Here is a 55,483-nt window from a genome sequence, read left to right as displayed (position 1 = left end):
GCCAATCTGGTGACCTGGCGCGACACAAAAATTGCCATAAGGTGGATGGTCCGGGGCGGCTTCTATCTTGCGAAACCCGCGGCGACCCGGTGCATCCTCAACCGAATAGAAATGCAATTCGTTCAGGCGCTCACCAGTAAAGATCAGACCACCCTTGGAGCCATGGACCTCAAAGTAGTGTTGCATCTTTCGCCCGGTGGCGATCCAGTTACCTTCAATCGAACCCGAAGCACCGTTGGCAAAGCGCAGGAAGGCACGGCCAATGTCGTCCACTTCGATGGCCTTTTGTCCACCTTTGGCGTCTGGACGTTGGGAAATTGCGGTGACGCAATCCCCCATCACTTCGCAGATCGGACCCAGGAGATATTCTGCCGTGGCGAGTGTATGGCTGCCCAGATCCGCAAGCGCTCCACCACCCGCTGGATCATGGCGAAACGTGAAAGGGTCGTCGGCATTCGCCATGTAGTCTTCCGCGTGCAGGCCCCGGTAGGATCTGATTTCGCCCAGCTCGCCGGCTTCGATCATTTCTTTTGCAAGCCTCATCATCGGGTTGCAGATGTAGTTGAACCCAACTTGGGTTTTGACACCTGCCCGCTCGGCCGCCTCGGCCATTTCCTCCGCGTCCGAGGCGCGCGGTGCCAGAGGTTTTTCGCAATAGACATGCTTACCCGCTGCGATCGCCGCCATCGCCATTTCCTTGTGCAGCGCATTGGGAGCAGTGATATCGATCACGTCGATGTCGGGGTTCTCCAGCATCTCGCGCCAGTTCGAGGTTGCATGGGCAAAACCGAAGTCATGCGCGGCGCGTGCAGCGACCTCGTCCGAAATATCGGCGAGTGTGTGCAGCGTAATGTCCATGGGCAGGTCGAATACCTTCTGCGCGGTAGCGAACCCGAATACATGCGCCTTGCCCATAAAGCCTGATCCGATGAGACCAATAGAGAGTTTGGGTTTTTCTGTCATGTGAGTGCATTCCGATTTACAACCAGATCAGGGTCAATTGTCTGGTCCAGGTAGTTCAGGGCGTTTTCAATCGACGCCAGCGCCATGCGTTCGCTGGCCTCTTCCGTAAGGCCCGCGATATGTGGCGACAATAGCGCATTGTCACGGGTGGCCAGTGTCATCTCGGGCGATGGCGGTTCGATTTCAAAAACATCGAGGCCTGCGGCATGGACTTGGCCATTGTCAAGCGCCTTGCACAGCGCGCTTTCACAGACGACACCGCCGCGTGCCGTGTTGGCAATGATCATGCCGGGTTTCATCAGTTCAAACTCTTTTTCCGCGATCAACGGGGCGTCGCCGCGTGGCACGTGGAGAGACAAACAATCGGCCCAAGCCAACCCTTCCGGCAAATCGGACGCAGGTTGGACGTTGCCCTCGGGCCACCCTTTGTTTTGCAGATACGGATCATAGGCCCGAACTTTCATGTCAAAACCCGAAGCCATCTGAGCCAGTTTTTGGCCAGCGCGACCATAGCCAATGATTAGCAGGTTTCGCCCTGAGATCTCTCGTTGTTCCAGCCGGTTGCGCCAGCCCCAGAGCGCGGGGTCTCGAACAGCACGGTCGGCCCGGATGGCCTGTTTGGCGCAGGCCAGAAGCTGCATCATTGCATGTTCTGCCACCGAAGCCGAGTTGACGTCCCCGACAATGGTCAGAGCAATGCCACGCGCATTCAGCGCGCTGACATCGACTGCGTCATAGCCAACGCCGTGACGTGAGACGACTTTTAAGTGCTTTGCTTTTTCAATCGTTGCAGCGGACAGCGGTTGCGTTCGAACCACCAGCGCATCCGCCGTTTCGATATGCTTGCTGTACGAGTCCTCGGAGATCTCCTCGATATAGGTGACTTCAACCCCATCGCGCTGCAGGACGTCCAGTCGGGCAACACCTGCAGAGTGCAGCTTTCCGGCAACCAGAAGATGGGGCATCAGTACATCCCTCCTTGGTCTTCGGATGCGGCATCACGCCCGGTCAGGTTCTTCCAGGCAGTAACCGAAGCCGCTGCGGCACCGGCAAGCAACCGGGAATCTCCGCCAACCGTTGTCAAGTCATACCCCCAGCCAATGGCCTTGGCGGCATAGTCCGGAGTTCCGCAATGCAGGCAGGCTTTGATATCATTAGCCTTGCAGACATCCGCAATGCGCCGGATCAGTTCGATCATCTCTGGTTCCTGCCGGTCAAACCCGGGAGGGAGCCGCCCCTGTTGCGTACCAAGGGTTAAATCGGCTGGCCCGACATATATGCCATCGAGCCCCGGCGTTGCGGCAATTTCTTCTAAATTCACCACGCCATCAGCGGTTTCGATCATTGCCAGCGCTAAAACCTCGTCATTGGCAGCCACGCCGTAACCCGGCATGGCAATAGTGGCGCGGGTGGGGCCAAAGCTGCGCTGCCCATAGGGCGGGTAGCGCATGTACGAGACGAACTCCTCTGCTTCCGCGCTGGAGTTTACCATCGGGCAGATGATTCCCATCGCGCCTGCATCCAGCGCTTTCATGATATAGCCCGGATCGCGCCACGGCACCCGCGCCATGAGAGTCGCGCCCGAAGCACGCATAGCCTGGAACATTGGCAAGACGCTGGAATAATCAAGCGCCCCGTGCTGGATGTCGATTGTCACGCTGTCATATCCTTGTGCGGCCATGATTTCAGCGGTGAACGAATTGCCGATAGAGCACCATCCATTTAGGGCGGGCTTGCCATCTTCCCAGAGAGCTTTGAGTTTGTTCTTTTGCATCTTTTCCGCCATCAGAAGACGATTTGCGACAGTTTGGTGTCGAGGTAATCCTCAATCCCCTCAAGGCCGCCCTCGCGGCCAAGGCCGGAGTAATTGGTGCCGCCAAACGGTGCTTCGGAAGCTGCAAGCGCAAAGGAGTTGATCCCCACCATCCCGGATTTCAAGGCTGCCGCCGTACGCCGTGCACGGTCAGCGCTTTGTGTGAAAGCATATGCTGACAGGCCCATTTTGGATGCGTTGGCGCGGGCCAGCACTTCATCTTCGTCCTTGAAGCGGGTGATGGCGGCGATCGGTCCGAAATTCTCTTCGGCAAAAACGCGCATAGCGTCTGTGACGTTGCTGAGTACGGTGGGTTCATAGAAATGGCCGGTGTTGAATGCCGCAGAACGCTGCCCACCGGTCTCCAGTGTCGCCCCGGATTGCACGGCGTCCTGCACGATGGCGTCGATATTGCTTAGATGGTCGGCATTGATCAGAGGACCCATTTCGGTACTCTCGTACAGTCCGTCCCCCAGTTTGATTGCATTGGCCCGTTTCACGAATTCGGCAACGAATTCATCATGCAGGCTGTCATGAACAAAGAACCGATCCGGGGTGACGCAGACCTGCCCGGCATTTGCAAATTTTGTGGGGACGCAGACATCCAGCGCGCCGTTTAGATCGGCATCGTCAAAGATGATACAAGGCGCGTTTCCACCCAACTCCATTGAGACTTTCTTGACGGTATCCGCCGCGTCGCGGATCATCTGTTGTCCGACACGGGTTGATCCCGTCAGAGACACCTTGCGCACGCGTGCATCGGCCATCACCGGGGCATAGGTGTTGCCTGTCGAGCCAATCACAAGGTTCACCGCCCCGGCAGGCAGGTCGCCTGCTCGAATACAATCCACCAGGACCATGGAAACGCCAGGTGTTTGCGACGACGGGCGCAGCACAACAGGGCACCCGGCGGCCAGTGCGGGCGCAATCTTGCGCGCGGGCAAAGCGGCAGGGAAGTTCCAAGCTGTGAAGGCGCCAACCACGCCGACAGGTTCCCGGGTGATTTCAAACCGGCCTCCGGGGACACGGCTTTCAACTGTGCGGCCATAGATCCGCCTTGCCTCTTCGGCGTACCAGCGGAATTGATCACATGCGAGCCCCCATTCGCGCCCTGCTTGCACCAGCGGCTTTCCGGTTTCGGATGATATCATTCGCGCCGCTTCATCGGCGCGACGTAGCATCTCATCCGCCACTTTATGAAGAGCATCCGCGCGTGCGAACCCTCCCATTTCGCGCAGTGGTGCGAGGGCTGAAAATGCCGAATCGATTGCGGCCAAAGTGTCATCCCGAGATGCGGCCTTCGCCTGCCCCAGCGCTTTGCCCGTCACTGGAGAGAAAACTTCCAATTCTGAAGCAGCGCCCTGCCAGGCACCATCATAGTATAGCCCATAGCTTTCGTACATTGTCGGTTTTCCTCTCTGATATTGCTGGGCGCTCAGGCGCTTTCAGCAATGGTCTGCAACGGATAGTAAAGCGTTTGCAATAATCATTGCAATATGCACCATTTGTCAATAAACATTCCAATAGAGAATTTGAATGTCGTTTGGAGGAGGCGAGATGGCCGGGGAAACCGTAAAGCTGACAGTGGGGCAGGCGCTGGTACGCTATCTGATCAACCAGCGTGCTGAGATTGATGGTGATCGGGTCCAGCTTTTTGCAGGTGTGTTCGGGATCTTCGGTCATGGTAATGTGACCTGCCTGTCGGAAGCGCTGGAGCAGGTGCAAGACGTCTTGCCAACATGGCGCGGACAGAATGAACAATCCATGGCCCTGGCCGCAATCGGCTATGGAAAGGCGAAACTGCGTCGCCAGATCATGATCGCCACCACGTCAGTTGGACCAGGGGCCACCAATATGGTCACCGCGGCAGGGGTGGCCCATGCCAACCGTCTGCCGGTTCTGTTGATCTCGGGCGACACCTACAATAACCGACTGCCGGATCCCGTTTTGCAGCAGGTCGAGCACTACGGTGAGCCGTCCACCACGGTGAATGACAGTTTCCGCGCCGTATCGCGTTACTGGGACCGGATCACGCATCCGGCACAGATCCTGTCTTCGTTGCCTCAGGCTGTGGCCACCATGCTGGATCCGGCCGATTGCGGTCCTGCGTTCATTGGATTGCCACAGGACATTCAGGAAATCGCTTATGATTACCCGGTCGAGTTCTTCGAGCCGACGCTCTGGACCATTCCGCGCCCGCGCCCGGATCGTGATCAGGTTGCGGCGGCGGTCGAACTGCTGAAAACCGCCAAGAAGCCTCTGATCATCTCAGGCGGGGGTGTGCGGTATTCCGGTGCCGAAGAAGTGCTCGCCCGATTTGCCGAATCCCGGGGCATTCCCATGGCCGAAACCATTGCGGGGAAGGGCGCTGTTGTGCATGACCACCCTGCTTATGTCGGAGCACTTGGTATCGAGGGGACAGATGCCGCCAAGGAACTGGCCGAGGGGGCCGATGTGGTGATCGCCGTGGGTACACGCTTGCAGGATTTTACCACGGGATCCTGGACAACCTTTGCCTGCGACAGCCAGTTCATCAATATTAACGCGGCTCGATTTGACGCCCGCAAGCACAGGTCCCTGCCGGTAGTGGGTGATGCACTGGAATGCTTGAACGAGTTGGATGCAGCCCTTGGAGACTGGGTCTGTGACGCTGCCCGGATGGAAGAAGCGCGCGATCTGTACGCCAATTGGAACCAGATGCTGGACGAGGGGCAGGCCCCGACCAACGCCGCAGTCCCCAGCTACGCGCAGGTGATCGCCGTGGTGAACAAGGCCGCGCGTCCAGAGGACACCATGGTCACCGCCGCGGGTGGCCTGCCGGGCGAAACCGTCAAGAATTGGCGCGTCAAGGCGCCAAACAGCTTTGATTGCGAGTTCGGGTTCTCTTGCATGGGCTATGAAATCGCCGGGGCCTGGGGCCATGCGATTGCCAAGGAAGGTACCGGCGTGCCGATCGTCATGGTCGGCGACGGGTCTTACATGATGATGAACTCTGATATCTATTCCTCTGTTCTGTCCGGTCACAAGATGATCGTTGTCGTCTGCGACAATGGCGGATTTGGCGTAATCAACCGGCTTCAGACCGGTATGGGCGTGCCGGGCTTCAACAACTTGCTGAAGGATTCGCGGGTTTTGAACAAGGACAACCCGCGTCATGTGGATTTCGCCAAACATGCCGAAGCCATGGGCGCCTATGCGCGTCATTGTGACAGTTTGGCCGATCTGGAAGCCGCCATGGATTGGGCGCAGACCACTGATGCCACCACAGTGATCAGCATCAATTCAGACGCCTACACATGGACCCCCGGTGGGGCCGATTGGTATGTCGGTGTACCTGAGATCAATGACCGTGAAAGCATTCGCGAAGCACGCAAGGGTCAGGAAGCGTTCCGCGCCAAGCAGCGTCAAGGCGTCTGATCATGTTGCAAGCGAAACTGGGTATAGCTCCGATTGCGTGGTGGAATGACGATGATGCGTCTCTGTCGGACGATGTGAGCCTGGAAGAGGCGTTACGTCAGGCGTCAGTCGCCGGTTTCACCGGTATGGAAACCGGCCGCCGGTTTCCCATGAACATGGAGGAGTTGGGGCCGATCCTGGACCGCTACGGCATATCCGTGTGTGGAGGCTGGTTTTCTGGCTTGCTCCTGGACGGCGACATCGAGAAGGAAAAGGCGCGGATTGCCGACCAGCTTGCCTTTTTCAAGACCGCTGGAGCCCCTTGCATTGTCTACGGAGAAACTGCCCGGTCGGTGCAGGGCGAGCGAGATGTGCCGCTTGCGCAAAAACCCGTCCTGACCGAAACCGAGATGGCTGACTATGGGCGGCGCATTTCGGATTTCGCGGATTGGTGCGCGGCAGAAGGGATGCCCCTGTCCTACCACCACCATATGGGAGCGGTTGTTGAACGAGAGCATGAGCTGGATCTGTTCATGAAGCACAGCTCGGTTCCGCTGCTCTATGATGCAGGGCACATGGCCTTTGCTGGCGGGGATGTCATGCGTGTGATCGAAAATCACCATGCGCGGATCAGCCATGTGCACACCAAGGACGCGCGTTCAGAGGTTGCGAATTCGGTCGACAAGGGCGCAGAGAGTTTCCTTGATGCCGTGATCAAGGGCGTGTTCACCGTTCCCGGCGATGGCAGCCTCGATTTCGAAGCCATCGTCAAAGCATTGGCGGGCAAGGGCTATGAAGGCTGGTTCGTGGTCGAGGCGGAACAGGATCCCGTCGCAAACCCGCCGCTTGAGATGGCCAAGGTCGGTCATGCCGAGCTGATCCGCGTGATGAACGCCGCAGGGTACGAGGTCGTCTCATGAACCGGATCGACGGCAGGGTTGCGATCATAACGGGCGGCACCCAAGGGCTTGGCGCGGCCATCGCGCGGCGCTTTGCCCAAGCGGGTGCGGCGGGGCTTGCGATTGTCGGCCGTGATCAGGCCAAGGGTGAGGCAGCGGCGCAAGAGATCGAAGATGAAACCGGTGTTGCCACTCAGATGATTGCAGCTGATCTGGCTGATATCGAGGCGGTGCGTGGGATCGTTCCGGTCACGGATGCACGGTTCGGGCGGGTGGATATTCTGGTCAATGCCGCCGGGTTCACGGATCGTGGCAATCTGCTCAACACCACGCCCGATCTTTTTGATAAGATGATCGCAGTCAATGTACGTGCGCCGTTCTTTCTGATGCAGGATGCAATCGGCGTCATGGAGCGCGAAGGAATCGGGGGGCGGATCGTCAACATCGGCTCAACCTCGCAACGCGTGGGCCAACCATTTCTGGCGCCTTATAGCGTCTCGAAAGGGGCGCTCGGAACCCTGACACGCCACGCTGGTTTTGCGCTGATGCGAAACCGCATTCATGTCAATCAGCTTGATATCGGCTGGATGGCGTCAGACCACGAACGCAAGATCCAGCTCGCAGAGACAGGGGACCCGAACTGGGAGGAGAAGGCCCGCGCAAACTTGCCGTTTGGCCGACTTCTGGACCCGGACGAGGTCGCGCGCGCAGTGCTGTGGATGGCGTCCGACGATAGCGGAATGATGACCGGAGCAGTCGTGCATTACGATCAATCCGTCTGGGGAGGATATGACGGCCAGGCCCCGGCGCCAGCGGAACCGCTGATGCGATGAGTTGAGAGAGGTCCCAGTACAGGGAAACTGCCCTTAGCGGGCTTCCGGATTGAAGCAAAGGATGTGCCGGACATCCGATTAGGGAGGAATCTATGAAAAAGATCTTAATTGCAACTGCGTTGTCAACTTTGATGGGTACAACAGCGATGGCCGAAACCATCGGCGCGACGATAGCACGGTTCGATGACAACTTCCTGACCGTTATGCGTAACGGCATGGTCGAGCACGCGGAGTCGATCGACGGCGTCACGATCCAAGTTGAAGATGCGGCCGACGACGTGGCCAAGCAGCTTGATCAAATCAACAACTTCATCGCTTCGGGCGTGGATGCGATCATTGTGAACCCTGTTGACACGTCGGCTACCCAGGCCATGTCGGATGCCGCTGAAGCCGCCGGTGTGCCATTGGTCTATATCAACCGCCAGCCCGTCAATCTGGACTCGCTGCCGGACAACCAGGCGATGGTGGCATCGAACGAAGTTGAATCCGGCACCCTTTCGGCCTTTGAGGCTTGCAAGCTGTTGCGCGCCGCCGGGCTTGGCGGTGTTGGCGCCAAGGGCTACATCATTATGGGTCAGCTCTCCAATCAGGCAGCGATCCAGCGCACAAAGGATGTCGATGATGTGGTTGGCATGGACATGTGTAACTTCATCACCATCATCGACCGCCAGACTTCGGAATGGTCCCGCGACAAGGCACAAGACCTTATGACCAACTGGATCAGTTCGGGCGAAGACTTTGACGTTGTCTTCGCAAACAACGACGAAAGCGCAATCGGTGCCATCCAGGCCATGAAGGCGTCCGGCATTTCGATGGAAGACGTTGTTGTCGTCGGCGTTGACGCCACGCAGGACGCGTTGGTCGCCATGCAGGCTGGGGAACTGGACGCGACCGTCTTCCAGGATGCGTTTGGTCAGGGCTCCGGCTCGGTAGACGCGGCACTAGCCCTGTCCCGCGGCGAAGACGTACCGCGCAAGGTCTGGATTCCTTTCAAGCTGGTGACGCCGGCAAACATGAGCGATTTCCTGAGCAAGAACTGAGCTTCCGACGAAACCGAATTGCTGGCTGAAGCAATCGGGCGGAGCGGCAATCGCTGCTCCGCCGAATTCCCTCCCCACGCTTGAAAGCACCGGAGCATGATATGACCGACAACACCGAAGGCATCGGCGGCCTGAAGTACGACAAAACCAAGCGCGCTTGGCCAAACGAACTTAATATCTTTTTTGCGCTCATCGCGATCGTTTTAATCTTCGAAGCGTTGGGGCAGTTACTCCCCTATATGAACGGCCAGAGTATGCTGTTCGACTTTAACACCAAGCGTGACGGCACCATTCTCAACATCGCACGTCTGAAGATCATTATCCTTCAGGTCTCCATTATCGGCATTATCGCGCTCGGGGTGACACAGGTCATCATATCCGGGGGCATTGACCTGTCTTCGGGTCCGCTTGTCGGTGCAGCGGCGATGATTGTGATGTCCTTTGCCCAGACTGAACTGGTCAACGGAAACCCCAACCCGAAGGCTGTGTTTGGCGATTGGGCTTTCGATCTGCCGGTGATCGTACCTGTGATGGTGGGATTAATGTTTGGCGCCTTCATAGGTTCAATCAACGGTTCACTGATCGCCTATACGCGCATTCCTCCATTTATCGCGACACTTGGTATGTTCCTCATCTGTCGCGGCATCGCCCAATGGTGGACACGTGGCCAGCCCGTTTCCTTTCCTACGGAGGGGTATGCTTGGATCGGGTCCGGAATGATGCCCGTTGTCTGGTTTTTGATGCTGGCGGTATTGTTCCACTTTATTCTCAAGCACACAGTTTATGGCAAACACACTTATGCAATCGGCTCAAACGAAGACGCTGCGCGCATGTCAGGCATCAACGTCCAGCGACACAAAATCCTTGTCTATATGATTGCCAGTATGTTGGCAGCCTTCGCGGCGATCGTTCTGAGTTCCAAGAACCTAACCGCTCAGACCGGTATGGGACAGTTCTACGAATTGTTCGCGATCGCGATGGCCGTCATCGGTGGTGTGTCGCTGACCGGTGGCCGCGGATCTGTTGTTGGCACGGTTCTGGGGGCGATGGTGTTTGGTGTGATCCAGTCTGGCTTTACTTACATCAGGCTCGACGCTTTCTACCAGCTAATGGCGATGGGCACGATCATCATCAGCGCGGTTGTTCTGGACCAGTGGCGCCAGAAAAACGGCAAGTCCAGATCTTGACGGGAGGATGATACAATGAGCGAACTAAAGCTCCACGATATGGGCGACATAATCCTTGAAACACGAGGTCTGACAAAACACTACGGTGGTGTCCACGCACTTGAAGATGCCGACTTCATACTGCGCAAGGGCGAGCACGTGGCGATCATGGGGGATAACGGGGCGGGCAAATCTACCTTTGTTCGCCAGATCACCGGGGTAGAACAGAAGACCCGCGGCACCATTGTCTTTGACGGCAAGGAAGTAGAATTTGCAGGCCCGCTGGACGCGCGCGAGGCCGGGATCGAAACCGTGTTCCAGACGCTTGCCCTGGCGGATTCACTGGATGTGTCGGACAACCTGTTTCTGGGCCGGGAAAAGACCATGTGGAACTGGCTCGGGCCGTTCCGGCGGCTGGACTACAAGGCCATGCGCAAGGACACCCTTGCCGCGCTGGAAAAGACCGGCGTGAAGATTCCCAGTATCCGCAACACGATCCAGAATATGTCAGGCGGTCAGCGCCAGTGCGTGGCCATCGCCCGGACCGCCAGCTTTCATTCGAAACTGACGATCATGGACGAACCGACTGCTGCGTTGGGTGTTCAGGAAACGGCACAGGTAGAAAACATCATCCGTACGCTCAAGGAACAGGGTGAGCCACTGATCCTGGTGAGTCACAACATGCGGCAGGTGTTTGACCTTATGGACCGCATCATCGTGTTCCGCCGTGGCCGCATCTGCGCCAACCTTGACATCAAGAACGAAGATATCTCCGGCGAAGATGTCGTGTCCTATATCACTGGCGCCAAGACCGGCGAAGAATATATGGAAAGCGCAGTTTGATCTGCGTCGATGGATTAGAAACAAAGCTGGATGCCGAGGAGCTTTGCAGTCCCCGGCACCGGCCGGACCGGAAAGGTCCATGCCTCCGCAATGGCCCTCGCCAAGGCCGAAGGGCCGACGTCCGGATCGTTTTGCCGTGACATCCGGACCATTCAGGCAATCAAGGACGCTGACGATTTGGACTCAATCGTGATCTGCACGATGACGGACACCCATGCGGATTAAATCGAATGTTTTTAGCGAGCGGGCAAAACCGTGTCACTCGCATTGATACCGAAAGCTTCCTTTCGCCCTATTTGATGGAACTCAATGTCATGTTGGCGCGGACAGCGGCCGTTGGGAATTGGCGCAGCGAATTGGGGTTTTGTCCGCATTTCGCGAGTTCAGGCAGCCTTTGATTTTGCGCACGCCGCGAACGGCAGGTTCGACGGGCTGCGCCGCAGCATGGGGACTATGGGGTGAAGGTCTGCAATGGGCCGACGTAGCCCTCTAGCTGGCACCCGTTACCTTCAATGCCGACACCCGAAGTGCCGCCAAAAGCTCAAGCAAGTGCTTTCTGCTCTTGGCATTGTACTTTGCAGCAGTCGCTGACCGCTGAACGAAATCTGCATACTGGCTTACGATCAGACCGCACTTCTCAATACTACCCGAGTAGGGCACGAGGACCCTAGCAATGATCTCGGTGTTTCTCTGTGCACCTGCCTCAAGCTCTTCCTGACTGGAGGCCGTCACGCCCGCAATAATGTCTTCGGCATTGGGCGATGATTGCAAGAAGTCATAGTGCTCAATGACAGTGTGCTTGAAGATGACGTCCAGCTGCGCGCCAAGACCTTCGGCTTTGCCCAAACCGGCCTCGATATCCAGGACAACCTTGTCCGCCAGAGACCGTATGGTCGCCTGCAGCACCTCGTCCTTATTGGCAAATGCCTTGTAGAGCGTTTGCCGAGAAATGCTTGCTGCCTCAGCTATGTCGTTCATGCCGGTTCGCTTTACGCCGTAGCGGATAAACAGGCCCTTTGCGGCTTCGATGATGTATGCGTAGCGATCTTCCATGATTTACATATTGACAAATGAATACTGAGTGTCAATATAGTGACAATCATACACCAAATGTCAACTCGTCAGGAATTGATATGTCTGCACAAACTGGAAGAATCGCTATCGTCACCGGCGCAAACAATGGCATCGGGTTTGAGACAACTGTGGGAATGGCCGAAGCGGGTTTCCACGTTGTCATGGCCTGCCGCAGCCAAGCCAAGGCCGAAGCTGCCAAGACCGAGGTCCTCGCTCGGGTTCCTTCTGCATCGCTCGACATCATCTTGCTGGATCTGAGCGATCTCGCTTCGGTCCGTGCCTTTGCCGAGGCGTATCGCACCCGCTACACAACGCTCGATGTCTTGATCAACAACGCAGGCATTCTGCTCTACTCAGCACGTACCAACGCCCAAGGCGTCGATCTGCAATTTGCAACCAATCATCTAGGGCATTTCCTGCTCACCGCTCTTTTGATCGACCTGATCCCGGACAACCCCGCATCGCGGATCGTTTCGCTGTCGAGCATTGCGCACAAGGGCGCGAGCATTCACTTCGATGATCTGACCTGTGGCCAAGACCCTGGTTTGGCCTACGGACAGTCGAAGCTTGCCTGCCTCCTGTTTGGCGACGAGCTGGACCGCCGTCTTCGGGCGTCCGGCAAGGTTCTGAAGTCGCTGACGGTGCATCCCGGCGGTTCCGATTCCGGCCTGTTCCAGGACTTGGATGACGCCTCGCGTGAGGCAATGAAGGCGCAAGTCGAGCAACTGCTTCATTCCAACGAAGACGCTGCCAAGCCGTCACTGTTTGCCGCCCTGTCTGAGGAGGTCGAGGGTGGGGATTACTACGGCCCGACGGGACCAGAAGAGATGAGTGGGGAGACTGGCGACGCGATCCGTAATCCAATCTGCGACGATCATGATGTGGCCAAGCGTCTCTGGTTGCTCTCGGAAGAGATGACCGGTCAGACATTCTCTGTCTAAGGGCGAAGCCATGAACAACAATGGAAAGAGAGTTGCCCTTGTGACCGGCGCTTCCAGCGGCATAGGTAAGGCCACCGCAGAAGCGCTCGCGAAGGAAGGGTATATTGTCTACCCGGTGGCACGCCGAGTTGAGATCATGGACGATCTGAAGGCGCTTGGGGGCATCCCGATCAAGATGGACGTGACCAAGGAGGAGGACGTCGTTGCAGTGGTCGAACAGATCGAGCGCGATCATGGCGGCGTCGATATCCTGGTGAACAACGCCGGCCTGTCGGTCTATGGTTCGGTCGAAGAAACGGATATTGATAAGGCTCGCTATCAGTTCGACGTCAATTTCTTCGGGCTTGGCCGACTGACCCAACTGGTTTTGCCGCATATGCGCCAGCAGGGGTGGGGCAAGATCATCAACGTTTCGTCGGGCGAGGGGAAGGTGCATGCACCGCTGGCAGCCTGGTATGTCTCAAGCAAGTTTGCACTCGAAGGCTTCAGCGATTGCCTGCGTGCCGAGACAGAGCAGTTCGGGATTGACGTAGTGGTCGTTCGCCCCGGTGCGATCGATACCGAGATCACGAGCGGCTTTATCGATCCGTTGCTCGGGACCTCTGGAGGCGGTCCGTACAGCGCCATCGCGCGGAAAATGGCGGACTGGTTCCGCAACATGGGCGCGGAGAAAGGCACGGCCTCTCCACCCAGTGTGATTGCCGAAGTCATTGTCGCGGCGATCAAGGCGTCGAAGCCCAAGACACGCTACGCCGCCGGTGTCGGCGTCAGGCAGGCCATTTTCTTTCGCCGCATCCTGAGCGACCGCATGTTCGACCGGTTCATGATGCGGATGTTGGGGTGAGTCCGATGACGACACTAATGGACCGTATCTCGCAAGGCTTCGAGTTACTAATCGTGCTCGCATCGTTTATCATGCTCGGTTGGGGATTGCTCGGGTTTCTGGAGTACTTCACCGGACTGGCTCCGCTCATGCCGCTGCAAAACGCGACCTTTCCGGTCGGAATGCAGACCTTGAACTGGATCGTCATCACCGCGTCCGGGGTGACGTTTCTGGTCGGGTACTTCTTCCGCTGGAACTTCACGCCAATTGCCATGCTTGTCATGTTCACCGCGCTCGCCACGATGTGCGCAGTGCAGACATTCGATATGCTGGATAGCCCGGATCGCTACCGGAACTTTGTTCAGGAGTGCATCAATTACATCATCATCTCGATCTATCTCTTCCGATCCAAGCGCATGCGGGATCGGTTCGGGAGGATCACAGTTCAGGGCAGGGCTGGCCCGTCGCCAATCAGCGCCTGAGACCTAAGGAAGAAAGTCATGGAAAACGGATCATCGGAAAAAGTGAGCTTCTCACATCACAGGATTCATACCGACATCGTGATCGATGCGCCACCAGAAGTGGTATGGTCGGTCCTGACCGACACGGCCAACTACGGGAATTGGGCAGCGTTCCTCGTCGGCATCAAGGGAGAGATCAAGGATGGATCAAAGATCACTGTCGACTTTCTACTCGATCCCTCGAAAGATAAGCTGACCACTCTGGATCATACGATCACAGTCGTGGACGGAACGCAGTTCTATTGGGCTGAGAAGGGACCGGGCGGCATTCGCGACAACCATCATTTCCGCGTGGAGCCCTTGGACGGAGGAAAGACTCGTTTCGTGCAATCCGACGAGATCATAGGCGGCATCACCTTCCTGATGGGCGGTCGTTTGGCCAAGATGTACGTGGATGGTTACCAAGCCTTCAATCGCGGTCTGAAGGCCGAGGCAGAACGACGTGCCCAATCCGACTGATAAGACACCGCCACCACTTGGGCGGGTTTTGCTGACCGGCGTTCTCAAATGGCAGGTTCTGAATCCCTGGGCTTCCAGACAGCAGCAATTGCTGCCGCAGTCTGGCATCGTTTGTGAATTGCCTACTGCAATTGAAGGTTTTCGGCGGAGGTCTTGCCGCGCATCCGGTCTTCTTTGAGATCGAAGCCGACCTTTGCGCCTTCTTTCAGGCTGTCGAGGCCAGAACGCTGAACCGCACTGATGTGTACGAACGCGTCACCGCTGCCGTTATCCAGTTCGATGAAGCCGTAGCCTTTAGTTTCGTTGAACCATTTTACTGTTCCGGTCGTCATGAGATTATCCTTTCAATGACTTGTGCGCCCGCCGGGATTGGCGGGGCTGCTAGCTGCGCTCAGGCAGCAGGTTGGGTAAACTCACCAATGTTGGAGAGCATTCGCATAAGACCGTCCTGCGCTTGCGAGGGGTCGATCTGGTGTTGTTGGTGTCCGTTTCGCTGGCGCGTTGCGTGGCTAACCGTTCGCGGCTTTGGCGACGGTGTAACATTGGCAACGCTGGGCTTTTTCGGTTGTGCAACCCGACCGCGTTTCACAGGCACGGCTGGCGGTTTTAGGTCACTTGGCAACCGGTTGCCGATCAACTTTTCAATATCCCGCAGGAGGGGCATCTCTTCGCGATCACACAGTGAAATCGCGGTGCCGGTTCTGCCTGCACGCGCAGTCCGGCCGATGCGATGCACGTAGGATTCTGGCACGTTTGGAAGCTCGTAATTCACTACATGGGATACATCATCGATGTCGATCCCCCGTGCCGCGATATCGGTGGCCACAAGGACAGTGATTGCCCCTGACCGGAACCCCGCCATGGCGCGTTCGCGCTGAGGCTGGCTTTTGTTCCCGTGAATGGCTGCGGAGTTGATCCCGGCGGCAATCAGGTGCTTGCAGACGTTATCGGCACCGCGTTTGGTACGTGTGAACACGACCGCGCGATGCACGTCCTTGTCCGACAGGATATCTGCCAGAACACGGCGTTTGTCCTGTTTGGCCACATGTCGGACGCTCTGCGCGATCCGTTCAATCGGCTTTGAAACTGCCGCCACCTGAACCTCTGCCGGATCGTTCAGGAAGTCATCGGCAAGCTTTCTGATTTGCCCCGGCATTGTTGCCGAAAGCAGCGCTGTCAGTCGTTTTTTAGGCAGCTTGGCCATGATCTTGCGAATGCTGGGCAGAAAGCCCAGATCCAGCATCTGGTCTGCCTCATCCACCACAATGGCTTTGGTCGCGGACAGGTCGATGACACCTGTGCCGAGGTGGTCGAGCAAGCGTCCAGGTGTTGCCACCACGATGTCTATGCCCACACTGAGGGCCTTGATCTGCCCGGTGGGACGCACGCCTCCGACGACCAAGTTCGTGGAAATGCGGCTGAACTGGCTGTATGCACGGATGTTGTCTACGATCTGCGCCGCAAGCTCACGCGTGGGCGTCAGGATCAGGGCTGTGCAGTGTTTCGGTGCTGGTTTTGATTTCTCACGCTCAATCCGGTGCAACAGGGGCAATACGAATGAGGCGGTTTTTCCCGTGCCGGTCTGGGCAATGCCAATCACGTCGCGCTCAGATTGTAGCAGCGGAATGACCTTGGCCTGAATGGGCGTGGGGGTCGAATATCCTTGAGCCTTGATGGCCTTCAGGATGGGCTCGGCAAGGCCGAGGGTGTCAAATGTCGTCAAAAGCGTTTGGTCTCGTGCCGTGCGCGGTTCACCGCAGTCGGCACTTGGTCTCTCTAATCTATTTGGAAGCTCGTATGAAATAGCCGCCGTCATTTCGTTGCTCTCAAGGAGCTATTCAAGACAACGATCTGGGGATCACGGACGAGAATACTTTGCCGCTGATTTGGTCATCCACACGCGGCGTTGCGCGTTTCATACAGGGCAAAGATTAAGAAAGCAACAACTCGTTTCGGAGCAGACATTGGCCCAAAGTCGGGTTTGTCCCGAATGCTACAATTGTAAAGCCTGGTGATGAAGGCCCGGTTTGGGATGTCCTCGGTCCAGCTGGATCGACCGATCAACAGGATGCTGCACCTGCACCGGCGGCTACTGTTGCTGCATCCCAACGGCCTTATGAAATTGCAGGGGTATTGGGTCATCATACCCGTAAGCCCGAGGACGCTTTGTATGGCGTCAGGTTTGCGGGCTATCAATTCGCGCAGAAAGGCGCGCTCTGCGTAGGCTCGCGGATGTGTTCTTTTGCAGATGCTCGTGCGTTCGGCAAAGTAGTGGAACGGAGTCTTCTGACGCTTCTTGCGGCGTGCCCAGCGTAGTAGCGACTATGAGCAGAGAATTTGCGCTGAACTACCAAGCGAAGCTGTGGACGGTACGGCCCTGTTGAATTTACTGTCGTGGCAGTATCGATGAAGTGGGGGCGGGTTATGGCGACATTTGTGTTGGTTCATGGAGCGTGGCAAGGGGGATGGTGCTGGGCGCGCGTAGCCGCGCTTCTGCGCCGGGCAGGCCACGATGTTTTCACCCCGACATTGACAGGTTTGGGTGAACGTGCTCACCTCGTCAGTGACGAAACCGATCTGGCCATGCATATCGAGGATGTCCTGGCGGTAATCGCGTGCGAAGAACTCTCCGACATTGTTTTGTGCGGTCATAGCTATGGCGGCATGGTTGTCACTGGTGTCGCGGATAGGGCGCACACGCTCATTCGCTCACTGGTGTACCTCGATGCGCTCGTGCCGGGCGACGGACAGGCGGCCTTGGACGTTTTGCCTGCGGACATCGCGGCAGGGCTTCGTGCTAGTGCCGTCGATGGCAAAGTCGCGCCAGACCCGGCGGAGGCATTTTCGGTGAACGGATCAGATTGTGCGTGGGTGGACCGCCGAAATGTCGCGCAACCGCTGAAGACACTTGAGCAACCGATGCAACTGGTGAGCGGTGGGGCCAAAAAGTTAATGCGGACCTACATCTATGCTACTGGCTGGCGTCCAGGGCTGGGCCAACCATCTTTCGAGCGGTATCAGCATCAGTCGGGGTGGACGGCGATATCGATGCCATGCGGGCACTACGTGATGATTGATAGGCCTGAAGACTTGGTCCATATGTTAACGTCTGCAATTTGAACTTGCCGCCGTCTCCTGCGCGGCCGTGCAGGCCGCGAAATCGGCCGGATAGGAATAGTTATGGCTTCTAGCCTGATTGTCCTACTAAAACGAACGCTTCGGGAAAATGCTACGCAGCGCCGCAAGTAATTCCGCATTTCGACTGAACAGCTAACGTTGATCTTGCTGCAACAGTATCGGGAACCTTTGTCCGCCTAACTGTTCTTAGTGGTTGGACACTTTAGGTCACTTCAAAAGCCGCAGAACCTCCCTTAGTCCCACGATGTTGCCGCGAAGTTCTATTCTGGAAGTTATTCTCTGCTGCGGTGACCCTTCAAATTGCTAATTTTTCCGCGGAAAGACCAGCGTCGTCGCCAAAAACACTGCTGCTGAGACAATAAACGCAGTGGATGCCGAGCCAAGCGGTTGAAACGGACTGTTTCCAGTTACAAAAACATAGATCATAGCCGATAGGCCGCCGACTTGCGTGATGATAACCCCCATGGCACTCGCTTTCGGCCAAACTGTACCGAGCAAAGGCCACAACGCCAATGTCGCAACTGACGCGCTTAATGTGACCAATGGAACGATCGTTCGCGTACCGAACTCGGTCATGGCAATCGAAATTGCCAGGGCCATAACGAACAAAATCAGAATTCGCGAAATTGCGTTATTGCGAACGTCCTCGCCAGATTGCGTCGGTTGTGACAGAAAATCACGCGACAAGATTGATCCGGATGTCAAAACAATGCTGTCAATCGTACTCATAGCGAGGGCAAGAATAGCGACAATTAGAATAGTTCCGCCGACTGGCCATAGCGCACTCAACGCGGCAGGTACCAAGCGATCCGGATCGATTTGAACATCGCCAAAGTGCACCGTCGCAGCCATCGCGGTAGCCAGGATGCAAAGAACGACGACGGAATAGGACAGACAGCTAATGGCGGCGACGTGGCGGATTCGAGTTTCCTTTCTCGCCATCAACAGACGTTGGAACATGTGCGGCCAGAGAAAGAACGCAAATGACCAGGACAGGCAGTTATCTATAAAGGGTGGTAAATTGCCTGGGGAAAAAACGAGCTTGTCTGGCATTGACAGGCTAACTTGGGTGAGCACCTCAAACAGCCCCCCTTGCGCATTGATCAGAATTAGAGCGGCGGCAAGTAGGAATATGAGAATGATGACGCCCTGCAGAACATCACTCGCGACAACGGCTCTTGCACCACCAAAGAAAACGTAGATCGCGATGGCGAACGCACAACTCATCACTCCAACTTCAAACGGGATCTGACCGCCGGAAACTCCGGCGAGAATCTTACCGACACCGACAATCTGCGCGGCAAGGAACGGAATCAGCGACAAAAGCCCCAGCAGGGCGGCAAACAATTGAACATTGCGGGAAGCATAGTGACGGCCGAAATACTCCGCTTGGGTGACAATTCTACCTTGGCGGCCTTTCTTGGCGATCTCTGGCCCAAAAGACCAAACAAGTGCAGACGTCACCAATACCGCTACAAACATCTGAGAAAACAGAACACCACCAGTGTAGAAAAGGGCTGGGGTTCCGGTTACCGCGAGAGCATTCACCGCTGAGGCAACGAGGGTGGCCGACAGAGCAAACACGCCTATATCGCGGTCAGCGAGATAGTAGCTTTCGATTGTTCCACGACGCTTTGATCTCGCCCAGATAGCAATGCCGAAAAGTGCCAGAAAATAGGCCGCCAGAGCATAGCTGGTAGCGGAACTCATAGGTGACGTTCCCCCGAGCGCGTAGCCTCGGGCACACCGTTCAGACGCTTGCGGGCGCGATCAAATTTTCGGGACGCAAGAAGCTGAGTCAGGTTGTAGGCGTGATTTGATTCAAGTATTTCGAACAACCTCAACACGCTGCATTCGCTGATTTCGACAGGCTTTGTCGATGGTTTTGGCTCGGCAACATTGGAACACACATTGTCATAGGCGTTGTGTACATTTCCAACTGAACATTCAAACCTTTTGTAACGTTTGCGCCTGCGCCGCCCCAGCATGATTCATGTGAGCGGCCCTGCCGTTCCGGAGTAACCTGAGTCTATAACTTGGTTCGTCTTTTAGCTCATTTGATCTTCATATTAGGAAAGTATCGGCGGATTGCAACGAGGCCAAATTTGCTTCCTAAGGTAAAAGCCCTCACTTCACCCGAGGAAACAATATCGTAGACAACCATGATTTTGGAATTGGGTTTAATATCGGGCCAACAATTCGGCGGGCCGGCTGCAAAATTCAGTACCGGCACGGCAAATGTAACCGCGTAGTCCAGTTTTTTGTTAATGGATACAAGTCCAGAACAACCATTTGGCGGCTATATTCTTCAAAGACTGTGACCAGAATTCCGAGAACCGGCCACACAACGCGTTGGCTAGCGCTTGCCAAGCCAATTGACCGGCAGCGCTTGGGGGAAGGTGATCGTTTTCAGAAGAAGTCACGCATTTCGTCGTTTGAAATATACAAGCGCGCTTCCAACTGACGTTCTTTTTTAGGTATGCAAAGACACTTCATGTTTCCGGGGCTTCATATTGGTGTGACCCTTGCGAAGGTTGGCTTAGCTTCGGCCCGTGTAGTCTTGCCCGCAGAAGTTGATCAGGCTAGTGGCCCTACTCCCCGAAATCCTCTCCCAATATCCTCCAAAGAACATCCAGGGAGTCGAAGCTGTGATTTCTTCGGCGCGCGAAGCAGATATTCCATTGAATTTCGGTCTGAGTGGCGACCTGTTTAAGGCGTTCAAGTTTTGCATGTTCTGCAAAGGCGTCGGGCATACCGCCACAGACAATGTCACATCGGCACGCCAAATCGATGAGCATCCCATAATCGTCGCACTCGATCTGAGGGAGTCGCTCCGCAAGCTCCCAAGCCTGGGCATCACCTCCGAGGATTTCCGCAAACGTTGCCCGCCAATGCTTATGCAAAAATGGTGCCATCAGAGGCTGTCGAAAGAGTTTGTCTAAAGACACCGGTGCTTCTGCGTGAATAGTGTGCTCTGGTCGCGCCCAGAATGAAACGGGCCTGCGGTGTGCTACCTGGATCTCAAGGTCACTCAAGTCCGGCGTATGGGTAAGGTCGCAAACGGCAATGTCGATGCGGCCGCTGCGCAGAGCCTCGAGCGGCTCTTTGGTGGCCCTCACATCAATCCGGACCCGCAGCTCCGGCATCTCAGAAAGGAGTTTTTCGAGGCTGGGGGAAATAATGGTTCGCGTCGTGAGTGGCCCGCACCCAATTGCAAGAAGGTCTCCACCTTCGTTGCGCAAAGCCGCGACGCCGCGTTCAAAAGCATTTCCCGCCGTGTCCAAGTTGGACAGAAGTTGAAGAAATTTTTGACCCGCATCAGTCGGAGTTGTTCCGTTTCGGCTGCGTTCGAATAGACGTTTTCCTGCATAGTCCTCTGCTTGCGAAATCCGACGAGACAACGTGGCTGGCGAAACCCCGGCAGCTGCGGCTGCTTCACGAAATCCTCCCAATCGCGCGAGAGCTTTCACGGCAACGGCCAACTTCGTGTCAATCATGATTGTTGCCCTTCAGCGGCCACGGATACTGTGGCGAGTTTCCATGCGACAATCTGGGCCGCAATCTCTATTTCAAAAGTTTATACACTCGTTCCGAAAAGTGAAACCTTGGGTGCAAGCTATCGCAACGACAGCTCTTATACGCAACGATAAGCTGTACTGCGCTTCTGCAGGTGTGGCTAAAACAGCAATTGAGGTCAGTTTAGTATGAGACGTTTTCTTCCCCTTTATTCCGCTTTAGCGGCGCTTGGCTTTTCTGCCGCGGCTGCTCAAGAAGATACACGCCCCAATTTCCTGATCCTGATCGCCGACGACATGGGTTTCTCGGACGTCGGTGCATTTGGCAGCGAGATTGAGACACCAAACATCGACCAACTCGCAGCACAGGGTATGGTGTTTACCAACTTCCACGTTGGTGCATCCTGTTCACCCACACGAACTATGCTCATCAGTGGTGTCGACAACCACCTTGCGGGTCTGGGCAACATGCTTGAGATCCAAGCCGACAACCAATTTGGAAAGCCAGGCTATGAAGGACACCTCAACGACAGCGTTGTGACGGTTGCCACGTTGCTGCGCGATGCCGGCTACCACACTTATATGGCCGGGAAATGGCATCTGGGGCATGATGAGGATACCATTGCCTACGCGCGTGGATTTGATCGCTCCTTCATGCTGGGCGAAAGCGGCGCCGACAATTGGGTCGAACAGCCCTACGCGCCTTTCTACGAGCGCGTTCATTACTATGAAGACAACGAACTCGTGTCTTTGCCCACTGAAGACTACTTTTCGACTGAGCACTACACCGACACCATTATTGACTACATCGACAGCAACATAGACGACGGAAAGCCATTCCTGGCCTGGGTGGGCTATCAAGCGGTGCACTATCCCCACCAAGCCCCAAAGCCCTACATCGATAAATACGACGGCGTCTATGACAGTGGGTTTACCGATTTGCGTGATAAACGGCTAGCGCGCCAGGTGGAACTTGGCATTGTCTCTCCGGACGTCGCGCTCGATGCTTCAATGGACAAAACCAGCTATGACCCCTGGCGGCTTGAGGATTGGGATGCATTGTCCAGCGAAGAGCAGGCTTTCCATGCCCGCCGGATGCAGACCTATGCGGGTATGCTAGACAACATGGACGAAAACATTGGAGAGATTTTCGCCTATCTGGAGGAAAAGGGCGAACTGGAAAACACTGTCATCCTGTTTTTGTCTGACAACGGCCCAGATCCTAACCAACTGACACTCTCACCTGACTACCGTGAGTGGTATGAGGCCAACTATGACACTGTATGGATGGAGGATTACCAGGGCGATTTTTCGTCGATGGGACAGAAAGGTGTCTACGCGGACTACGGTCCGAGTTGGGCAGCAGCTGCAGCGACACCGGCCAGTTACTACAAAACGTTCTCGACAGAAGGGGGCCTGCGTGTCCCGTTGATCGTGCGATATCCCGAAATGGTTGCCGCAGGCACGAAGGTTGAAAGCTTCGCATTTGTCCTGGACGTTGTCCCAACTCTGCTTGAGCTGGCAGGCGTCGAGACACCAGGATCGACCTACAACGGTCGCGAGATCAACCCACCCAGTGGAATCAGCATGGTGCCGGTCCTAACAGGTGCGCTCGATACAGTACGCGATGAAGACAACCCGGTCGGCTACGAGCTGGCCGGTTCCAGTGCTGTGTTCAAAGGCCGCTACAAGCTGTCCCAAAATCCACCGCCAAAAGGCACAGGAGAATGGGAGCTCTACGATACCATCGCCGATCCGTCCGAGATCAACAACCTGGCTGCAGAGATGCCGGACCTCGTCGCAGAAATGCAGGCGTTCTTTGATGAATACGCCGAAGAGGTCAATCTTGTCCCGGTGCCCGAAGGATACAACCCGCTGGAGCAAACTGTAATAAACGCCCAACGGGGTGGTGGTTTACATTGAAGCCTATGCAGCTTTCCAGGTCGTTGGAATGCTATGGCGTAAGATCGTCGATCTGGTCAGGTTCTGGATGTTCAAGCCTGACCAGATACGGCCAGCTTTTCAATCCCAACTCATAGACAAAGTGGGACACATGTTTCGGCTATTCTCTAGTGTTACCCTGATTTGCTTCTTGCTTTTGGTCGGGCCATTGCACGCACAGGTGCCCACCACGTCATCAACGGATTCACCTGCGACGGTTGCAATTCCCGAAGACCTGACGCCCGAACAAGTCGATGACCTGGTTGCGCGCATGTCTGATGATCAGGTGCGTTCCATCCTGCTGGAACGACTGGATGCCGTCGCTGAACAAAACGCAGCCGCCGCCGAAGACCGGGAAGACCCGATCACCGAGCTGAACGAAATCTGGGCCGAAATGGTTGCGTCCTGGACCCATGTCATAACAACTGTTCCAAATATCTTCAGTGCGCAGGCCAAGGCCTTTACCAATTTTGTAGGCACGTTCACCTTCAGCGGCGCACTTGTGCTGATCGGTCTTGTTTTCAGCGTGTTGGTGGTGGGCTTCATTGCCGAGAAACTCTTTGGTCTGCTGACGCGCAAATGGCGCAGCCTGCCGGATCATGCGGATGAAAACGATCTTTGGGGGGCCGTCAGATATTTGTTCGTCCGTTTCTGCCACGAAATCGCTGGGTTGATCGTATTCTATGTGGTGATCCGTGCTGTTGGGCGTGCCTTGCTGACACCCGAGCAGATTACCTACGCTGCCCCATTCGTGTTCTATCTGATCTGGGTGCCTCGACTGGGGGCAGCCACGTCGCGCTTTGTACTGGCGCCGAACAAACCTCACTTCCGACTGGTCAATATCGAGGATCGTTGGGCAAAGTTTCTGCACCGCAATCTGATCGGCCTGCTGATCCTCATCGGGTTTACACTGTTCCTGCTTCACTTCAACGGGCTGAACGGCGTCACCGGGGATGAGACCCGCATTGGCTTCTGGCTGAATGCCGCGATCCACATCTATATCGGTGTCATCGCGTGGAAAGCGCGCGAAGGTCTGTCACAGATGATGCTGGGCACCGACCCCGACCACACCAAATTCGACAAAGAGGTGGCGCATTACTATCCCTACTTTGCGGTCGCTGTATCCGCTGCTACCTGGTTGTTGGTTGAATTTCTGGTGGCACAGCGCAATCCTGCGTCGCGCGCGCTGCTTGTTCAGGGGGCGCATTTTGCCACCATGTTCTGGCTGCTGATCGCTCCGGCGCTCGATACGCTGATCCGTGGCTTGGTGCGCCATCTGCAGCCCCCGATGCTGGGCGAAGGTCCTGTGGCCGAGCAGGCGTATAAGTCGACCAAGCGCAGTTACATTCGCATCGGTCGCGTCCTGGCGGGTATTCTTGTGATCCTGATGATCGCCAAAGCCTGGAACCTGAACCTGCAGGAAATCGCAGGCGGAGGACAGGAAGAAGGCAGCCGCCTGATCCAGTTCTTCATCATCATCGCTGTCGGTTATATTCTGAATGAGATCGTCTCGCTCTGGATCAACCGCCGCCTGGCAAAAGAGATGACCGCAGATCAAAGCCCGGACGAAGAAGCCGGTGAAGGCGGCGGTTCCGGCGGGTCGCGCCTGGCCACCGTCCTGCCGCTACTGCGCGTCACGGCGCAGGTCGCCATCGCGGTGATCTTTATTCTGCTCGCCCTGGGGGCCCTGGGTCTGGATATCACACCGCTGCTGGCTGGTGCCGGTATCTTGGGTCTGGCCATCGGTTTTGGTGCGCAAAAGCTGGTTTCGGACATCGTCGGTGGGATTTTCTTCCTGATCGACGATGCGTTCCGCGTCGGCGAATACGTCGACGTCGGCGGCACCACCGGAACGGTCGAAAAGATCTCGATCCGCTCCATGCAACTGCGCCACCATCGCGGACCGGTGCACACAATTCCTTATGGTGAGATTCAGAAACTGACCAATTACAGCCGTGACTGGGTCATCATGAAGCTGAAATTCACCGTGCCCTTCGACACCGACCCCAACAAGGTCAAGAAGATTTTCAAGAAGATCGGCGCCGAGATGATGGAGGACGAGACTCATAAGGATGGCTTCCTGCAGCCCTTCAAGTCGCAGGGTGTATTCGACTTTGACGATGTCGGCATGATCATCCGCGGCAAGTTCATGGCCAAACCGGGCAAGCAGTTCACGCTGCGCAAGGAAATCTTCAACCGGGTAAAGGCCGCCTTCAAGGAAAACGGCATCGACTTTGCCCGCCGCGAGGTTCGCGTTGCGATACCGGGTCTGGATGACGCCGAGCAATTGACGGAAGAACAAAAGGCTGCTGTGTCATCAACTCTGTAACGAAGTTGAATAATTCGCACGTCTTTTGTGTCGCAAACTTTGGATCAGGTTTGACGCAACTCTACGCCCTGATGCTCATCGCCTTCAATTCAACTACGAGCGGTTTCAGGATGGTACATTTACTGTTCCCCGCGAAGTTCTTGGATCTTAAGTCACTCGTTTTTGCCCGTTATGCGGGCTGCGCTGTTGGCATTTGGGATGGAGTGGGAGTGACTGCAACAGGCCGGCACTATTGGTCCAGAACCTCCACGCCCAGAATTGTGGGTAAATGGCGGGAAATCTCACTCCAGCTATCACCTTCGTCATGGCTGGCAAAAACTGAACCACTGTTTGTGCCAAAATAGATCCCAGGCGGATCACTCGTATCGCCCGCCAATGCCTGACGCAGGACGGTAAAGAAGCAACCCGTCTGGGGAAGCCCTTTTCGCTGTGCCTCCCACGTCTCACCGCCATCTCGGGATCGCCATACTGCAGCTGCCGCGTTTGGCGGATATCGGCCCACTGAATCTCCGTTGAGTGGCAGGGTCCAGATTGTTTTGGGGTCACGCGGATGCACGCGTATTGGAAAGCCGAACGTTGAAGGAAGACCATCCGATATGTTGTCCCAACTGCGGCCGCCATCAGATGAGCGCCAGACACCATGGTGGTTTTGCTGATAAAGTAAATCCTCAGCCCCGTTCGCGCGCATCATGTTGTGCACACAGTGTCCGGTCTCGCCATCACGAGGCGCTGCGGGATGATCGTGGTGCTCGCAGTCTTGTATGTTTGATAACCTGTTACGCCGTTCCCAAGTTTGGCCACCGTCCTCAGATGCAAAGACACCAGCAGCCGATATGCCAACCCAAATTTTCTGGGGGTTTTGAGGATCCGAAACAATAGTGTGCAATGTTAGTCCAGCTGCGCCCGGGTTCCAGCTGTCGACTGACTCATGTTCGCTCAGGCTGCGTAGGTTTTCCCATGTCTCTCCGCCGTCCGAGCTTTTCAGCAGGTTGGCAGGCTTGGTTCCGGCATAGAGCGTCCCATCTGTATAGTGCAAAGACCAAACTTGCGAGAACTCATCACCAAATGGGAGCGGTTCGTTTGTCCAGCCAATCATTTCGGCGAAATCTGGATCATTGGCGGCCCAATTGTCCATCTCACCCTTGCTGAGCCGCGTGACATTCCACGTTTGGCCGCCATCGTCTGAGCGCCAGACGCCTGCGCCATTCCAGTCGCCGCCGCCGCCAGCCCAGATCGTTCCCGTGTCCGGATCACTTGCAAAATGATTGATGGGCCATCCGTCGCAGTACGGACCATCCGTTACCCATGAGCCTTCTGAAACATCGCGCCGGAGCAAAAAAGCGCCCTTTGTTGTGCCAATAAGAACTGTTGTTTCTGAGCCGGACATTGCTCGCCCTCCACGTTGCCTGAACAGGCCGCTTGCTGCCCGCTAGACCTCGACCAGTGATTGGAAACTCGCAAAAATCATGCGTTTGCCATCAAAGGGCATTGGATTGTTCTCCATGGACTCCTGCATCTCGGACATGACCTTTTCCATGTTTGCGTCGTGGGTCTCCTTGTCCGGCCATATGACGTGCGAATAGGCGACGGTTTCATCCGGTTCGCACTTCACAGCCATTGGGAATGACGTGACCTTGCCGTCCGGAACATCGTCGCCCCAAGCATCCACGGCGGCGAGTGCGCCATGCTTTTTGAACAAAGGCGTCACTTCTTTTGAATGTGCAATGAAGACATCCTTGTTCGCCGTGGGGACTGCATAGGCTGCAACAGTAATATAGGTCATACCAAACTCCTTGATTTACGATCCTGCAAATGCGGCTTCCAGCTCAGAAATGTCGATTTTGTTCATCTTGTACATCGCTTGGCGCGCTCGCTCTGCAGCGGCCTGGTCTTTGGCAGCCTGCATATCAAGCAGTACTTGCGGATAGATTTGCCAGGACACGCCCCAACGATCTTTGAGCCAACCACACTGAGCTTCCTCACCTCCATCCGAGGTCAGCGCCGCCCAGAGACGGTCGATTTCATCCTGATCCTTTGCGAGAACAGTAATCGAAGCGGCCTCGGTCAGCTTAAAGTGAGGACCACCATTCAGGATTTGGTAGGGCGCACCCGCGAGGGTGAAATCAACCATCACCGGCTCGCCAGCGTCTGGAGCCAAAACCGTTTCCATGCGGCTGTCAGGCAGTAATGAAACGTAGAAATTCGCTGCGTCCGCGCCGCCACTTTCAAACCAAAGGCAGGTGCGGACCTTTTGCATTACGCATCACCTATGTGTCTTGGAGCATACGTCCCGATTGGATACGCAATGCTGCGATTATCCCATGCCAGCGTTTGAGCGCGTTCCAAGCTCGACCAATTCAAGCGGCTTAATTTCTTCTCAGGCAATTTGGTGAACATGCTCATGGCGTATCAATTCAGGAATCGCTGATTTACCGTCCACAATATTGACAAATACGTTGATGTCAACGTAATGAAGCCGTATGAGAGACGACTTGCCTATTGAAGTTACGCATGAGGTTCGGGATCGGTGCCTCTGTCTGCACCTTCAACGCGCCGCACGGTCTATTGCCAGGAGGTTTGATGAAGCTCTGAGACCGCTGGGTTTGACCCACGGTCAGTACTCGCTTTTGATGGCATTGAATCGCCCGGGGGCACCGAGACTTGGCGAATTGGCGAAGTTCCTTGCAATGGATCGCACAACCCTCACCGCAAATTTGAAACCTCTGGAGCGGCGGGGGCTTCTGAAAATGCAACCGGACAGCAGCGACAAGCGCAGCAGGCGCGTCGATCTGTCGGACGCAGGCCGGGACCTGCTGGTTCGGGCCGTTCCGGTTTGGCGAAGAACCCATGACGACATTGATGTCCTACTCGGAAGAAACGACACACAGCTTTTAAAGGCTGACTTGTTGTCACTCTCTTTTGGGGAAGGTTAGCTGGATATTTCAACGCAAACATCCCTCGAGTCCAAGGTAATACCCTTTGTTACTCTAGACGCGCGCTTGCTTACTACGAAGTTTTGCACTCGCGGTAAGTGTCAGGGAAGTGGTCCGTTGGCGACTAAGGTTCAGAGCCATTTCTTAGTCAAATGGCAGACTGCGCCATCCATCTGATATAAGTTCTGCTACTATTCGCCATGAGTTCTTCCAATCGCTATACGTTTCGCAAGATGACATCGGCAGATTTTGAGATGATGTCGAAATGGCGATCATATCCACATGTTCGCGAGTGGTGGGATTCTGATGAGCCAAACACGGATGATGAATTGGTAGATGCGCGCGTTGAACGATGGATCGTTTCGCTTGACCAGCACCCGGTTGCATACATGCAAGATTACACTGTCCATGGTTGGGAAGATCATCACTTCTTTTCACTTCCGCCAGGATCTCGGGGGGTCGATCAATTCATCGGTGAACCGGACATGATTGGGCGCGGGCACGGCCCGGCATTCATTTCAGAACATGTAAACAGGCTCTTTGCTCGGGGCGCACCGGTTGTCGCCACCGATCCCCATCCGAAAAATGCGCGTGCGATTGCTGCGTACAAAAAGGCTGGTTTCACTGCATTTGGCCCGGTCCGCCAAACTCCTTGGGGACCGATACTGCCGATGAAGGCCAGCCCGTAGCCAGCGGATCAGATCCGCACGGGGTTGATCCGTATCAAAACCACAGCCGTAAGCGGGCGATATGCTCGGGCATAAGCACTTTGGATGAGGTCGCCGTGGTCAAAGAAAAGCTGGGTCGGATTGTTTGGCACGATCTGTTCACGCCCGAGGAAGATGCATCCAGGTCTTTCTATCGAAGCTTGGCAGGCTGGACCTACAGCATTGAACACGCGACGGATTTCGCATGGGGCGGAGGGAGCAAGGATTTTACCCTCGCAATTCTCGATGGCGAAGCAGGGGCTGGCATCGTTTCTCAAAACCTGGTGCGCTTTGAAGGGTGGATTCCCTATATTGAAGTCGAAGATGTAGATCAGACAGCAAAACTGGCAAAATCGCTTGGTGGAGCCGTGATCAAGCCACCCTTTGAGGTCCCAGGGGTTGGCCGCAATTGCCTGCTTAGCGATCCACTTGGAGCATACCTCGGAATTTCAGTGTCGCGACACGACTTTCCCGTCCCAATGCGTCAGTTCGCGCTGGAACACTACCTGACCCGCAGCGGAGATATTCCGGCCCAGTTCTATCGAGAATTGTTTGGCTGGTGCATCTCGTCAATTGATGACGCTTCTTCATCACAAAGAGCGATCAGATTTGAAGGAGATGTGTTGGCGAAATGCACATCGGATCGCTCAGTTTTTAGTGGCATTGCTGCATGGATCCCGGGCATACGCGTCAGTTCTTTGGAACAAGCCCTAAAAAGCGTTAGGCGATGCGAAGGATTGGTGCTCACGCGACACCAGCACACTCAGAACACCTATGCGAGCGCACTGGTTCACGATCCCATGGGGGCTTTGTTCAACGTCGTCCAGATTTGATGCGCTGTTGCGGAAATTCGCCCGATGCATCGCGGCGAACATGAGGGTCGACGGGTTGCGACACGGCAGGAGTTGGCGTGGCTCAATGTCTCGTCAGAGACGCTATTTGCGATTACAGCTACATTTCTTCCAATTTATGCGGCACCCGAGCCCAGTCAGGGGCATCTTTCACGAATACCTTCTTTGTTGGTCTGAACAAACTGGGATCGTCCAGCGTACCGGCGGCGATGCTGGTCAGTCCGAAAGAGGTCACGCCCCACAGGTTTGACCCGCAGGTGCCGCAAAAATGCTTGATGACGGGGCGGCCTTCTTCAGAGATTTTCTCAAACGTTGATGGTTCACCCTTCAGAAGCTGCAGATCATCGGAGTCAACCATATATCCAGCGTATCCATCTGTGCCGGTCATAGACAGGCAGTCGCTACAGAAACACACGAGTTGAATCACTGGATCACCGGTGATCCGATATCGAACCTCACCACAGTAGCATCCACCTTCAATCGGTTTGGCCATGCTGCCTCCATCCATCTTTTCCGTCTGGGAAGTTAGGCGACCAGCGTATGGTTTCTGGTTCATCACCACAACAGACGCAGTACTGGATGGCGTTCCGTGCGACTCTGTCCCTTTCAACAATTCAAAGAACTGGCCGCTTACACGTCAGGTCAGATGAATTTCTATGAATTGCAGGTCTCTTCGCATCAGATCCACCCGATGAAGAACTTCGTTGATAAGGGCCCTTCTTTGCGATCAGACGGAGTGTTACTTGGCAAGAGTAAGCCACGCCGCATATTGTGGGGAACAGCCACATTTCAATTGAAAAGCGGTCCAGATGGAAACCTTGGGAAAAACTGCGGTTGTGACAGGAGCAGGCAGCGGAATTGGTCGCGGTCTGGCTCGGGTTCTATCTAAAGCGGGAATGAACCTCGTTCTGGTAGGACATCACACGCCTCCATTGGAAGAAACGGCGTCCTTATTGATGGGCAGCTCAATCATTGTAGAAGCGGATGTTTCGAACCTTGAAGATGTTCGGCTTACGGCAGACGAAACAATCCGTGCATTCGGCGCAGTCCACCTACTGTGCAACAACGCCGGGGTGGGTCCGTTTGCTGCGACGCAGGAGACAACTATCGAGGAATGGGAGTGGGTTTTGTCCGTCAATCTGTGGGGCGTTATTCACGGTGTACATGTCTTTTTGCCCCTTTTTGAGGCTCAGAACGAAGGTCATGTCTACGCGACTGCATCCGAGTCAGGCCTTTATGGGTGCCCTTTTTGGCCGCGTATAACACGTCGAAGTTTGCAGTTGTCGGATTGATGCAATCGCTTGAACGAGACTTACGGGCTTCTGGATCCAGTGTATCTGCCTCAGTTCTTTGTCCCGGCGCGACACACACTCATCTTGTCGATGGGGAACGTCCCGTCGCGGCTGAAAGAGACGCGCCGATATCTGAGGAAACCAGAACGTTTCAGAAGCAAGTGGCTCAGGTTGTGAAGGACGGTATGGACCCTGAAGCTGTAGCGGAGCGCGTTTTGGAAGGGATGAGAAAGAAACAATTCTGGCACTTTTCTCACGACCACGTTCCGCAAAAAGCCTTGAAACAAGCTCAGGTTATGGCTGCCGATTGCAAGCTCAGCCAGCTTTAAACCTGGTGGTTTATCCGTTCCAATCCAGAGTGAGCTGTGTTTGGGTCACAATCGCTGCTGTACGACCATCAGGCCGGGTAATCGTGGTCTGCCAAATCATCGTTTTTCGACCGCGATGCAGGGGAATGCAGGTCAACGTGATCTCATCGCCAATCTGTACCGATCGAATGAAGTTCGTCTTACTCTCCAGGGTTGTTGTACTGGCACCTTTATCCAGGTTCACAGCCGCAGCAACGCCTCCGATGGAGTCTGCTGCCCCCATGATTGCGCCACCATGCATCACCCCGTTTCGGTTGCCCATGTCTTCTCGGACGACCAGTTTCGCCACCACCTCTTCCACTGAAACGGACACCAGTTCGAGCCCCAGAGATTGGGAGTAAGGTGGCAACCAGTTCTGAATGTTTTTGTTATGCATGTACGATTTTTCTCAAAGACAAAAACATCTATGTTCCTCGGTGTCCGAACTCGGCGACCCACCACCATTTTGCCTATGGTCGGAAAACACTTATTCTTGTGGCGTATTCAAAATCAAATTGTAGGAGAAATTATCGTGTCCGTCCCGCAGATTGTCACTGTCGTCGGCTACATGACGATTCCAGAAACCCATGCAGCAGCATTTCGAAAAAACTGCGCAGAAATGATTGAATTGCGCAAACAGGAACCTGGCCACTTGGCGTCAGCCTACAGTTTCGGTGCCGATGGATCGGTCGTGTCCCGTGAAGATTATGACAGCGCAGATGCAGTAATCCGCCATATGGAATTGGGAAGCCACATTTTTGAAAGCACGCAGGAACTGGTCAGTATCACCGGTGCCGAATTGCATGGTCCTGCGGCTGAACTTGAAAAGCTACGCGACCTGTTCAGCGGAATGAACCCTGGATTCTTTGTCACCGAGTTTGGGTTTCGTCGGTAGTTTGGCGTGCATGACGGTTGGGCTGAAAACTGATAAGGTGTATCCAGTCCGATGATCAGGCTTTCTGCTTATGATCGGTGGAGACAGTCCGCATGATTGGAAGACGCCACTTTTTGACTCGTGTGATCCCGACCACATTCTGGACGTCCTTCATAATGCGCAGCCTTTCCCGAAACGCGGAGGCAAAGACCGTCGAGAACGAAAGCTACAAGACACTCACAACAACCGAGGCTGAGACTCTGGGGGCCTGGTGCGCGATCATTGTTTCCGGCGCAGGCCAGGCCGGGGTCGCCAGGTTTGTCGACGAAAACCTCGCAGGAGATCAGGCCGCGTCCCTGTTACTTCTCAGATACCTCGATGCCAGCGACATGGCAGGATTTTACCGCAATGGAATCTCGGGCATTGAAAAAGAATGCCAGCATCGGTTTGGCTTGTCTTTTGCGCGGGCGAATGCCGATCAGAGACTGGAATTGGTTGAGGCTGCGATAGCCTCTAAGATGCAGGTCTGGACCAACCCAAATCCGAATTTCTTCTATTTCATTTCGCGCAGCGACGCGGTGGATGTTGTTTATGGCACGCAGGCAGGATTTGCGGACCTGAACATCCCTTATCTCGCGCATATTCCGCCGCCCCGGCCGTGGTAGCAAATCTGCTGCTCGAGGAGAGACCCGAAACACAGAGAACCAATGTCCCAAATCTCACACGATAAGGTCGAAGTTGTCATCATCGGCTCCGGCATTGCCGGCAGCACAATGGCGGCCGAATTGGGCGAGGCGGCATTCAACGTGCTGGTTCTGGAGGCCGGGCCAGAGCGAAAGCTCTCGGATATGATCAGCTCGCAAATCTGGTCCCGGCGGCTCAGGTGGGCCGGCCCGGAGGTTCTGGAAACAGGTGACCTTGTGGGAGCTGCGAACTTTGCCATGGGGTGGGGGACCGGCGGTGCGGGATTGCATTGGTATGCCAACTGGTACCGGCTGCATCCGGACGATTTTCGAGTCAGGTCTTTGTTCGGGCGCAGTCTGGACTGGCCCATCGGGTATGATGATTTACGGCCATGGTATGACCACGCGCAGTCCTATTTCGGCGTTTCGGGCAACGATGACTCCAATGCACCGTCCGGCGAAGCTTATCCCATGCCCGCCACTTCCATGTCCAAACAGTCATCAGCAATCAAACCCGGGTTTGATGCAGAAGGATTGGAACTCACGACAAATACTCTGGCGATAAACTCCGCCCCGTATGCCGGGAGAGCGGGTTGTCTGCTTGATGGCTGGTGCGATGCGGGATGTCCGATTGGGGCTTTGACAAACCCCTTGGTTCTGCAATGGCCACGGGCCCGAAAAGCAGGGGTTGAACTACGCCACAACGCCTATGTGGCACGGATTGAAACAGACCCTTCGGGGTCTAAGGCAACCGGGGTTCTGTATCTTGATGAACAGGGCCGAGAAAACCTGCAACCTGCCGACATTGTCATCTCGGCCTGTCATACGATTTGGAATGCACGGCTGCTGCTGTTGTCGACCAGCGACAAACATCCCGATGGGCTGGGCAATGGCAGCAAGACATTGGGGCGCTATTTCACGTCCCATGCGCTTACGACCATCCACGGGCTTTTCTCGCAGGAAACGGAACCGCATTTGGGTGTGTCCGGGGCCAATACGCTCTGCCTGGATGGCTATGAGGACAAGCAACCGGCAAAAGGTGCCTTTGGCAGCCGCGCCTGGCTTGTCGGGCAGGCTGCAAAACCCAACGATCTGTTGGGAACCGCTCTGGCCAAACCCGAGCTATATGGCGAAGCCTTAGATGACTATCTGCGTAACGCCAGCCGGCACTATGGCAACATGACGGTGCTATGCGAAGAGGACAGTATTCCGGAAAACCGCATCACGCTCGACCCGTCAAAACGGGATCGATATGGGTTGCCGCAGGCGCATGTGATCAATTCGCTTCCGCATGCAAATGCGACTAGATCGAAACTGGCCAAGGAAGAAGGCCTGCGCATCTTCAAGGCGGCTGGGACAACCGACGCCTGGGCGGGCCCGCGAAACCCGATGCACATGATGGGCGGCACAATCATGGGTGATGATGCCTCCGCGTCTGTCACGAATTCCTTTGGGCAGGTGCATGAGGTGGACAATCTGTTTGTCGCTGGCGCGAGCCTGTTTCCCACGCCTGGCGCGGTCAACCCGACGGCAACACTGGCTGCGTTGGTGTTTCGCACGGCAGATTATATTCGCACCCACCGATCGGAGTGGTTGCCCTAACGCGATCCGCGGCTGATGGCAGCCCGACGCGCCACCGTGGAATTTGTCAGCATAAAGACGTGACTTAAGTTGGGTGGTCTATTGCTCGTGCCATAGACCTCAAGTGGCGCATATCGGTACCGCAGCACCCTCCAAAAACCTGGATCGATGGATTGTTCCGCATAACTTCGGCCATCTGCTTACCAAGTTGGTGAGGGTCGCCTTCGTCCAATTCCTCCGCTTCGTCGAGCTCTGCATGGGAGCAACTCGATGCGTTTGCTACAATCCCTCGAATTCGCGGGTGGTTGTCGATTGCTCCCGCGAAATGGGTAGGGTGAGCGCAGTTGACCATGAAGAACAATGCAGCTGAGTTGGTTGCCGTGTCGATCTGATCGATGGCGTCAACGAGTTTGGTACCGTCTGCCAGGCACCCGTCGGTCTCTACCACCAGAGACATTATGATCTGCAGCTCAACATCTTTTGCCGCGAGTATACAGCCCGCAGCTTCGCTGGGGCGGTTGAATGTGTAAGCAGTGACCAGATCGACGCTTGTCTCTTTTAGACTGTCCAGCTGGGCTCTGTGATAATGTCGGGCATCTTCGACAGATATCGGCGAAACGTCTGCATATGGGTCATAGCGCGGGCCAATACAGGCCGAGACCAGGATATCATCGCGACCGGCTGCCCGACGCACATCTTCCATCAAACTTACAGCATCCTTGTTTACATCTATGAGCCGCTCTGCATCATATCCCAGGGGCGCAGCGCGGTCGACATTCGCCATCCAGGTGGGTGCATCAAGAATACATCCAATATTCATTTCCTTGGCCAGGTCGACAAGATCGCGCATCTGTCCGGCCAAAATTGTCCGGGTTTCGGGCTTTTCCAGCAATGGAAAGGACGCAAATCCGGGCAGTTCAACCCCGTGATTGAAAATCAGATCAGTGCCGGTGCCAGCGTATACCAGATACTTTCCATCACCTTCGTGCGGGAGCTGTCGTGCCATCTGATGCGCGCCTTTCACTGTTGTTGTTCAAAACCGAATGTAATTTGTCTCGGGCCGCCTGTGAACTGTGATGCCGCGGAGATATGCGTCCCCGAAAGCAATTTCGACGTTAAGGCCTTCAGGGCAGGGTGATCCTGACAGCCGTTGAGCTGCTTAAGACTAAATGGCTCAGTTTGGTTTCGTTTTGACGAGCACGGACCTGATTTCCCTGAGAACTTTGCTACTCAGCGCCGTTTTTGCTGCCGTTCTTTGCCACTGTCGCAAGCGCAGCGTCCACGTGTTCACAAACCTGCTCAATTTCGCGATCAAGCATGCTGCTGCTCTTTGTTTCATCCGAAATGGCCGTTAGTTCGAAAGTGATGGCATCCAAATCTTCACCGGGAGCAGCGTTGGCCAAACGTTTCAGAGCCCTGATGATTGCCTCGGTGACGAGCCCATTGCCTCGGGCTGCGCGTCTTAGGGGTGGAAACGAGTCACGAAACAAAGACTTTGCTGTGATGGACGGGTAAACCAGACGAACGGCACCCGCGTCATCTCTGTAAACACCGGTGCACAGGTCAGACGACCAGGCGCGTGCCAAAGAAGCTGACAGCCTGTCAATACACACAATTGCGGTAAAGGTGTCGTTGACGCCCGGCGATAAAGCCCGAAGTGCGATTTCGACAAGCAGGTGTACAGAAAACCGAATGTCACCATTTGGATCCCGTGCGGCTGCGAGTGGAGCTGCCGCCAGCACCAGATCGGAAAAATCTTCACCAGCATCACCGTGGACGGTCGCCAGAGTATCGCTCGGCACCAGAAAGTCGCCGGGCTGGACCTCGAAAACAATAACAGCGTTTGCGTCCTGGGCTGTTTTCACCAATTCAGCAGCATTAATGAAGTCCAGGTAACCCGTGCCAGACGACAAGATTTGGTGTGACGCTCCCTCCCAGGGGACAACGTTGGATGCGTGCAAGTCCGCGCTGTCTTTAAGTGCTTCATCGATCTGGAGGTCCAGAGCCTTTGATATCCTGGCGGCCTCCTGATCAATCGTGACCCGTGTGGATACTGTGTGAACAAACAACAGCAGCATCAGAACCGAAACGATTGCGTAGAGAAGACTAACACTGGCGGCCAAATTGACCGATGTGTCGTCGCGCATCAACCACAGCACCAGAATACTGTACAGAAACGTGGCGCCAAGTGAGCCGACTGCAGTTTGGTTCACACGATCTTCACTGAAACGCTGCAAGAGCCTTGGTCCTATGGATCCAGCCGCCAACGTGTAGACCAAGAGTACAATGGAATAAACCATGACCAACGCCGACATTGAAGCGGTGGCAATCACCCCTAGAACGTTGCTTGCGGTGTTCTGAGGAACGGCAAACACAGATGGTACAACCCACCCCCAGCGCACGAGCGCCTGCTCAAGAAGAAAAACAACCCACGCCACCGCAAGCCCGGAAAGACTTATCACGGCGGGGATTGTCAGAAACCCGCGAAAATACTTCACGATTTCTCCAGATGTCCGCATGGTGACCTCCGATTTCATGTACTTTCGCTGGAATTTTAGGCGGACATACCCCGCTTTACGTGTGTCGCACGACAAATTGTTCAGAAGGCGCCGACAACCATTGCCCGGAATAAACGCCTCAATCCGAAGAGAAGAAATCATCGACCTCGCGCCGGACCTCTTCTTTCGATTTGCCGTACTTCTCCTGAAGTATGCCTTCCAGTTTGTCCCGATCACCTTTGACCTTTTCGAGATCGTCCTCAGTGAGTTCAGCCCATTTGGCTTGAACACTGCCTTTTAGTTGTTTCCATTGACCTTGGATTTGGTCCCAGTTCATTTCAATTCTCCAACAAGTTCATTGAGCACGTTACACCGTGCAAGAAACCAACCGCGCCATCGTACTGCCGTATCCCGCCTGGCGGGCTCGCGAAAACTGGCACGCTCATCTTTGGCGCTCGGTAAACCAGCAGCGCTTTAGGTAGATACTGACAACTACGACAAACGGCTGGCCGCTTTTTTCAGCGCAGATTGCATCTCGTCCCAGGCTTTTTCGTAGCCGTCACGTACATCCTCCCAGGCCTCATCGCTGGTTGTCTTTAGCTTTTCCAGCTTGGCCTCCGCTTCACTCTTTGCTGAATAAAGCGCATTAAGGTGGTCCTGGTACTCTTTCTTTGCATCTGCCTCGGCTGCATGCAGCTTTGCCTTCAGCACGTCAATTTGGGCGTTCCAGGCATCCAGCTGCAATTTAGCTTTCTTCTCATAACCAACGCGCGTCATATCGCTTCCTTTCCTTCATTCCGATCAACCTGGCTTCTGGCGACGAGCGGTCAGGTCGCAACAATGGCTTTGAGCATCCAAACAGCTTCTTCGTGTTTTGCCATTCTTGTGTTCATCAGATCCTCGGTTGCACCATCACCGTGACGCGATGCGAGCGTTGCCGTTTCGCGTAGTTTGCGTGCAACCGTTTCGTTGTCGGTGATCAGTTGCTTGATCATCCCGTGCGCGTCCTTGATGGTCTCTTCTTCGGTCAGTTTGGCCTGGCTGACCATGTCGGTGAACGATATCGGCGCCACGTGGCCTAGTGCTCGTATACGCTCCGCAAGTGTATCGATTGCCTCAAACAGGTCGCGATACTGTCGCTCCGTCAGCTCGTGGATCGGCAGGAAAAGGGGGCCAACAACGTTCCAGTGGCACCCTTGTGTCTTTACCATCAGCAGCATGCTGTCACACAGGATTTCTGTCACCTCATTTGCGATCCAGGCATTCTTGTCGATACCCGTATCATGGGATTCATCTTGCGCTTCGGGTCTCAGTACTTGCTGTGTCATGTTTCACCTCTTTTGCTTTGCAGTTGATGTAAAGATAGGTGGTGGGTCAAAAAATGCAAATAAAAACATATGGTTAAGGTATGTATCACACCTACCACATAGCTCTTCCATCGCATGACTGACCGCTGCACCCAACATCGCCTGCGAATGTCGTTGTAGATATGGAAAAGCACTGGCATACATGAATGGAGTAAGTGACGTAAGTTGAGGCTTAGAACGTGTCAGATCAATCCCGACCTCCGAAGCGGACTGAAAAGCTCCAATTGATGCTTGATCTTGAAGAGCTCAAGGCAATCGATGATTGGCGGTTTGAAAACCGCCTGCCATCCAGGGCTGCCGCCATTCGAGAACTCATTCGCAGAGGTCTGAACACGGACGAATTCGGCGAACCCCCAACGGATGCTGCCTCAGGTGAGTTTCGCGTGACGGATGAATAACACGCAACAAGCTCGCCCCTACATGGAACGCTTCACGATGTAGGGAAAAACCGGCTTTCTATTTTGATGCTTTGGCACGCGACGCGATGTGTTCCAAATGACATAAGGAATCCGGAAAAGCATTGAATGGTTCGACGCCACAGCGAAGGCACCATCGTCAATCCGAGGCCCGGAGTTCTCAAATACCCCGGCTGCATGTTCTCTCCACAGGATTTTTTCAGAACCGCATTATCGAACCGAAGGCCAAGAACTGGTTTGCTAGTTGGACAAAGCAAGCACCAAGATTTGCCGACGCCACAATTGTGATGTCTGATCTGGATGATAGCTGAAGACTTCCCTACCTACCCGTGCGCACGCTTCAATACACAGCCGGACCTTCTATGCGCGGCCAATTTTCTGGCGTGGAAAAATCTATTGGCTAGAGCCAAACCTCTGAGGCGTTGGGCTAAGTCACAATACCTTGAATTCTTGTTTCACAAACTTTTCCTCTTCACCCTTTTGTGAAATCTTGAAGCGGTTATGAGTGACAGAGTATGTAATTTTCAGAAGACAGTGGAACTGTCTGAACTAAAATTGGCGCTCTCAGCCGGGATTTGTGATCACTGCGGGGTGACAGCTTCGCAATTGGCCAAGCGCGGAGAAGTGCTGGAAGTCTGTGGGCAAGAGTACTGTTTTGACTATGAAACCGGCATGTCCACCGAGACTGTGATTTCATTGTGCGCGAGCTGTCATGAGGCCAACCATCTGGACGCACAGCAACGGCATAACCCTTGTCACATCTCTGCAAGACTTAGCCGAGAAAAAGGGATTGGTCGCTAGGCTCTGGCGGCGCAGGGCAGGGGCCGGCGGACCGCTTGACCGTTGGCGGACATGGTCAATCGTTTTTGTGGCAGTTGGCGGTAGCATATTGTATTTGATGTAGTCAGATGAAATTAGTCAAAGGGCTCGCGCCCAAATTTTGAAATCTCATCACCTGGAGAATGCCAACTTCCGGCCGCCTGGTAACAGACGGAAAAGTACTAAACGAATTTCTCTATTGCCCCGGCACCGACTTCTCACCCCTTGTTTCAAAAGGCACCTTGCCATTCTATTGGCTGCTTATTGTTGACCCACTTCGTCACAGAATAGCTCGTAGAGCACAGCAACAATCTCCAATACTCGTTGGTCGATTACCCTGTAGTAGATGTTCTTCCCGTCGCGCCGAGCGCCGATCAGCCCAGAGAGACGAAGCCGAGACAACTGCTGCGAGGCAGCGGCCTGCCGCATGCTGAAAGCCTCTTCAATCTCTCCGACTGATTTCTCACCATGAAGAAGCAGGCACAAAATCTTCAGACGGCCGTCATGCGACATGGCTTTAAGAAAGTCGGTTGCTTCAAGAGCATTTTGGCTTAGATCAGCTTTCAAGCAGCGCACCATTTAGATTGTCAAATATTGATATCACAATTCGTAGCAACTGTCTTGTTGTGGCTCAGGAATGGCTAGCGCTTGGTTGCCATTGACAAGGCTGCCCAAACACCCACTTGCTGAGGCACTCAGTATGTTCGATTTTGCAATAGTTGGGTAAGATCTGCACAAAGTGCATGCGTAGGTTAAATAGGCAGCGTGCTTGCGCCCGTCAGTGCAAAGGGTTGTTCCACGCATCCATGGCGCTTCTTACTTAATTTGCCCATAATGCAGGTTACAAGCAAAGGACTCTGACGGTACCCTAAGGCTTTTTGTCTTTTCCCATGAACCCCAGGGCGCCCTCATTGTTTAGGGTATCCACAGCCGTATCCAATGCGTCTTGGTCGGAACTGAACTTATCGTCCCAAACATAGCTGGCGTCCTCTGCGTCGGTCACTTCCAATGTCCAGCGGCCCTGGTTTTCCAAGCGATAGATTTCAATTTCAAAGCGAAACCCGTCGACAAGTACAGACTTACACTTGTCCGACATTATCAGTATTGGCTCGTCGATATTCATGACTGCGCTGCTCCAATCTTTTGAACGCAGACGATCTCATATCAGCAATACGCGTAGCTTGGCCAGTATCTGGTGGGAGGGTGCGCGACGCACCAAACTCGTACCCCCTCAAGTAAATCAATAAACCCCCCAGGTACGCCGCGTTAGTCAGATACCGTACTGGTCGAGCTTTCTCAACGTAACAATTGTTTCGATGATGTAAGGAATCTACCGCTGCCGTGGGTACGCTCAGGGCTCATTGCTATCGATCCAGCGGGACATCAGTGAACGATCCCGAAAGCACTCGTCCGGAACAGGACTGCGCTTGATTCGCGCGATGCGCTCCGCAAACGCCACCTGCTTGGAACTGGGTTGGGTATCGCGAACGCGAGGCGCCGATCTCTGCGTGTCAATCCACTGGCTCATCGCGCGCCGATCTTGTTGGATGTCCCATGGCAACACGACGTTTTGTTGTTCTGCCAATTTGCGTGCATAGGCAAGTTGCTTGGCCGTTGCAGCCAGTGCTGTCTGTGTCTCTGAACTGGCAGTTTCGGACATCTGAATCCCCCTTGGCGGCATCACCCATAGTAGAATAAAAGGGGTTCAACTGCAAACATGTTGTGGCTATAATCACACAAAGTTCTATATATTGATACTCATCTAACACCGCCGTATTGGAAGGGGACTTAGATCAATACGCTGCCAATAATTGGTTTGTTTTGGCTGCTGCCGACGCGCGCAGGAGGCGGCTCCAGGTGTCTAAGTACAGTTGCGGTTTAGAAACGGAAGATCAGGTGATGAGGCTCTCAGCGACCACACCTGTCCATCTGATCCACGTGGACCCGGACGTCAACATGGCGCGGTTCTATGGGATTGAGTTGCAACCAACGCTGTTTGGCGAAGTGTCCGTTCTTCGTACCTGGGGACGTATTGGCACAAACGGGCAAGCCATGATGGTGACGTACGAAGATGAAACCGAGGCTGCTGAAGCACTCCAGAAACTCGATAAGCAAAAGCGCCGTCGAGGGTACGTTCCGATTGGTGAGTGACTTCGGGTTGCAATTTGTTTCCCCGGCAATTCCCGAGCCTTTCGTCTCGTGACCGGGCTCTAGGTTTCAGCCGGCCGGCCGGCTTCCACCCAGAACACCCCAGCATAATCTCCCTGAGCCAATAGCCCCTGAACCGTCTCTCGCGAGCCGGGGCAGGGGCTTTGGGTCATGGTCGCTTCCTGCCGCGGTGATCTGCCCGTTCGGGTTACGATCCTTTTTGCGCTCCCGCAGGATCGAAGATCCTTTGGCTTCTTTTGTTGGTCAGGCGGGATTTGGACAAGCCAAACGCCACCCGACGTCAGGGGGAAGGCGCGGCCTCCCCCCTCGGACAAGACAAATAGACAAGACCGTGTCCTCGCGCGAAGCGCTGCGGGCCGCACCACTCTTGTCGATTTGTCCTGTCTCGCCCCTCTCCGCGTTCGCCACGGGGCAGGTTTTAGAGACGACGCCCTTTCAGGGCTCGGCTCAAAACCAGCACCAAAAGGGATCAGCCCCGGAGGTCGTACCACAAAAGGAGAGACGGTTTTGAACCTTGAAACAACAAAAGACATCGAGAATGACACGAGCCTTCAGGCGGCAGAGATTGCAGCCCAGAATGACCTGTTTCGGAAAGCCCTGATCGATCCGACTGCGGCAATCGAAATGCACTCCAAAGGCATTCAGGGTCAGGTGTTTGTCACGCCCGGCGTATCCGGCGAAGGGATCGAGTTCCAAACCGCCGCTTTGGCTGCAGTGGCGTCAGATGACCAGTTTGACGAGGGCAATGACCCATATGGCGATCACACATTCGGAACGGTGACAATCAGCGGCCAGAAGCTGTTCTGGAGAATCGATCTTTACGACGCGGATTACAAATACGGGTCCGACCGTCCGTTTGACACGTCAGTGACGCGCCGAGTCCTGACCATCATGTGCCCCAGCGAATACTGATCCCAACCCTGTCCCAACCGGGCAGGGTCTGCATGCGCAACCCGCGCAGGAAAGGTCCCTCTCGGGACATGCAAGCATGCCCTGCCGGGCAGCGGGTGAGTTCATGCCTGCAACAACCTGAAAGGGGGTGATGAAAATAAGTCAGGAAACCTTGCAGCAACGACGGCACGAAGCCGTTGAGCTGGTCAAGAAGGGAGGTCTCTCCGCCAAGATCGGCCTCGCCTTCTTGAAACAACACGCAGCCGCCTAAGCGGCCCCGCTCTACCCCGAAAGGGGTAGGGCACCTTTAACACGAAGCAAAACACTCAAACAAGGATTTGCCCCATGAGCAAAGTCGAAACATTCACCGCACCGGAAACCATCGAAACCATCGCTCTGTCCGATCTGTACCTATCGGACATCAACCCGCGACAGGACGTTGCCGAGGACGGCATCGCTCTGCTGGCTGACAGTCTGGTCATGTGCGGCCTGATCCAGAACCTCAGCGGCCTACGCGATGCGGATGGCAAAGTCGCAATTGTCGCCGGTGGTCGCCGCCTGCGGGCTCTGAACATCGCCGTGACCGAACGCGCTGATCTGGCACAGGTTCCCGTGAAGGTCACAGACAACCCCTTTGTGGCTGAACAATGGGCCAATGCAGAAAACACTGCGCGTGAGGAACTGGACCCGGTGGACGAGGTCCGTGCCTATGGCAAGATGGCGGAGAAATCCCTGTCTGTTGCCAAGATCAGCAATGCGTTTGGTGTGACCGAAGCCCATGTACGCCGCCGCCTCGCATTGTCCAGTCTGCCCGCCGCCGTACTGGACGCGCTCAAGGCGGGTGAGATCAGCATGGGGCTGGCCAAGGCGATGACCGTCAGCACCGAAGAAGAGAAAATTCTGGACGTGCTGCAGCAGGCCAAAGAGTGCCGGTGGTTCAGTGAACATGATGTGAAACAGGCCCTGACGTCTGAGGCCGTCAGCAGCTCCAACCGCAAAGCCGTGTTTGTCGGACAGGACGCCTATGTTGCGGCAGGCGGCACCGTCACTGCTGATCTCTTCGCCGATGAGGTCCTGTTCAATGACGGCGATCTACTGGATCAACTGTTTGCCGAGAAACTGGCAGCAGAAGCAGAAAAGCTGCGCGAAGCAGAAGGCTGGGAGTGGGTGGACACCCATGAGGAAAGCTACATTCCCTATGGGTTCACAGGCACAGAAGGCATGCACCGTCTGGACATGGTGAGCCGGGACTTCACCGAAGAACAGTCTGAGCGGTATGACGAACTTGCCGAACTCTATGAGGCAGAGGCTCTGGATGAGGAGGGCGAAAAGGAACTTGCAGCGCTCGAGGACTATGCCGCGCCGTTCTATTCCGATGATCAACGCAAACTGTCCGGTGTGTTTCTCTATGTCGGCAACACTGGCGAGATCAAAACATCATCGGCTTACGTTGCGGCGGAACATGTACAGGCTGCCATTGAGGCTGGTGTTCTGACTCCAGTCGAGGAAACAGAGATCAAAGAAGCACCAAAACCGGCCTATTCACAGAAGTTCATCGACGACATGGTGGCGATCCGGCTGGCGGCGATTCAAACGGCTCTGCTGGACAAGCCCGACTATGTGTTGAGCCTGTTTTCCTTCTCCACCACCCCGGCCTCCGGTCTGACCAGCAACCTGTTTGGGTTTGGCTATGGTGGGGCCGAGCGGAACACGCCCGAGATCGACGACCAGTTCATCCTCGATCCGCGTCTTGGTGGGGAGAGGGATGAGGCGGCGGAAGCAGCTTATAACCAGCTCCACGAGATGGCAGCACTAGGCAGCGTGGAGGCGTTCAAAGCGTTTCGTGATCTGGGTAAGAAGACCCGCAATGGAGAGATCACAGCGTTTCTGGCCCGCCGGTTTCTGACCCAGCGCCCGGAGTTCATGGCGGAGATCGAGGCTGAGATCGGCGCAGACATGCGCGCGATCTGGACCCCGTCGGCGGAGAACTGCTTCAAACGCCTGAAAGGCTGGCAGCTGGATGATCTCTACAAAGACCTGCTGGACCTTAATGTCGACACCGACATGTTCAAGGCCTTCGCGAAATCCAAGAAAGGCGCGAAGAACGAGGGGCTGCACAAGCTGTTCAATGATATTGAGCATCAGGCGGCATTGGGTGTGACCGAGGCACAGAAAGCTCGGATCGATGCTTGGGTGCCAGATTGCTTTTGAACCCAATAGGGCAGGGCGCTTTGCGCCCTGCCTTCCAACGGTGTTGTTCTATTTTAATTCAACGCTTTACGGTGTTTCCACTTGAAAGGTTGTAGCTTGTAGGCTACATTTAGGTATGATAGAAATTCGTAAGACTGACCTGTTTGACAAGTGGCTCAAGGGCTTGAAGGACCAAAGGGCGAGAGCCAGGATTTTGGTTCGCATCACGCGGTTGAGTTTGGGCAATCCCGGCGATGTGAAACCGGTTGGTGAAGGTGTGAGTGAACTGCGTATCTCGGAAGGTAAGGGGTATCGCGTTTATTATGTATCGCGTGGCGACGTTTTGATCGTTTTGCTTTGTGGCGGAGACAAGTCATCCCAGCAAATTGACATCAAAACCGCCAAAGCGATGGCAAGAGAGTTGGAGTGAAACACATGGGTGTCAAAACAACGAAGTTTGAAGCGGCTGACTATCTGGACAGCCCCGAAGCCATTCAAGCCTATCTTGAAGCGGCTTTTGAAACCAGCGACACGGCTCTGATCGCATCGGCGCTTGGCGATGTTGCCAAGGCTAAAGGCATGTCGAGCGTGGCCGACAAATCCGGCTTGTCTCGGGAAAGCCTTTATCGCGCACTTAGCGAAAACGGCAATCCCGAGTTTGGCACAGTGCTGAAAGTGCTGAGTGCGGTGGGTGTGACGCTCACCCCAAAATTGCACGCGAGTTAACCGTTCAGGAAGGTCACCCGCCATGTCTACCAACGCGGCCCAGTCCAAAGTCGAAAAAGCCGTCCGCCGCGTCTGGAAATCCGCGCAGATGTTTGTCGGGTTTCATACGGATCAGAAGGGCAAGCCGCGTGAACAGCCTAAGCTCTGGCCGCCCAAAAACGGGAGCGCATCGATCCACAGTGACTCCAACGCACAAGAGGCGATTGTTGTTGTCAAAGCCGCTGACGCGGAGGTTGCGCAGGATGTGCAGATCAAGCTGCACCCAAACCGCATTGTTGTGCGGCGTGATGCGGATATGTGGTGGCAGGGTGTGGCCGTGGATGAGCATACTGTGACGGTTCGTATGGCCGACAACACGATCATTGAAATCCGCCATGACGGGTCGGTGAAACGTCGCTCAGCGGAAGATGAAACCCATGTCGAAGCCGATGGCAGCATCTTCAAATTCACCGAATATGCCGAAGCGCATATGACAGGGGACGGGGTGGAAATGACCCGCCGTACCGAGGATCGCATTGCCACCATCACAGCCGACGGTGTTGTCGATCGCGCGCGCAAGCGTTAGCCTGTGTTCAATACCTCGAGACTTTCCTTCGGTTAAACTTGTGGCCCGCTTCGGGGGGCCTCTTTCTTGTGTGCAAGATCGTAGGCAGAGGCTTGCCGAGGTCGCCTCTATTCCCTCCATATGCCGTTCTAAACCCATGTTGACTGTTGTCGCCAACCTAGCCAATGTCGCGCGTTCGTATCGATGCGTCTGCCTCAGCGCAGATGTGTCGGAGCCGATGCAAACCCACAAGGAAACGCAAGCAACATGACTGATGACTGGAACGACTATGCTGATGGTTGGGACGACAATAGCGACGTCAGACGCTATGCGAGTTGCGCTTTCACGACGCTGGACGAGCACCTGGATATTCGTGGGAAGAATTGGCGATCCAAGCGCGTGCTCGACTTTGGATGTGGCACCGGGTTGCTGGCGGAGAAAATTGCGCCGCATGTTGAAGAAGTTGTCGCGGTCGATACTTCGGAGAATATGATAGCCGTCCTGCAGGAAAAGCAACTGCAAAATGTTAGGGCAGTTCACGGAGACATTCTGGCTGGAGGTGTTCCGGAATTAGAGAACGGGTTTTCAGAATTCGATTTGATCTGCGCTTCTTCCGTTTGCGCCTTTCTCCCAGACTACAATGGCGCTGTGGCAGTGCTGGCGGGTTTGCTCAACAAGGGGGGACATTTCGTGCAATGGGATTGGCAAGCGTCAGATGATGACGGCTTTGGATTGACGCTGAAGCAAATGAAGGCCGCGCTGGAGGCGGCAAGGCTTGGTTCAATTCGGGCCGAACGGATATTCGAGTTCAAATCTGATGAGCAGGTCATGCCTGTTCTGATTGGAGCGGGTATTCGAAATACGGAATGATCTTGCGTTTGGATGAGTGAACAACCATTGCGCCCAATTAGCCGACCTTTGGTATGGCGCGGGAAGCAAAGTGCAACTCAGAGATTTAGCGGTGGATATTGGTCAGATTCCGCCATTGCAAATTGAGTCAGGCTGATCACCTGCGCCGCACGTGCGCTGACCAGGGCCGGACCGCCCGGGTTTTGGCCTCCGCCAATTGGAAAGAGCGGCTTGCATCGCCAGCGATCCTTCATTCTTTGCCTCGAGGGTCATACCGATCCGGAAAGGCCACCTGCATTTGGGCCTGAGCACTGCGCCCGTGTCGGATCGAGGTGATGTTGTCGCCACATAGTAGAGTATCGCTTTGTTCAGATGACTCGCGCGCAACGGTCTCAGTAAGTGTTGCCTGTTCACTTGGCCTGACAGTTTCAACCTCGTTGCCGGAGATGATCCTCGGCTGCGGTGTTTCTGAAGGGATGAACATAAGCGGGCAGTCGGGGAAGACGCGCGGTGCCCGGCCCGGGCACCGCGCTTCAACAAGGAATTTCCCCTGCGCCTGCGGCGCATTCCGCGCGGATCAAATTCCCTGCTGACGTCCCCTTGATGCCCGCTTTTTCCATGTTCACCGAAACACGCCATAGCGAGGATCAAACAATGGCAACTCAAACTCTGAAACTGAACGTCAAGACCGGTGAAAAAGAAGGCAAGACTTTCTGGGATCGGTGCGGGGTTCTTTTCGTCAATACCGATGAGACCGGCAACATCACCTCGATCCAGGTCAAGCACAACATGTTCCCCGGCGTCGAGATGGTGGCCTTCCCGAAGCGCACCGATGACGATGCCGTCACCGAATGACATGAGGGCAGGGCGGCTTAAGCCGCCCTTTCTTCTGCTCCGGCCAAAAGCCGGACCACATATGTGCCACACGTGGCGCGCGGCCAAATGGTCGGGCAGGGGCACCGTCCCACCGCAGCGCGGCTGCTCGTACCCCTGCCACACCCGCCGCGCAGGCGGCGGGAAACTGAGCGCGCTGAGGCGCGCGAAAAATGCCATACTGAACTTGAACGTGCCGGTATGTGACGGGCGCTGTTCGGGCAGCCCACGCTTCGCGTGATTGCCCTGCGCCGGTCCACCGGCACCCACGCCTGCTGGCTGGAAAAGGGGCGGGACCCTTTTCCCGGCGTGGAGATTGCCTCCAAGAGCAAAACTGTTCCGAGGACAATTTGAGAAATGACGGATTTCTAAAATCACCCCCGGTTTCCTCTTGGAGAGTATGACAGGATAAGGTAGTTGTGTTACAAATCAAAATACAACTAAAGATTGATAGCGAGTTGAGCGAGAGCAGGACCTCAGACACCACCGTTTTTTCCGTACGTTTGCCAGTGGATGCGCTGGAGCGTTTGGAAGCGGCTGTGACCGTGCTGGGAGCCAAGAGCCGCAACCAGATCATTCAGCGTTTGATCTATCGGCTGATCGGATATCTCGATCCCGACCCCGGTGTTGTCGATCTCTGGCAGAAGCATTTGCGACAGGTTCAGGGCGGATACACCAACCTCAACCAGCTCGCGAAATCTGCCAAGCGCGGCTCGGTGATCTGGACGGATGACGACCGGCGCGACGTCGAAAATCTCCATCGCGCGATCATCCAGCACCGGCAAGACTTGAAGGCGATGATCACTGCCGCTCGCCGAAACCGAGAGCCGGACTCCGCCATTCGCCGGATCTTGCGCGACGACGATTGGACACCTGAAGAATGAATGCCGCTGCCCGTGATCTGACAGCAGGAGACTTCCTGGAACTTGCGTTCCGCGAGGCTCAGAAAGGTGTCGATCGTTCTAAGCAGATCACTCAGCAGCTGCAGACCGCCAAGCGCATGAAGTTCATGCTTTCGCGGGCCTCATCCATCAAGGCGCGGCTGGGTGCCGTTGTTGGAAAGCCCGAGGCGGTAGTGAAACACGTCCGCAAAGGTGGGGTGAAAAACGCGCATGAGCTGCGCCGCCAGATCAACTATCTGACCGTCCGAGCAGAGGGCGTGTTGGACATCCGAGACAACGGTGTGACCCCGCTCGATGCGGATCAGGTCAGTGATTTGATCGAGACTTGGGCCGAGGATTTCAACGGGAGAACCAACTACGGTTACACCCGTCACATGATCGTTTCTTTTCCTGAAGGGACCTATCCGGACGCCGCTCATGAGGCCGGTTTGGAGTTCGCGGATCGCCTATTTGGCAGCGGTGATTTTGGGGATACCTGGGACTACCTGACAGTGTTCCATAACGACACCGACAACCCCCATGTCCACATCGTTGTGAACAACCGAGGCGTCGAACATGGGCAGTGGTTGGCTATGGGTATGAGCAGTGAAATGAACATCGACGTTCAACGCTCTATCCAGGTCGAAGTTGCCGAAGAATACGGAATTGAGCTGACCGCGACGACCCGTCTTGAGCGCGGTTTGCGACAGGAAGTCGAGACCGACACGTGGAAAGTTCAGGCCGGAATGTCGGTTGTTGAAAGCACCCCGGAAGTCGAAGTTACGGCCCGCGACATGGCCGCCGATGTGATGACTCTCTCCATCGCAAGAATGTCGGATCTGTTTGATGAGCGCGCCAACGCCGTCAAAGACCGGATCGAAGAGTTTGCCATCCAACTCGTTGAAAGTGAGGAACCTATGGTATCGAGAATGGAACATCTACTGGATCAGGCCCATCATTTTGATGACTATGGCGAGCCTGGAGACCCGTCTTATGTGTCGCCCGAAGTCATGAGCAACTTGCGGCGACACATCGAATTAGGCAGTTCTGAGGCAACAATAACGCCCGAGCTGAAGGCTCAGGTTGTCGCCCATATCAGCGACGTGCGGGACAACGAACAGAGCCATCCGTATCTGTCTGCCCTTGCTGATATTGTCGATGACAAGGAGTTCCAGGCGTCCGCTGATTATGCCCCGGCAGCACGCCGCTACGAGGTCTATATGCAGGACACCTTGGGCGAGGGTGCCTATGAGGACTTCCAGTCTCAGACCAAAGAATTGCTGCAATCCATCGACAAGATGGAAGGGCTGGCCCGTGCGGTTGACGACCCGCAACTGCGTGTCGCAACGGACATTCAGATTGGCGAGCTGAAGGGCGATGTCGCGGATCTGCGCACCAATGATCCAGACCTTCAAGCCTTCATCATCGAGGACCGGCGCTATTCAACGATGATGGGAATGGGCATAGCTGAAATGGATACCCTCGACTATCCAGAGGCCGAACAGTGGGCGGCGATCCGCAAGGAAGTCACCGACACGGCCAGCAGCTACGGCCTCGATGGCGAGGCGTTCGTTGCCCGCTTTGGCGACCATCACAACGTCACTTTGGGAACAACAATGGGATGGCGCAGCGACGATATTTCGACCGCAGCGGCCCACTTCCAGGCTCAGGGATTGTCGGACAGCCACGACCGCGCCGAGGCCGTTGTTGACGAGCTGCACCGGCTTGCTTCTTCCAAGATCATCGCAATCACCGAAGAACTCTCAGAGGTTCACGCCCACGCAACACATCCGCTGCTGCAAGGGCGCGGTGAGGATGACGGTCACAGCCTATAGGACTTCACCCGGTCTGCCTGACGAGTGCGCCAACGCTCTAAGCAGATCCATCACAGAGTTATCCATCAACTCGCAAAGGAAAAACTATGGTTTCGCGTACAGACTATCTTTTGAACGAAGTCGAACACTTCGCACCCTATTCCAAATTTGATCAATCCGCCCCGCGCGAGGATCGCGTTTCAGAGCAGATCGACATCATCAAGAAAGAGCAGCAGGCGATGGGCTATGATCGTGCAGCCATCGCTTCAAAGAGCTTCGACATCGAGGACCAGGCCAACCGCCGTGTTGACGAACATACGGCGCAACAAGATCTGGTCGAAGAACTGAAAATCGAATTGGAGGCTGCCGAGCGGTCAGGGGAGCCGGTTGATCTGAACGAAATGCAGGCTTTGGTTTCTCAGCACATGAACGATGCTCAGGAATACGACCTTTATCACCCCTACTATTCGTCCCTTGCGGATCTGTCCGGAGACAAAGGTTTTCAGGATTCCGACGACTACCAGTCGCCCGGTGAGCGCTATGTTCAGTATATGCAATCCGCTCTGGGGCAGGCCGGTTTTGAGAACTACGAACAGCAGACCAAGGACATTGTGAACTCCATCGAAAACATGGGGGCTCTTGCACGAGCGGTCGAAGATCCGCATCTGCGTGCTGCAATGGACGTGCAGATCGGAGAGCTGAAGGGCGATGTTGCCGAGCTTCGCCCATACGACACCGACCTGCAGGCGTACACGGTTGCTGACGACAGTTACACCACATCCATGAATGCGGCCGAGTTGGACAACCTGGACCCGTCCGAGGCCGAAAAATGGCTGGCATTGCGTGACGACATTGTTGCAACCGCCAACAGCTTCGGACTCGATGGAAACAAGTTCCTGGCCCGCTACAACGATCATGACAGCGTTTCAGCCGGCACAACGGCGACTTGGCGCGACGCGGACATTTCCACCGCTGCTGCCCACTTTAACCGCCAAGGCGTTCCGGACAGCTACGAGCGCGCCGAGGCCGTTGTCGGTGAGCTGCACCAGGTCTCATCCAGCAAGATTGCCGCCGTTGTTCGGGAAATTGTCCATACCCGCGAGCAGGCCATTCTCATCCATGAAGATGATGGTCACAGCCTTTGACGACGGAAGACATAATAGATGATTGTTCGCATTCTGATCTTGCTCGCCGCCGCCGCTGGAACTTGGTACGCAATCAATATGCACACAGAAAAGCGCCTCTCTACTGAGTGGCGGCTTGCGGTAGTGAAATGTGTTGTCGGGAACAGTGAGATTGCTGAATTGGAACAATGCGTGGTCCGGGTCGCCCGCCCATCGGCTGATACTTCTGGTGCAGGAGGCTAATGATGTTGGCGGCAAACCAAAACGATTGTGGAGCGCATTCAACTGTACATCTTGCGGCGATGATGGGGCACAATAACCCGCCCCCTGAAAAGGTCATAAAACCGCAACCTGACAGTGTATTCGGGCTTCGGGCTGCATGGCTCAGGTTTGCGGAACAGAGGGAAATAGTCCGTCTTGCAAAGCTGCACGGGCGGATTAAGCGAAAAGAAGAAGCTCTGAAGAGACTACGAGCCGAACGCACCACAATCATGAATCGGTGTATCCGGCGAATGCGCCGAGCTTCTGGCAAGAACTGAGTGCGATACATCGCAAATGAAAAAGCCGCCCTAGGGCGGCTTTTCTTTGTTTGGGGTGGTCAACAAATCAGGGAAGCCAGGTTGCACCGGTTTTGTCAGAAACAGCGAATAACTGCAGCTCTACTGTTCTCTGCCGTTCAGGGTCCACCTTATTGAATGCCGCTCTGAGCAGGGGCATACCGCCCTTCTCAATGATTTTCGTCACAGCTTTGTTCACAACAGACGAACCTACTAGCTTCTTTTTTTCATCCGTTTCAGCGTCCATCATCTGAGCGCCCCGGTTGATTTCTGCGATTTGAGGTTTGATTTCTTCGAGTAGCTGGTCCAGCTCGATTTGATCCATTCCTATGCCCTATCCTTAGTCGCGGCTTTGATCTTTTTGTCAGTATTGTACTGGCTGAGCGAATACACGGCCCAAATGGCCGCTGGTATCCAGCCAATCAGCGTCAGTTGCAGGAGCAGGCAGAAAAAGCCCTGAAATGGCCTTCTGATCGTGAAAAACACCACAAACGGAAGCAGTATCGCCAGTATCAATCTCATCAAAAGTCATCCTGTCATTTGTGTTATGTGGAACCGTCGCGGACTCGAACCACGAACATGACTACCCGAGTCTGATTTCCCTCGCCCGTGGGCTTATCTCTCTCAAGACACCTAATGATGGCGGGTGGGCACCACTCTACCGTTGAAATACGTTCCCACATAACGGTTCCACTTAAAGCAGAGATTTACTGAAACAGCACCCCCGTCAAGCGGAGGCACTGCTTTCAGGCCGTTTGGCTCTCATTTTCTCCATCGCGATGTCTTTCGCTGACCGGCTTTTCCGCTTTGCGACCGTGCGCTGCGCATCAAATGCCGCCTGAAGCTCCTGATCTTTTTCCGAAACCTCTTTCACCGGGGCAGGGGCCGGTTTCGCTTCAGCCAACGCCTTTGCTGTGTCCCTGGCTTGCTCTGCAGCCAAATCGAGATACGTGCCCTTGATCTTCGGACTCTCGCCACCCAGGAACTGCATGAAATAAGGATCTTCGAAGTATCGGATCTTGTTAGCAATCACCGGCATCTTGCCTTCGCGGATCAGCACAACCTCATTTTCAGGCAATCGGCCAACGTGTTCGGGCCGGAGCAGCCGAATGCCTTCCTCGCGTTCCGATATGCTGCCCATTTCCATTTTACCGAGCGCTCGAGACTTGGATTTGCTCATGACCGTTTTGTCACCGATGGACCTGGACACGTGTTCGCGCACCTCTGAATCTTCGGACGCCGCAAACATTTGCGTCCCGGCGTTTGCCAGCATCGCCCGCACACCTTCATGCCCATAGATGTCCTGCAGGCGCGACAGCGTTTGCGAAATCACCACGAGCCGACCGCCGAAGGATCGCATGGTGTCATAGGCTTCAACGACACGCTCAAGGTGACCGAGGCGCTGAAACTCATCGAGCAGCATCAAAACCTTGAACGGCTCATCTGGGCCCGGCTCAACGGTTTCGATGGTGTTCACCAGATCGAGGAAGAACAGGCGAATGAGTGTCCGGAACTCTTTGACCTTTTTCCCTGGCACAGAAAAGTAGATCGAGGTGGGGCGCCGACGCAGATCCTCAAAGTTGATGTCATTGCCCTGCGTGGCTCTTGCCACTGACGGGTTACGCCAGAGCTGAAGGCCGGAGTTCAGCATAACCGAAATCGTTGATCGCAAGATTTTGGATTCTTCGGCTGCAAGATTCAGAAACTCATCTGCAGCTCGCGCATATCCAACTTCTTCAGCCATTTTCTCATAGTCCTTTTGCTTGGTCGTTTTGACCAGGCGCAGGACTTCGGAAATGTATGGCCGCTCTCTTTTGATCGCCAACATCGCCATTGCGCAGAACATGCCTTCGACACCACCCATAAAGCCCTGTGCGGACGAGCTGGGCGTGTCGAACATCTGGGTTGCAACCTGAATCACTTCTTCCCATCGCCGGTCCAGATTGTCGGCACGTGCTGCGCGGCGCAGAGGGTTGTAGCTGTGGCTTTTCTCGGGGTTCTCGGGGTCGAACACAAAAACCTCGTCGCCCATTGCTGCCCGCCGCGCGCCGGTGGTCTGGAAAATCTCACCCTTGATGTCCAGGACGACGCAAGACCCATTGAAACGCAGGACATTCGGGATCACAAAGCCGCTGGTCTTGCCTGAACCAGAGGGGGCAATGAACATCGCGTGTGGCTTCTGAACGCTCGGGCCGGGTTTGTAGTAGATCGCGTTTTTGTCCTTTGGCTCACCAAATTTTGCAAACACGATTTCACTATCCAGTTGGTCTTTGAGCTTCAGCACCGAAGCATAGCCTTCCTGGACGAGCTGAGGGGCCTTTGCAAAACTCGCATCACCGTATTTCGTTGAGGGACCACGCAGCGCAGCCGCCACGAATGCAAAGGTCAAAACCCCCACCGCGACCACCGCCACCAGACCCATTATCTGCTGCGTTTCTGCGGGCTGTGCCATGAACTTCTCTGGGATCGCCCAGATGTCCAGCCCGCGAAAGCCTCTGGTGGTGATGTATTCGAGAGCCAGCCCGACCACCAACACCGCGCAAGCCGAGGTAGCGATAAAACCCATAGTACCGGCTATCGCTACCTTCTTGCCTTTGGGTAGATCCTGAAACTCAGCCATCGGTCAGCTCGCGTTTGAAGAAGCACACGATGCCAAACTCGGCAGGTACGACGCCGACCATTTCCCAACCGTCTTGCCCGAGCTTCGCAAACTTCTCGCCTGCATTTTCCTCTACCCGCATCAAGACATTGCGATACTCAAATTTTTTCATTCTATTTCGCCTTCAGATAAGTTGGTCAGCGG

The 55,483-nt window shown here is 55.1% G+C and carries 60 protein-coding genes and 1 pseudogene (2 of these 61 running past the window's edge); 34 read left to right on the top strand and 27 right to left on the bottom strand.

The genetic code is table 11. The annotated features are described in order from the left end of the window. The 4 genes in view from J7394_RS06065 to J7394_RS06050 are tightly spaced (at most 11 nt apart) and all read right to left on the bottom strand, a layout consistent with a single transcriptional unit that may run on beyond the window. Window positions 1–963 carry the 5' portion of a Gfo/Idh/MocA family protein gene (locus tag J7394_RS06065; RefSeq protein ID WP_209251600.1) on the bottom strand. It extends 156 nt beyond the left edge of the window, so the window shows 963 of its 1,119 coding nt (coding positions 1–963); its start codon is at window positions 961–963; its stop codon lies off the left edge, out of view. Next, entirely contained in the window at window positions 960–1,928 is a 969-nt protein-coding gene (locus J7394_RS06060) for a hydroxyacid dehydrogenase (protein ID WP_209251599.1), read from the bottom strand. The genes J7394_RS06065 and J7394_RS06060 overlap by 4 nt, the downstream gene beginning before the upstream one ends. After that, the gene (locus tag J7394_RS06055) at window positions 1,928–2,737 is read right to left on the bottom strand and encodes an HpcH/HpaI aldolase/citrate lyase family protein (RefSeq protein ID WP_209251598.1); all 810 of its coding nucleotides are present in this window, start codon (window positions 2,735–2,737) and stop codon (window positions 1,928–1,930) included. Before J7394_RS06055 ends, J7394_RS06060 begins: the two co-directional genes overlap by 1 nt. Before the next feature lie 11 nt (window positions 2,738–2,748). After that, window positions 2,749–4,179 carry an NAD-dependent succinate-semialdehyde dehydrogenase gene (locus J7394_RS06050; protein ID WP_209251597.1) on the bottom strand — a complete coding sequence of 477 codons (1,431 nt, stop codon included), beginning with the start codon at window positions 4,177–4,179 and terminating at the stop codon, window positions 2,749–2,751. A 154-nt stretch (window positions 4,180–4,333) separates the two neighbouring features. On the opposite strand from J7394_RS06050, the gene iolD reads away from it, so the two are divergent. From iolD to J7394_RS06015, 7 genes are all read left to right on the top strand, one after another. Continuing rightward, on the top strand, window positions 4,334–6,193 hold the full coding sequence (iolD, locus tag J7394_RS06045; RefSeq protein ID WP_209251631.1) for a 3D-(3,5/4)-trihydroxycyclohexane-1,2-dione acylhydrolase (decyclizing): 1,860 nt from the start codon (window positions 4,334–4,336) through the stop codon (window positions 6,191–6,193). Between the two features lie 2 nt (window positions 6,194–6,195). Beyond that, complete coding sequence (iolE, locus tag J7394_RS06040) at window positions 6,196–7,092, top strand: myo-inosose-2 dehydratase (protein ID WP_247748077.1); 897 nt, start codon at window positions 6,196–6,198, stop codon at window positions 7,090–7,092. Continuing rightward, window positions 7,089–7,904, top strand: a complete 816-nt coding sequence (locus J7394_RS06035) for an SDR family oxidoreductase (protein WP_209251595.1) — start codon at window positions 7,089–7,091, stop codon at window positions 7,902–7,904. The genes iolE and J7394_RS06035 overlap by 4 nt, the downstream gene beginning before the upstream one ends. A gap of 92 nt (window positions 7,905–7,996) precedes the next feature. Then, window positions 7,997–8,944 (top strand): sugar ABC transporter substrate-binding protein, encoded by a 948-nt coding sequence (locus tag J7394_RS06030; RefSeq protein WP_209251594.1) that lies wholly within the window; start codon window positions 7,997–7,999, stop codon window positions 8,942–8,944. Window positions 8,945–9,045: 101 nt separating this feature from the next. Next, window positions 9,046–10,131, top strand: a complete 1,086-nt coding sequence (locus tag J7394_RS06025; protein ID WP_209251593.1) for an ABC transporter permease — start codon at window positions 9,046–9,048, stop codon at window positions 10,129–10,131. Between the two features lie 39 nt (window positions 10,132–10,170). Next, window positions 10,171–10,953: an ATP-binding cassette domain-containing protein gene (locus tag J7394_RS06020; RefSeq protein WP_209251629.1), complete on the top strand. Its 783-nt coding sequence runs from the start codon at window positions 10,171–10,173 to the stop codon at window positions 10,951–10,953. A gap of 30 nt (window positions 10,954–10,983) precedes the next feature. Further along, window positions 10,984–11,178 (top strand): hypothetical protein, encoded by a 195-nt coding sequence (locus J7394_RS06015; protein ID WP_209251592.1) that lies wholly within the window; start codon window positions 10,984–10,986, stop codon window positions 11,176–11,178. A gap of 264 nt (window positions 11,179–11,442) precedes the next feature. On the opposite strand, the gene J7394_RS06010 is transcribed toward J7394_RS06015, so the two are convergent. Next, complete coding sequence (locus tag J7394_RS06010) at window positions 11,443–12,006, bottom strand: TetR/AcrR family transcriptional regulator (protein WP_209251591.1); 564 nt, start codon at window positions 12,004–12,006, stop codon at window positions 11,443–11,445. Between the two features lie 80 nt (window positions 12,007–12,086). Here J7394_RS06010 and J7394_RS06005 point away from each other — a divergent pair, with 80 nt between their 5' ends. Genes J7394_RS06005 through J7394_RS05990 form a run of 4 tightly spaced genes read left to right on the top strand, consistent with a single transcriptional unit; the run spans window position 12,087 to window position 14,771 of the window. Next, window positions 12,087–12,968, top strand: coding sequence for an oxidoreductase (locus J7394_RS06005; RefSeq protein ID WP_209251590.1), 882 nt, complete (start codon window positions 12,087–12,089; stop codon window positions 12,966–12,968). Between the two features lie 10 nt (window positions 12,969–12,978). Next, the gene (locus tag J7394_RS06000; protein WP_209251589.1) at window positions 12,979–13,812 is read left to right on the top strand and encodes an oxidoreductase; all 834 of its coding nucleotides are present in this window, start codon (window positions 12,979–12,981) and stop codon (window positions 13,810–13,812) included. Between the two features lie 5 nt (window positions 13,813–13,817). Then, entirely contained in the window at window positions 13,818–14,273 is a 456-nt protein-coding gene (locus J7394_RS05995) for a hypothetical protein (RefSeq protein WP_209251587.1), read from the top strand. Between the two features lie 18 nt (window positions 14,274–14,291). Next, window positions 14,292–14,771, top strand: coding sequence for an SRPBCC domain-containing protein (locus J7394_RS05990; protein ID WP_209251585.1), 480 nt, complete (start codon window positions 14,292–14,294; stop codon window positions 14,769–14,771). A gap of 122 nt (window positions 14,772–14,893) precedes the next feature. On the opposite strand, the gene J7394_RS05985 is transcribed toward J7394_RS05990, so the two are convergent. Then, window positions 14,894–15,103: a cold-shock protein gene (locus tag J7394_RS05985; RefSeq protein ID WP_170329064.1), complete on the bottom strand. Its 210-nt coding sequence runs from the start codon at window positions 15,101–15,103 to the stop codon at window positions 14,894–14,896. 59 nt (window positions 15,104–15,162) lie between these two features. Next, entirely contained in the window at window positions 15,163–16,494 is a 1,332-nt protein-coding gene (locus tag J7394_RS05980) for a DEAD/DEAH box helicase (RefSeq protein WP_209251583.1), read from the bottom strand. 701 nt (window positions 16,495–17,195) lie between these two features. Here J7394_RS05980 and J7394_RS05975 point away from each other — a divergent pair. After that, window positions 17,196–17,891: an alpha/beta fold hydrolase gene (locus tag J7394_RS05975; protein ID WP_209251582.1), complete on the top strand. Its 696-nt coding sequence runs from the start codon at window positions 17,196–17,198 to the stop codon at window positions 17,889–17,891. Window positions 17,892–18,212: 321 nt separating this feature from the next. Here J7394_RS05975 and J7394_RS05970 read toward each other — a convergent pair whose 3' ends face one another. Then, a complete protein-coding gene (locus tag J7394_RS05970) occupies window positions 18,213–19,619 on the bottom strand; it encodes a sodium:solute symporter (protein WP_209251581.1) in 1,407 nt (468 codons plus the stop codon). Window positions 19,620–20,500: 881 nt separating this feature from the next. Further along, a complete protein-coding gene (locus J7394_RS05965) occupies window positions 20,501–21,406 on the bottom strand; it encodes a LysR family transcriptional regulator (protein WP_209251580.1) in 906 nt (301 codons plus the stop codon). Between the two features lie 207 nt (window positions 21,407–21,613). Between J7394_RS05965 and J7394_RS05960 the strand changes: the two genes are divergently transcribed. Further along, window positions 21,614–23,347 (top strand): arylsulfatase, encoded by a 1,734-nt coding sequence (locus J7394_RS05960; RefSeq protein WP_209251579.1) that lies wholly within the window; start codon window positions 21,614–21,616, stop codon window positions 23,345–23,347. 199 nt (window positions 23,348–23,546) lie between these two features. Further along, window positions 23,547–25,694 (top strand): mechanosensitive ion channel family protein, encoded by a 2,148-nt coding sequence (locus J7394_RS05955; RefSeq protein WP_371811956.1) that lies wholly within the window; start codon window positions 23,547–23,549, stop codon window positions 25,692–25,694. A gap of 229 nt (window positions 25,695–25,923) precedes the next feature. On the opposite strand, the gene J7394_RS05950 is transcribed toward J7394_RS05955, so the two are convergent. From J7394_RS05950 to J7394_RS05940, 3 genes are read right to left on the bottom strand one after another with little or no spacing between them, the layout of a single operon-like run. Beyond that, the gene (locus J7394_RS05950; protein WP_209251577.1) at window positions 25,924–27,081 is read right to left on the bottom strand and encodes a sialidase family protein; all 1,158 of its coding nucleotides are present in this window, start codon (window positions 27,079–27,081) and stop codon (window positions 25,924–25,926) included. 42 nt (window positions 27,082–27,123) lie between these two features. Then, entirely contained in the window at window positions 27,124–27,477 is a 354-nt protein-coding gene (locus tag J7394_RS05945; RefSeq protein WP_209251576.1) for a DUF1428 domain-containing protein, read from the bottom strand. 15 nt (window positions 27,478–27,492) lie between these two features. Next, window positions 27,493–27,951: a VOC family protein gene (locus J7394_RS05940; protein ID WP_209251575.1), complete on the bottom strand. Its 459-nt coding sequence runs from the start codon at window positions 27,949–27,951 to the stop codon at window positions 27,493–27,495. Between the two features lie 223 nt (window positions 27,952–28,174). Here J7394_RS05940 and J7394_RS05935 point away from each other — a divergent pair, with 223 nt between their 5' ends. The 3 genes from J7394_RS05935 to J7394_RS05925 all read left to right on the top strand — a co-directional run bounded on the left by J7394_RS05935 (window position 28,175) and on the right by J7394_RS05925 (window position 30,167). Next, window positions 28,175–28,627 carry a MarR family winged helix-turn-helix transcriptional regulator gene (locus J7394_RS05935; RefSeq protein ID WP_209251574.1) on the top strand — a complete coding sequence of 151 codons (453 nt, stop codon included), beginning with the start codon at window positions 28,175–28,177 and terminating at the stop codon, window positions 28,625–28,627. A 200-nt stretch (window positions 28,628–28,827) separates the two neighbouring features. After that, the gene (locus tag J7394_RS05930; RefSeq protein WP_209251573.1) at window positions 28,828–29,316 is read left to right on the top strand and encodes a GNAT family N-acetyltransferase; all 489 of its coding nucleotides are present in this window, start codon (window positions 28,828–28,830) and stop codon (window positions 29,314–29,316) included. Window positions 29,317–29,411: 95 nt separating this feature from the next. Further along, on the top strand, window positions 29,412–30,167 hold the full coding sequence (locus J7394_RS05925; protein ID WP_209251572.1) for a VOC family protein: 756 nt from the start codon (window positions 29,412–29,414) through the stop codon (window positions 30,165–30,167). Window positions 30,168–30,285: 118 nt separating this feature from the next. On the opposite strand, the gene J7394_RS05920 is transcribed toward J7394_RS05925, so the two are convergent. Further along, a complete protein-coding gene (locus tag J7394_RS05920) occupies window positions 30,286–30,678 on the bottom strand; it encodes a GFA family protein (protein WP_209251571.1) in 393 nt (130 codons plus the stop codon). A gap of 316 nt (window positions 30,679–30,994) precedes the next feature. On the opposite strand from J7394_RS05920, the pseudogene J7394_RS05915 reads away from it, so the two are divergent. Next, window positions 30,995–31,509 (top strand): annotated as a pseudogene (locus tag J7394_RS05915) (SDR family oxidoreductase); the annotation flags it as partial. Between the two features lie 153 nt (window positions 31,510–31,662). Continuing rightward, window positions 31,663–31,806 (top strand): hypothetical protein, encoded by a 144-nt coding sequence (locus J7394_RS22875; RefSeq protein WP_247748076.1) that lies wholly within the window; start codon window positions 31,663–31,665, stop codon window positions 31,804–31,806. A 10-nt stretch (window positions 31,807–31,816) separates the two neighbouring features. Here J7394_RS22875 and J7394_RS05905 read toward each other — a convergent pair whose 3' ends face one another. After that, window positions 31,817–32,221: a PaaI family thioesterase gene (locus J7394_RS05905; RefSeq protein ID WP_209251566.1), complete on the bottom strand. Its 405-nt coding sequence runs from the start codon at window positions 32,219–32,221 to the stop codon at window positions 31,817–31,819. Between the two features lie 135 nt (window positions 32,222–32,356). Here J7394_RS05905 and J7394_RS05900 point away from each other — a divergent pair, with 135 nt between their 5' ends. From J7394_RS05900 to J7394_RS05890, 3 genes are all read left to right on the top strand, one after another. Further along, window positions 32,357–32,719, top strand: a complete 363-nt coding sequence (locus J7394_RS05900; protein ID WP_209251564.1) for an antibiotic biosynthesis monooxygenase — start codon at window positions 32,357–32,359, stop codon at window positions 32,717–32,719. A gap of 92 nt (window positions 32,720–32,811) precedes the next feature. Beyond that, complete coding sequence (locus J7394_RS05895; protein WP_209251562.1) at window positions 32,812–33,363, top strand: gluconate 2-dehydrogenase subunit 3 family protein; 552 nt, start codon at window positions 32,812–32,814, stop codon at window positions 33,361–33,363. 42 nt (window positions 33,364–33,405) lie between these two features. After that, window positions 33,406–34,983 (top strand): GMC oxidoreductase, encoded by a 1,578-nt coding sequence (locus J7394_RS05890; protein WP_209251560.1) that lies wholly within the window; start codon window positions 33,406–33,408, stop codon window positions 34,981–34,983. A 64-nt stretch (window positions 34,984–35,047) separates the two neighbouring features. Here J7394_RS05890 and J7394_RS05885 read toward each other — a convergent pair whose 3' ends face one another. The 5 genes from J7394_RS05885 to J7394_RS05865 form a co-directional block, all read right to left on the bottom strand. Further along, window positions 35,048–35,986, bottom strand: a complete 939-nt coding sequence (locus J7394_RS05885) for a homocysteine S-methyltransferase family protein (protein ID WP_371811954.1) — start codon at window positions 35,984–35,986, stop codon at window positions 35,048–35,050. A gap of 202 nt (window positions 35,987–36,188) precedes the next feature. Next, entirely contained in the window at window positions 36,189–37,481 is a 1,293-nt protein-coding gene (locus J7394_RS05880; protein WP_209251558.1) for a DUF2254 domain-containing protein, read from the bottom strand. Window positions 37,482–37,599: 118 nt separating this feature from the next. Further along, a complete protein-coding gene (locus tag J7394_RS05875) occupies window positions 37,600–37,797 on the bottom strand; it encodes a CsbD family protein (RefSeq protein WP_209251556.1) in 198 nt (65 codons plus the stop codon). A gap of 155 nt (window positions 37,798–37,952) precedes the next feature. Continuing rightward, window positions 37,953–38,237, bottom strand: coding sequence for a hypothetical protein (locus tag J7394_RS05870; RefSeq protein WP_209251554.1), 285 nt, complete (start codon window positions 38,235–38,237; stop codon window positions 37,953–37,955). 50 nt (window positions 38,238–38,287) lie between these two features. Next, complete coding sequence (locus tag J7394_RS05865) at window positions 38,288–38,788, bottom strand: Dps family protein (RefSeq protein WP_209251552.1); 501 nt, start codon at window positions 38,786–38,788, stop codon at window positions 38,288–38,290. A 266-nt stretch (window positions 38,789–39,054) separates the two neighbouring features. Between J7394_RS05865 and J7394_RS05860 the strand changes: the two genes are divergently transcribed. Next, a complete protein-coding gene (locus tag J7394_RS05860) occupies window positions 39,055–39,225 on the top strand; it encodes a hypothetical protein (RefSeq protein WP_209227386.1) in 171 nt (56 codons plus the stop codon). A 1,098-nt stretch (window positions 39,226–40,323) separates the two neighbouring features. Here the strand turns inward: J7394_RS05860 and J7394_RS05855 are convergent. The 3 genes from J7394_RS05855 to J7394_RS05845 all read right to left on the bottom strand — a co-directional run bounded on the left by J7394_RS05855 (window position 40,324) and on the right by J7394_RS05845 (window position 41,722). Further along, window positions 40,324–40,629: an ArsR/SmtB family transcription factor gene (locus J7394_RS05855; RefSeq protein WP_371811953.1), complete on the bottom strand. Its 306-nt coding sequence runs from the start codon at window positions 40,627–40,629 to the stop codon at window positions 40,324–40,326. Between the two features lie 301 nt (window positions 40,630–40,930). After that, on the bottom strand, window positions 40,931–41,185 hold the full coding sequence (locus J7394_RS05850; RefSeq protein WP_209251548.1) for a hypothetical protein: 255 nt from the start codon (window positions 41,183–41,185) through the stop codon (window positions 40,931–40,933). Window positions 41,186–41,413: 228 nt separating this feature from the next. Continuing rightward, on the bottom strand, window positions 41,414–41,722 hold the full coding sequence (locus tag J7394_RS05845) for a hypothetical protein (protein ID WP_209251546.1): 309 nt from the start codon (window positions 41,720–41,722) through the stop codon (window positions 41,414–41,416). Window positions 41,723–41,961: 239 nt separating this feature from the next. Between J7394_RS05845 and J7394_RS05840 the strand changes: the two genes are divergently transcribed. From J7394_RS05840 to J7394_RS05790, 11 genes are all read left to right on the top strand, one after another. Next, window positions 41,962–42,213 (top strand): WGR domain-containing protein, encoded by a 252-nt coding sequence (locus tag J7394_RS05840; RefSeq protein ID WP_209251544.1) that lies wholly within the window; start codon window positions 41,962–41,964, stop codon window positions 42,211–42,213. A 525-nt stretch (window positions 42,214–42,738) separates the two neighbouring features. After that, window positions 42,739–43,143: a DUF3768 domain-containing protein gene (locus J7394_RS05835; protein ID WP_209251542.1), complete on the top strand. Its 405-nt coding sequence runs from the start codon at window positions 42,739–42,741 to the stop codon at window positions 43,141–43,143. A gap of 324 nt (window positions 43,144–43,467) precedes the next feature. Continuing rightward, window positions 43,468–45,333 (top strand): ParB/RepB/Spo0J family partition protein, encoded by a 1,866-nt coding sequence (locus J7394_RS05830; protein WP_209251540.1) that lies wholly within the window; start codon window positions 43,468–43,470, stop codon window positions 45,331–45,333. Between the two features lie 115 nt (window positions 45,334–45,448). Next, the gene (locus tag J7394_RS05825; protein WP_209251538.1) at window positions 45,449–45,742 is read left to right on the top strand and encodes a type II toxin-antitoxin system RelE/ParE family toxin; all 294 of its coding nucleotides are present in this window, start codon (window positions 45,449–45,451) and stop codon (window positions 45,740–45,742) included. Between the two features lie 5 nt (window positions 45,743–45,747). Next, complete coding sequence (locus J7394_RS05820; protein ID WP_209251535.1) at window positions 45,748–46,038, top strand: addiction module antidote protein; 291 nt, start codon at window positions 45,748–45,750, stop codon at window positions 46,036–46,038. A 22-nt stretch (window positions 46,039–46,060) separates the two neighbouring features. Next, a complete protein-coding gene (locus J7394_RS05815; RefSeq protein ID WP_209251534.1) occupies window positions 46,061–46,603 on the top strand; it encodes a hypothetical protein in 543 nt (180 codons plus the stop codon). Between the two features lie 246 nt (window positions 46,604–46,849). Beyond that, window positions 46,850–47,452, top strand: coding sequence for a class I SAM-dependent methyltransferase (locus J7394_RS05810; protein ID WP_209251533.1), 603 nt, complete (start codon window positions 46,850–46,852; stop codon window positions 47,450–47,452). 633 nt (window positions 47,453–48,085) lie between these two features. Next, window positions 48,086–48,286: a hypothetical protein gene (locus J7394_RS05805; protein WP_209251532.1), complete on the top strand. Its 201-nt coding sequence runs from the start codon at window positions 48,086–48,088 to the stop codon at window positions 48,284–48,286. Window positions 48,287–48,762: 476 nt separating this feature from the next. Continuing rightward, a complete protein-coding gene (locus J7394_RS05800; RefSeq protein ID WP_209251531.1) occupies window positions 48,763–49,188 on the top strand; it encodes a hypothetical protein in 426 nt (141 codons plus the stop codon). After that, window positions 49,185–51,020 (top strand): relaxase/mobilization nuclease domain-containing protein, encoded by a 1,836-nt coding sequence (locus J7394_RS05795; RefSeq protein ID WP_209251530.1) that lies wholly within the window; start codon window positions 49,185–49,187, stop codon window positions 51,018–51,020. Before J7394_RS05800 ends, J7394_RS05795 begins: the two co-directional genes overlap by 4 nt. A gap of 86 nt (window positions 51,021–51,106) precedes the next feature. Then, entirely contained in the window at window positions 51,107–52,144 is a 1,038-nt protein-coding gene (locus J7394_RS05790; protein WP_209251529.1) for a hypothetical protein, read from the top strand. Window positions 52,145–52,729: 585 nt separating this feature from the next. Here J7394_RS05790 and J7394_RS05785 read toward each other — a convergent pair. From J7394_RS05785 to J7394_RS05765, 5 genes are all read right to left on the bottom strand, one after another. After that, on the bottom strand, window positions 52,730–53,005 hold the full coding sequence (locus J7394_RS05785) for a hypothetical protein (protein ID WP_209251527.1): 276 nt from the start codon (window positions 53,003–53,005) through the stop codon (window positions 52,730–52,732). Between the two features lie 2 nt (window positions 53,006–53,007). Then, window positions 53,008–53,202: a YqaE/Pmp3 family membrane protein gene (locus J7394_RS05780; RefSeq protein WP_209251525.1), complete on the bottom strand. Its 195-nt coding sequence runs from the start codon at window positions 53,200–53,202 to the stop codon at window positions 53,008–53,010. A gap of 205 nt (window positions 53,203–53,407) precedes the next feature. Next, a complete protein-coding gene (locus tag J7394_RS05775) occupies window positions 53,408–55,300 on the bottom strand; it encodes a type IV secretory system conjugative DNA transfer family protein (RefSeq protein WP_209251523.1) in 1,893 nt (630 codons plus the stop codon). Beyond that, entirely contained in the window at window positions 55,293–55,451 is a 159-nt protein-coding gene (locus J7394_RS05770; protein WP_152460674.1) for a DUF4177 domain-containing protein, read from the bottom strand. Before J7394_RS05770 ends, J7394_RS05775 begins: the two co-directional genes overlap by 8 nt. A 12-nt stretch (window positions 55,452–55,463) precedes the next feature. Continuing rightward, window positions 55,464–55,483, bottom strand: partial view of an ATPase, T2SS/T4P/T4SS family gene (locus J7394_RS05765; RefSeq protein WP_209251521.1) — the 3' portion only. Its footprint extends 994 nt past the window's final position; only the last 20 of its 1,014 coding nucleotides appear in the window; its start codon lies beyond the right edge, outside the window; its stop codon occupies window positions 55,464–55,466.

It is taken from the genome of Ruegeria sp. R13_0 (assembly GCF_017743995.1).
Classification (GTDB): domain Bacteria; phylum Pseudomonadota; class Alphaproteobacteria; order Rhodobacterales; family Rhodobacteraceae; genus Ruegeria.
This window is presented reverse-complemented; position numbering and strand designations above follow the sequence as displayed.

Bases quoted from the DNA above. Each gene is read 5' to 3' on its own strand.
- J7394_RS05870 (WP_209251554.1), bottom strand. From the start codon at position 38,237: ATGACGCGCGTTGGTTATGAGAAGAAAGCTAAATTGCAGCTGGATGCC.
- J7394_RS06050 (WP_209251597.1), bottom strand. From the start codon at position 4,179: ATGTACGAAAGCTATGGGCTATACTATGATGGTGCCTGGCAGGGCGCT.
- J7394_RS06055 (WP_209251598.1), bottom strand. From the start codon at position 2,737: ATGCAAAAGAACAAACTCAAAGCTCTCTGGGAAGATGGCAAGCCCGCC.
- J7394_RS06015 (WP_209251592.1), top strand. From the start codon at position 10,984: ATGCCGAGGAGCTTTGCAGTCCCCGGCACCGGCCGGACCGGAAAGGTC.
- J7394_RS05985 (WP_170329064.1), bottom strand. From the start codon at position 15,103: ATGACGACCGGAACAGTAAAATGGTTCAACGAAACTAAAGGCTACGGC.
- J7394_RS05995 (WP_209251587.1), top strand. From the start codon at position 13,818: ATGACGACACTAATGGACCGTATCTCGCAAGGCTTCGAGTTACTAATC.
- J7394_RS05830 (WP_209251540.1), top strand. From the start codon at position 43,468: ATGAGCAAAGTCGAAACATTCACCGCACCGGAAACCATCGAAACCATC.
- J7394_RS05975 (WP_209251582.1), top strand. From the start codon at position 17,196: ATGGCGACATTTGTGTTGGTTCATGGAGCGTGGCAAGGGGGATGGTGC.
- J7394_RS05865 (WP_209251552.1), bottom strand. From the start codon at position 38,788: ATGACACAGCAAGTACTGAGACCCGAAGCGCAAGATGAATCCCATGAT.
- iolD (WP_209251631.1), top strand. From the start codon at position 4,334: ATGGCCGGGGAAACCGTAAAGCTGACAGTGGGGCAGGCGCTGGTACGC.
- J7394_RS05895 (WP_209251562.1), top strand. From the start codon at position 32,812: ATGATTGGAAGACGCCACTTTTTGACTCGTGTGATCCCGACCACATTC.
- J7394_RS05940 (WP_209251575.1), bottom strand. From the start codon at position 27,951: ATGCAAAAGGTCCGCACCTGCCTTTGGTTTGAAAGTGGCGGCGCGGAC.
- J7394_RS22875 (WP_247748076.1), top strand. From the start codon at position 31,663: ATGGACCCTGAAGCTGTAGCGGAGCGCGTTTTGGAAGGGATGAGAAAG.
- J7394_RS05845 (WP_209251546.1), bottom strand. From the start codon at position 41,722: ATGTCCGAAACTGCCAGTTCAGAGACACAGACAGCACTGGCTGCAACG.
- J7394_RS06030 (WP_209251594.1), top strand. From the start codon at position 7,997: ATGAAAAAGATCTTAATTGCAACTGCGTTGTCAACTTTGATGGGTACA.
- J7394_RS05780 (WP_209251525.1), bottom strand. From the start codon at position 53,202: ATGAGATTGATACTGGCGATACTGCTTCCGTTTGTGGTGTTTTTCACG.
- J7394_RS05890 (WP_209251560.1), top strand. From the start codon at position 33,406: ATGTCCCAAATCTCACACGATAAGGTCGAAGTTGTCATCATCGGCTCC.
- J7394_RS05990 (WP_209251585.1), top strand. From the start codon at position 14,292: ATGGAAAACGGATCATCGGAAAAAGTGAGCTTCTCACATCACAGGATT.
- J7394_RS05965 (WP_209251580.1), bottom strand. From the start codon at position 21,406: ATGATTGACACGAAGTTGGCCGTTGCCGTGAAAGCTCTCGCGCGATTG.
- J7394_RS06020 (WP_209251629.1), top strand. From the start codon at position 10,171: ATGGGCGACATAATCCTTGAAACACGAGGTCTGACAAAACACTACGGT.
- J7394_RS05785 (WP_209251527.1), bottom strand. From the start codon at position 53,005: ATGGATCAAATCGAGCTGGACCAGCTACTCGAAGAAATCAAACCTCAA.
- J7394_RS06035 (WP_209251595.1), top strand. From the start codon at position 7,089: ATGAACCGGATCGACGGCAGGGTTGCGATCATAACGGGCGGCACCCAA.
- J7394_RS05770 (WP_152460674.1), bottom strand. From the start codon at position 55,451: ATGAAAAAATTTGAGTATCGCAATGTCTTGATGCGGGTAGAGGAAAAT.
- J7394_RS06025 (WP_209251593.1), top strand. From the start codon at position 9,046: ATGACCGACAACACCGAAGGCATCGGCGGCCTGAAGTACGACAAAACC.
- J7394_RS05945 (WP_209251576.1), bottom strand. From the start codon at position 27,477: ATGACCTATATTACTGTTGCAGCCTATGCAGTCCCCACGGCGAACAAG.
- J7394_RS05840 (WP_209251544.1), top strand. From the start codon at position 41,962: ATGAGGCTCTCAGCGACCACACCTGTCCATCTGATCCACGTGGACCCG.
- J7394_RS05825 (WP_209251538.1), top strand. From the start codon at position 45,449: ATGATAGAAATTCGTAAGACTGACCTGTTTGACAAGTGGCTCAAGGGC.
- J7394_RS05860 (WP_209227386.1), top strand. From the start codon at position 39,055: ATGCTTGATCTTGAAGAGCTCAAGGCAATCGATGATTGGCGGTTTGAA.
- J7394_RS05805 (WP_209251532.1), top strand. From the start codon at position 48,086: ATGGCAACTCAAACTCTGAAACTGAACGTCAAGACCGGTGAAAAAGAA.
- J7394_RS05935 (WP_209251574.1), top strand. From the start codon at position 28,175: ATGAGAGACGACTTGCCTATTGAAGTTACGCATGAGGTTCGGGATCGG.
- J7394_RS05790 (WP_209251529.1), top strand. From the start codon at position 51,107: ATGGTTTCGCGTACAGACTATCTTTTGAACGAAGTCGAACACTTCGCA.
- J7394_RS06005 (WP_209251590.1), top strand. From the start codon at position 12,087: ATGTCTGCACAAACTGGAAGAATCGCTATCGTCACCGGCGCAAACAAT.
- J7394_RS05920 (WP_209251571.1), bottom strand. From the start codon at position 30,678: ATGGCCAAACCGATTGAAGGTGGATGCTACTGTGGTGAGGTTCGATAT.
- J7394_RS05815 (WP_209251534.1), top strand. From the start codon at position 46,061: ATGTCTACCAACGCGGCCCAGTCCAAAGTCGAAAAAGCCGTCCGCCGC.
- J7394_RS05880 (WP_209251558.1), bottom strand. From the start codon at position 37,481: ATGCGGACATCTGGAGAAATCGTGAAGTATTTTCGCGGGTTTCTGACA.
- J7394_RS06010 (WP_209251591.1), bottom strand. From the start codon at position 12,006: ATGGAAGATCGCTACGCATACATCATCGAAGCCGCAAAGGGCCTGTTT.
- J7394_RS05960 (WP_209251579.1), top strand. From the start codon at position 21,614: ATGAGACGTTTTCTTCCCCTTTATTCCGCTTTAGCGGCGCTTGGCTTT.
- J7394_RS05820 (WP_209251535.1), top strand. From the start codon at position 45,748: ATGGGTGTCAAAACAACGAAGTTTGAAGCGGCTGACTATCTGGACAGC.
- J7394_RS06060 (WP_209251599.1), bottom strand. From the start codon at position 1,928: ATGCCCCATCTTCTGGTTGCCGGAAAGCTGCACTCTGCAGGTGTTGCC.
- J7394_RS05970 (WP_209251581.1), bottom strand. From the start codon at position 19,619: ATGAGTTCCGCTACCAGCTATGCTCTGGCGGCCTATTTTCTGGCACTT.
- J7394_RS05810 (WP_209251533.1), top strand. From the start codon at position 46,850: ATGACTGATGACTGGAACGACTATGCTGATGGTTGGGACGACAATAGC.
- J7394_RS05905 (WP_209251566.1), bottom strand. From the start codon at position 32,221: ATGCATAACAAAAACATTCAGAACTGGTTGCCACCTTACTCCCAATCT.
- J7394_RS05875 (WP_209251556.1), bottom strand. From the start codon at position 37,797: ATGAACTGGGACCAAATCCAAGGTCAATGGAAACAACTAAAAGGCAGT.
- J7394_RS05950 (WP_209251577.1), bottom strand. From the start codon at position 27,081: ATGTCCGGCTCAGAAACAACAGTTCTTATTGGCACAACAAAGGGCGCT.
- J7394_RS05795 (WP_209251530.1), top strand. From the start codon at position 49,185: ATGAATGCCGCTGCCCGTGATCTGACAGCAGGAGACTTCCTGGAACTT.
- iolE (WP_247748077.1), top strand. From the start codon at position 6,196: ATGTTGCAAGCGAAACTGGGTATAGCTCCGATTGCGTGGTGGAATGAC.
- J7394_RS05775 (WP_209251523.1), bottom strand. From the start codon at position 55,300: ATGGCTGAGTTTCAGGATCTACCCAAAGGCAAGAAGGTAGCGATAGCC.
- J7394_RS05930 (WP_209251573.1), top strand. From the start codon at position 28,828: ATGAGTTCTTCCAATCGCTATACGTTTCGCAAGATGACATCGGCAGAT.
- J7394_RS06000 (WP_209251589.1), top strand. From the start codon at position 12,979: ATGAACAACAATGGAAAGAGAGTTGCCCTTGTGACCGGCGCTTCCAGC.
- J7394_RS05850 (WP_209251548.1), bottom strand. From the start codon at position 41,185: ATGAATATCGACGAGCCAATACTGATAATGTCGGACAAGTGTAAGTCT.